The 57671-nt window shown below is 67.7% G+C and carries 44 protein-coding genes (1 of these 44 only partly in view); 18 read left to right on the top strand and 26 right to left on the bottom strand.

Annotation, left to right across the window (positions count from 1 at the left end; genetic code table 11):
- Nucleotides 1-370: the 5' end (the start) of an exodeoxyribonuclease V subunit beta gene (recB, locus tag FOZ70_RS15670; protein WP_219706211.1), read on the bottom strand. Its footprint begins 3341 nt before the window's first position; only the first 370 of its 3711 coding nucleotides appear in the window; it begins with the start codon at nucleotides 368-370; its stop codon lies off the left edge, out of view.
- Entirely contained in the window at nucleotides 367-3711 is a 3345-nt protein-coding gene (recC, locus tag FOZ70_RS15665) for an exodeoxyribonuclease V subunit gamma (RefSeq protein WP_219706210.1), read from the bottom strand. Before recC ends, recB begins: the two co-directional genes overlap by 4 nt.
- A gap of 181 nt (nucleotides 3712-3892) precedes the next feature.
- Here recC and FOZ70_RS15660 point away from each other — a divergent pair, with 181 nt between their 5' ends.
- Entirely contained in the window at nucleotides 3893-6184 is a 2292-nt protein-coding gene (locus FOZ70_RS15660) for an FUSC family membrane protein (RefSeq protein ID WP_048024433.1), read from the top strand.
- A 291-nt stretch (nucleotides 6185-6475) separates the two neighbouring features.
- Nucleotides 6476-7843 carry an amino acid permease gene (locus tag FOZ70_RS15655; RefSeq protein WP_048024431.1) on the top strand — a complete coding sequence of 456 codons (1368 nt, stop codon included), beginning with the start codon at nucleotides 6476-6478 and terminating at the stop codon, nucleotides 7841-7843.
- A gap of 148 nt (nucleotides 7844-7991) precedes the next feature.
- On the opposite strand, the gene FOZ70_RS15650 is transcribed toward FOZ70_RS15655, so the two are convergent.
- On the bottom strand, nucleotides 7992-8153 hold the full coding sequence (locus tag FOZ70_RS15650; RefSeq protein WP_006476417.1) for a hypothetical protein: 162 nt from the start codon (nucleotides 8151-8153) through the stop codon (nucleotides 7992-7994).
- Between the two features lie 255 nt (nucleotides 8154-8408).
- Here FOZ70_RS15650 and FOZ70_RS15645 point away from each other — a divergent pair, with 255 nt between their 5' ends.
- Genes FOZ70_RS15645 through FOZ70_RS15635 form a run of 3 tightly spaced genes read left to right on the top strand, consistent with a single transcriptional unit; the run spans nucleotide 8409 to nucleotide 11908 of the window.
- Nucleotides 8409-9452 carry a Fe(3+) ABC transporter substrate-binding protein gene (locus FOZ70_RS15645; protein WP_021163380.1) on the top strand — a complete coding sequence of 348 codons (1044 nt, stop codon included), beginning with the start codon at nucleotides 8409-8411 and terminating at the stop codon, nucleotides 9450-9452.
- Between the two features lie 43 nt (nucleotides 9453-9495).
- Complete coding sequence (locus FOZ70_RS15640) at nucleotides 9496-11130, top strand: iron ABC transporter permease (RefSeq protein ID WP_258025640.1); 1635 nt, start codon at nucleotides 9496-9498, stop codon at nucleotides 11128-11130.
- 4 nt (nucleotides 11131-11134) lie between these two features.
- On the top strand, nucleotides 11135-11908 hold the full coding sequence (locus FOZ70_RS15635; RefSeq protein ID WP_021159403.1) for an ABC transporter ATP-binding protein: 774 nt from the start codon (nucleotides 11135-11137) through the stop codon (nucleotides 11906-11908).
- Between the two features lie 42 nt (nucleotides 11909-11950).
- Here the strand turns inward: FOZ70_RS15635 and FOZ70_RS15630 are convergent, their stop codons facing one another.
- The 4 genes from FOZ70_RS15630 to FOZ70_RS15615 form a co-directional block, all read right to left on the bottom strand.
- Nucleotides 11951-12421, bottom strand: a complete 471-nt coding sequence (locus tag FOZ70_RS15630; RefSeq protein WP_006484401.1) for an Lrp/AsnC family transcriptional regulator — start codon at nucleotides 12419-12421, stop codon at nucleotides 11951-11953.
- A gap of 244 nt (nucleotides 12422-12665) precedes the next feature.
- Nucleotides 12666-13307, bottom strand: coding sequence for an NAD(P)H-binding protein (locus FOZ70_RS15625; protein WP_021159401.1), 642 nt, complete (start codon nucleotides 13305-13307; stop codon nucleotides 12666-12668).
- A 128-nt stretch (nucleotides 13308-13435) separates the two neighbouring features.
- Nucleotides 13436-13891, bottom strand: coding sequence for an Rrf2 family transcriptional regulator (locus FOZ70_RS15620; RefSeq protein ID WP_021159400.1), 456 nt, complete (start codon nucleotides 13889-13891; stop codon nucleotides 13436-13438).
- Between the two features lie 90 nt (nucleotides 13892-13981).
- The gene (locus FOZ70_RS15615) at nucleotides 13982-14410 is read right to left on the bottom strand and encodes a hypothetical protein (protein WP_021159399.1); all 429 of its coding nucleotides are present in this window, start codon (nucleotides 14408-14410) and stop codon (nucleotides 13982-13984) included.
- Nucleotides 14411-14603: 193 nt separating this feature from the next.
- Here FOZ70_RS15615 and FOZ70_RS15610 point away from each other — a divergent pair, with 193 nt between their 5' ends.
- From FOZ70_RS15610 to FOZ70_RS15575, 8 genes are all read left to right on the top strand, one after another.
- Entirely contained in the window at nucleotides 14604-14939 is a 336-nt protein-coding gene (locus FOZ70_RS15610; RefSeq protein ID WP_048024424.1) for a hypothetical protein, read from the top strand.
- A 263-nt stretch (nucleotides 14940-15202) separates the two neighbouring features.
- Nucleotides 15203-16396: an ammonium transporter gene (locus FOZ70_RS15605; RefSeq protein WP_048024422.1), complete on the top strand. Its 1194-nt coding sequence runs from the start codon at nucleotides 15203-15205 to the stop codon at nucleotides 16394-16396.
- A gap of 159 nt (nucleotides 16397-16555) precedes the next feature.
- Complete coding sequence (locus tag FOZ70_RS15600; RefSeq protein WP_021159396.1) at nucleotides 16556-18520, top strand: alkaline phosphatase PhoX; 1965 nt, start codon at nucleotides 16556-16558, stop codon at nucleotides 18518-18520.
- 634 nt (nucleotides 18521-19154) lie between these two features.
- Nucleotides 19155-19979: an IclR family transcriptional regulator gene (locus tag FOZ70_RS15595; protein WP_057056455.1), complete on the top strand. Its 825-nt coding sequence runs from the start codon at nucleotides 19155-19157 to the stop codon at nucleotides 19977-19979.
- A 253-nt stretch (nucleotides 19980-20232) separates the two neighbouring features.
- A complete protein-coding gene (locus FOZ70_RS15590; RefSeq protein ID WP_219706208.1) occupies nucleotides 20233-21600 on the top strand; it encodes an MdtA/MuxA family multidrug efflux RND transporter periplasmic adaptor subunit in 1368 nt (455 codons plus the stop codon).
- 15 nt (nucleotides 21601-21615) lie between these two features.
- The gene (locus FOZ70_RS15585) at nucleotides 21616-24729 is read left to right on the top strand and encodes an MdtB/MuxB family multidrug efflux RND transporter permease subunit (protein WP_219706207.1); all 3114 of its coding nucleotides are present in this window, start codon (nucleotides 21616-21618) and stop codon (nucleotides 24727-24729) included.
- Between the two features lie 104 nt (nucleotides 24730-24833).
- Nucleotides 24834-28142, top strand: a complete 3309-nt coding sequence (locus FOZ70_RS15580; protein WP_048024411.1) for an efflux RND transporter permease subunit — start codon at nucleotides 24834-24836, stop codon at nucleotides 28140-28142.
- Nucleotides 28143-28247: 105 nt separating this feature from the next.
- Nucleotides 28248-28640 (top strand): VOC family protein, encoded by a 393-nt coding sequence (locus FOZ70_RS15575; protein ID WP_059620746.1) that lies wholly within the window; start codon nucleotides 28248-28250, stop codon nucleotides 28638-28640.
- Between the two features lie 159 nt (nucleotides 28641-28799).
- Here FOZ70_RS15575 and FOZ70_RS15570 read toward each other — a convergent pair whose 3' ends face one another.
- Nucleotides 28800-30284, bottom strand: a complete 1485-nt coding sequence (locus tag FOZ70_RS15570; protein ID WP_219706206.1) for an NYN domain-containing protein — start codon at nucleotides 30282-30284, stop codon at nucleotides 28800-28802.
- 239 nt (nucleotides 30285-30523) lie between these two features.
- Here FOZ70_RS15570 and FOZ70_RS15565 point away from each other — a divergent pair, with 239 nt between their 5' ends.
- Nucleotides 30524-31153: an NAD(P)H-binding protein gene (locus FOZ70_RS15565; RefSeq protein ID WP_027787962.1), complete on the top strand. Its 630-nt coding sequence runs from the start codon at nucleotides 30524-30526 to the stop codon at nucleotides 31151-31153.
- Between the two features lie 102 nt (nucleotides 31154-31255).
- On the opposite strand, the gene FOZ70_RS15560 is transcribed toward FOZ70_RS15565, so the two are convergent.
- Nucleotides 31256-31807 (bottom strand): peroxiredoxin, encoded by a 552-nt coding sequence (locus FOZ70_RS15560; protein ID WP_124587905.1) that lies wholly within the window; start codon nucleotides 31805-31807, stop codon nucleotides 31256-31258.
- 279 nt (nucleotides 31808-32086) lie between these two features.
- Between FOZ70_RS15560 and cdpA the strand changes: the two genes are divergently transcribed.
- Entirely contained in the window at nucleotides 32087-33829 is a 1743-nt protein-coding gene (gene cdpA / locus FOZ70_RS15555; protein ID WP_196482326.1) for a cyclic di-GMP phosphodiesterase CdpA, read from the top strand.
- A 25-nt stretch (nucleotides 33830-33854) separates the two neighbouring features.
- Nucleotides 33855-35354: an HDOD domain-containing protein gene (locus FOZ70_RS15550; RefSeq protein WP_059589922.1), complete on the top strand. Its 1500-nt coding sequence runs from the start codon at nucleotides 33855-33857 to the stop codon at nucleotides 35352-35354.
- Nucleotides 35355-35456: 102 nt separating this feature from the next.
- Here FOZ70_RS15550 and FOZ70_RS15545 read toward each other — a convergent pair whose 3' ends face one another.
- From FOZ70_RS15545 to hpnI, 16 genes are all read right to left on the bottom strand, one after another.
- Nucleotides 35457-36251 carry an ABC transporter substrate-binding protein gene (locus tag FOZ70_RS15545; RefSeq protein ID WP_042976569.1) on the bottom strand — a complete coding sequence of 265 codons (795 nt, stop codon included), beginning with the start codon at nucleotides 36249-36251 and terminating at the stop codon, nucleotides 35457-35459.
- 364 nt (nucleotides 36252-36615) lie between these two features.
- Nucleotides 36616-37659: a succinylglutamate desuccinylase gene (gene astE / locus FOZ70_RS15540; protein ID WP_219706261.1), complete on the bottom strand. Its 1044-nt coding sequence runs from the start codon at nucleotides 37657-37659 to the stop codon at nucleotides 36616-36618.
- Between the two features lie 7 nt (nucleotides 37660-37666).
- Nucleotides 37667-39007, bottom strand: coding sequence for an N-succinylarginine dihydrolase (gene astB / locus FOZ70_RS15535; RefSeq protein ID WP_021163198.1), 1341 nt, complete (start codon nucleotides 39005-39007; stop codon nucleotides 37667-37669).
- 14 nt (nucleotides 39008-39021) lie between these two features.
- A complete protein-coding gene (gene astD, locus FOZ70_RS15530; RefSeq protein WP_219706205.1) occupies nucleotides 39022-40485 on the bottom strand; it encodes a succinylglutamate-semialdehyde dehydrogenase in 1464 nt (487 codons plus the stop codon).
- A 7-nt stretch (nucleotides 40486-40492) separates the two neighbouring features.
- The gene (astA, locus tag FOZ70_RS15525) at nucleotides 40493-41527 is read right to left on the bottom strand and encodes an arginine N-succinyltransferase (RefSeq protein ID WP_048024400.1); all 1035 of its coding nucleotides are present in this window, start codon (nucleotides 41525-41527) and stop codon (nucleotides 40493-40495) included.
- Complete coding sequence (aruF, locus tag FOZ70_RS15520; RefSeq protein WP_021163195.1) at nucleotides 41524-42576, bottom strand: arginine/ornithine succinyltransferase subunit alpha; 1053 nt, start codon at nucleotides 42574-42576, stop codon at nucleotides 41524-41526. The genes astA and aruF overlap by 4 nt, the downstream gene beginning before the upstream one ends.
- Before the next feature lie 30 nt (nucleotides 42577-42606).
- The gene (locus FOZ70_RS15515; RefSeq protein WP_021163194.1) at nucleotides 42607-43839 is read right to left on the bottom strand and encodes an aspartate aminotransferase family protein; all 1233 of its coding nucleotides are present in this window, start codon (nucleotides 43837-43839) and stop codon (nucleotides 42607-42609) included.
- A gap of 1059 nt (nucleotides 43840-44898) precedes the next feature.
- The gene (locus FOZ70_RS15510; protein ID WP_027787973.1) at nucleotides 44899-45939 is read right to left on the bottom strand and encodes a GlxA family transcriptional regulator; all 1041 of its coding nucleotides are present in this window, start codon (nucleotides 45937-45939) and stop codon (nucleotides 44899-44901) included.
- A gap of 22 nt (nucleotides 45940-45961) precedes the next feature.
- Nucleotides 45962-46762 carry an ATP-binding cassette domain-containing protein gene (locus FOZ70_RS15505; RefSeq protein ID WP_219706204.1) on the bottom strand — a complete coding sequence of 267 codons (801 nt, stop codon included), beginning with the start codon at nucleotides 46760-46762 and terminating at the stop codon, nucleotides 45962-45964.
- Nucleotides 46763-46782: 20 nt separating this feature from the next.
- A complete protein-coding gene (locus FOZ70_RS15500) occupies nucleotides 46783-47496 on the bottom strand; it encodes an ABC transporter permease (RefSeq protein WP_048024394.1) in 714 nt (237 codons plus the stop codon).
- The gene (gene hisQ, locus FOZ70_RS15495; RefSeq protein WP_021163190.1) at nucleotides 47493-48182 is read right to left on the bottom strand and encodes a histidine ABC transporter permease HisQ; all 690 of its coding nucleotides are present in this window, start codon (nucleotides 48180-48182) and stop codon (nucleotides 47493-47495) included. The genes FOZ70_RS15500 and hisQ overlap by 4 nt, the downstream gene beginning before the upstream one ends.
- A gap of 270 nt (nucleotides 48183-48452) precedes the next feature.
- Nucleotides 48453-49010 carry a lipoprotein gene (locus tag FOZ70_RS15490; RefSeq protein ID WP_021163189.1) on the bottom strand — a complete coding sequence of 186 codons (558 nt, stop codon included), beginning with the start codon at nucleotides 49008-49010 and terminating at the stop codon, nucleotides 48453-48455.
- An 87-nt stretch (nucleotides 49011-49097) separates the two neighbouring features.
- A complete protein-coding gene (locus FOZ70_RS15485; RefSeq protein WP_048024390.1) occupies nucleotides 49098-50147 on the bottom strand; it encodes an HpnL family protein in 1050 nt (349 codons plus the stop codon).
- Nucleotides 50144-51028, bottom strand: a complete 885-nt coding sequence (gene hpnK, locus FOZ70_RS15480) for a hopanoid biosynthesis-associated protein HpnK (RefSeq protein ID WP_219706203.1) — start codon at nucleotides 51026-51028, stop codon at nucleotides 50144-50146. Before hpnK ends, FOZ70_RS15485 begins: the two co-directional genes overlap by 4 nt.
- Nucleotides 51029-51031: 3 nt before the next feature.
- Entirely contained in the window at nucleotides 51032-52474 is a 1443-nt protein-coding gene (gene hpnJ, locus FOZ70_RS15475) for a hopanoid biosynthesis associated radical SAM protein HpnJ (protein WP_346656403.1), read from the bottom strand.
- A 137-nt stretch (nucleotides 52475-52611) separates the two neighbouring features.
- Nucleotides 52612-53787: a bacteriohopanetetrol glucosamine biosynthesis glycosyltransferase HpnI gene (gene hpnI / locus FOZ70_RS15470; RefSeq protein WP_059486612.1), complete on the bottom strand. Its 1176-nt coding sequence runs from the start codon at nucleotides 53785-53787 to the stop codon at nucleotides 52612-52614.
- Between the two features lie 639 nt (nucleotides 53788-54426).
- On the opposite strand from hpnI, the gene FOZ70_RS15465 reads away from it, so the two are divergent.
- On the top strand, nucleotides 54427-55425 hold the full coding sequence (locus tag FOZ70_RS15465; RefSeq protein WP_048024384.1) for an LLM class flavin-dependent oxidoreductase: 999 nt from the start codon (nucleotides 54427-54429) through the stop codon (nucleotides 55423-55425).
- A gap of 36 nt (nucleotides 55426-55461) precedes the next feature.
- Here FOZ70_RS15465 and FOZ70_RS15460 read toward each other — a convergent pair whose 3' ends face one another.
- Nucleotides 55462-56523: an alpha/beta hydrolase gene (locus FOZ70_RS15460; protein ID WP_059486609.1), complete on the bottom strand. Its 1062-nt coding sequence runs from the start codon at nucleotides 56521-56523 to the stop codon at nucleotides 55462-55464.
- A gap of 173 nt (nucleotides 56524-56696) precedes the next feature.
- On the opposite strand from FOZ70_RS15460, the gene pdxY reads away from it, so the two are divergent.
- Complete coding sequence (pdxY, locus tag FOZ70_RS15455; protein ID WP_042977705.1) at nucleotides 56697-57557, top strand: pyridoxal kinase PdxY; 861 nt, start codon at nucleotides 56697-56699, stop codon at nucleotides 57555-57557.
- Nucleotides 57558-57671 lie beyond the last annotated feature (114 nt).

The raw sequence follows: 57671 nt of genomic DNA, 5'->3' as shown, positions 1-57671 counted from the left end.
CGCGCAACGCACGCCGGATCCGTTTCGCGGCCGTTTCGGAATCGAGCTCGCCACCTTCGCCGAGCGTCGTCTCGAGCAGGCGCTCGATGAACGGATCGCCGCCGTCGTCACCCGTGTCGAGCGCATGCGCAAGCTGCGCGAGCCGGCCGCGAATCCGCTCGTGCAGCTCCGCGGTCGCCGCTTTCGTGAAGGTCACGACGAGGATTTCGTCCGCGCCGAGATCCTTTTCCAGCAGCAGGCGCACATAGAGCGCGCAGATGTTCCAGGTCTTGCCGGTGCCGGCCGATGCCTCGATCTGGTTGACGCCATCGAGCGGACACGCGAACACGTCGAGTTCGAGCGCCTGCTGCGGCTGCGACACGGCGCTCATGCGACCTCCTTCAGATGCTCGACGAGCGGATCGAACACGAGCCGCGCGAGCGTGGCGAACGGCTCGTCGAGCGACGCATGCGCGCCGCGCCATGCGATCGCGATGGCCGGATCGTCGGCTTCGCTCACGACCCGCTCGTTGATCCAGACACTCGCGGCCTTGGCCTCGCCGTCGGACACCCGCGCCCATGCGCTGCGCGGAAAGAACCGCAGCGGCATGCGCCGCCCCGCGCGAAACAGCGCGGCAAGCGGTGCGAGCTGCTCGAGCGGCGCGGCGACCGGCGTCAGCTCGAACGCGCCGCCGCTGCCGAACCACAGCGTGCGGCGCGGGCCGCCGGGCTCGATCGCGCAGTAGACGAGATGCGCAAGCCACGCGGACAGGTAGTCGCGCGCACTCGGCCTCGCATAACGGTAGATGATCTGCCCGGCCTGCGTCAGCCGGTTCAGCGTGCCGTGCAGTTCAAGCGGTGCGCTCACCGCGTCACCCGACAGCAGCGCGTCGTGCGTGCCGAACAGCGTCTGCTCGGTGTCGGGCCACGCGGGCACGACGGTGAGCGTGAACGACCGCCGCTCCATCCCGTCGGCCAGCGCACGACGCACGTTCGATGCCAGCTGCGTCATCGAGCCGAGCGCCTGGTCGCGCCACACGGCGCCTGTCGCGCCGCCCGGCAGTTCGGGGCTCGCGTCCGCGATGCGCAGCGCGTGATCGTGCACGCCGCCCTCGTCCGATTCGATCAGCAGCGGCAGCACGCGCTCGGCGAGCGCATCGCTGCCGGCGAAGTCGAGCGCGAACGGTTCCGTATCGAGCAGTTCGGCCTGCGCGTCGGCAAGCACGATGCCGAGCCGGCCGCGCAGCAACGCACGCGCCGGATGGCGCCAGAAGCGTTCGAATTCGCTGAATGCGACAGGCTCGACCGGCTCGGCCGGCAGCGGCTGCGCGAAGAACGGCAATTCGCGCGGGCCGTCGCGCGACGCTTCGGCGGCGAGCAGCGACGCGAGCGTCGCCCGCTCGGCGTCATAGGACACGAGCGCGCTGCCGGGCTGGAAATACGCGGCCGCGAACGGCTGCAGCGGATGCTCGACGATGAACGCGCGCCGCGCGGCATCGACTGCGTCCGGCGCGGCGTCTGGGCCCGCCGTGACGAGCGCGAGATGGTCGAGCAATTCGTCGACGAGTGCCGCGGGCGGCAACGGCGCGTTGTCGCGAATGCTGCGGCCCGTATAGGCAATCAGCAACCGGTCGCGTGCGGCGAGCAGCAGGTCGAGAAACAGGTTGCGCTCGTCGTCGCGGCGCTGGCGATCGCCGAGTTTCGGCAACACGGCCATCAGGTCGAATTCGTCCGCGCGCGCGAGGCTCGGCAGCACGCCGTCGTCCATCCCGAGCAGGCAGACGACGCGATACGGCAGCCCGCGCAGGCTCGTCAGCGACGAGAACGTGACGCCGCCCCACGGCACCCCGCCGCGCGCCGGATCGTCGAGCGCGGCGGCCAGCCCGGCCCGGACGACGGCTGCCGGCAGCGCTTCGTCGGGCGCCCCCTCCGTCATCGCGGCCAGCATCGCGTCGAGTGCGTCGCGCACGCCCGCGAGCGCATCCGCATACGCGGCGCCCGAATCGAAGAAACGCGCAAGCGTGTCGGCGAACAGTTCGCTCCAGCCGTGCGGCGTATGCGATTCGGCCAGCCGCCGCGCGAAGCCGTCGAGATCGTCGGTGAAGCGTGCGAGCCGGCCGAGCAGCTCGGCCTCGCTGCCGGTGGCCGCCTCGATCGGCAGCCACGCGCCGACCGGCGCCGCGCCTTCCGGCATCGCGTAACCGAGAAAGAGCCGCGCGAGCGCATCGGAGAACGTATGACGCGGCGACGGCACGGCCGCATCGTCGCTCGCGAGCGGCGACAGCCCACGCCGCGCGCCGGCGGCCGCGAGCCAGGTCTGCACCGTCTCGAGCGCCGTCGCATCGATGCCGTAGCGTGCCGCCACCGCGTCGACACGCAGCCATTCGACCAGCTCGGGCGCACCGACCTGCCGCTCCGGCAACGCGAGCCAGTCGAGCAGCACGCGCGCGACCGGGTTCGCCTGCGAAGGCGGCAGGCCGGTGATGCGGTACGGCACGCGCGCACCGCCACTGCCGGCCGTGCCGAACACGGCGTCGATCAGCGGGCCGGCCGCCGCGAGATCGGCGACCGCGACGAGCACGTCGGACGGCTGCAGGCTCGCGTCGGCGTCGAACCAGGCGAGCAGCCGGTCGTGCAGCACCTCGAGCTGGCGTGCGAGGCTGTGGCACACGTGCACCTCGATGCCGCGCTCGGCCGGGGCATCGCCGGCTTCGGCCTCGGGCCGCAGCTCGAGGATCGCGTTCTGCACGCGCGCGAGCCAAGTCGGCGCGGGATTCTCGACGAAACGCGACGCGTCGCCCGACGCGGCGCTTTCAGTCAGTTCGTGCAGCATGTGCAGTTGCGCCTGGGTCTGCCGGCCCCATTCGGCGAGCAGCGGATGGCCGACCTCCTGGTAGTCGAGGCGCCCGGCCGCGTCGAGCGCCTCGGCATGCGCGGCGGTCACGATGTCGAACCAGAATTCGCGGCACGGGTTCAGCGCGTAGACGCGCACGTCGATCCAGCGCGACAGTTCGCGCAGCAACGCGACGTGCAGCGGCGGCATCGTCGGCAGCGCGAACACGCTGACCGATTCCGGCCAGTGCGTGCGTGCGCGCGCGACGGTTTCGGGATCGAGATGGCGCGCCTCGACGAGGAAGCGGTGCGCCGGCGGCGTGCCGCTGTCGCTCAGCTCGGCAAGCAGCGCGCGCCACAGCGCGGCCTGCCAGCGCTCGTCGTCGCGCGCGGCGTCGCTGATCCCGCGCGGCGCGCCGTCGCCCGCGAGCACGGACTCGCCGGCCTGCCACGCGGCGAGCCACTCGGGACGATAGGTCAGGTAATGGTCGAGCACGGCCGCGACGCGGTGGGCAAGCTCGTAGCGCATCGCATCGTCGGACGCGGACAGATACGCGGCCAGCCGCGGCGACGCGAGCCACGGCGCACCGTCGGATGCCTGCGCGAACAGCCGGTAGCAGCGCCACACGAGGCGGTCGGGCGCGAACGGCGAACGGGCGGGCACCGTCAGCACGCGGCCGATCTGCGCCCACAGCCACTGCGCGAGATACGTGAACTCGACGTTCGCGCATACGCCGTTGCGCGCGGCGATGTCGAGCTCGAGGCGACGGCGCAGCGCCGCGCTCGGCACGATGACCTGTTGCGGCGCCCACGGGCCGTTGCGGGCCGGGAACGCGGCCAGATCCTCGAGCAGCGCGTCGGCCAGCGTTTCGTGACGGTTCGAATAGAAGAGATGGAGCATGAAGCAGGCGTCGGAACCTCGCGCGGGCAGGGCCGGGCGAACAGGATCACCAAGGATAGCAAATGGACCGCCTCCGCGAACCTCGGCCGGAAAGCCAGGTTTTGCGGACCGCGAAATACGATAGACTCGTCGCCAGTCAATACGCCGCCCCGGGCGTCTTCGTCAGCCATTCAGTCCATCGATGCGCTATTCGGTCGAAATCAGAAAGTTTTTCTACAGCCAGTACTTTTTCGGCGGCCTGCGGATCGCGGTCGGCGTGTCGCTGCCGGCCGTGCTGTGCCTGATCGTGTTTCACAACCGCGAGCTCGGCTTCACGATCTCGACCGGCGCGCTCGGCGCCTGCGTCGTCGACATGCCGGGCCCGCTCAAGTACAAGCACAATGAAATGCTCGCGTGCAGCGTGATCGGCTTTCTGGCCGCGCTCGCGACCGGCCTTGCCACACCGAACATCTTCGTGCTGTGGCTCACCATCGTGCCGCTCACCTTCGTGCTGTCGCTGATCGTCGTCTACGGCAACCGCTGGCCGCAGATCAGCTTCGCAACACTGTTCATGATGGTGATGACGCTGGAGGAGAAATTCACGCCGCTGCAGGCGTTCATCAACGCCGGCTGGATTCTCGCGGGCGGCCTCTGGTACACGTACTGGGCCACGCTCGTGTCGCGATGGCAGGCGCGCCGGATCGAGCAGCAGGCGCTGGCCGAGAGCCTGTTCGCCTGCGCCGACTACCTGCTCGCGCGCGCGCAGTTCTACGACCTCGATGCCGATCTCGACGAGTGCTACCGCAATCTCGTCGCCAAGCAGATCACGGCGGTCGAAACCCAGGAAACCGCGCGCGACATCGTGCTGCGCAACCTGCCGAAACTGCGCCGCGGCAAGCTCGATCCCGGCCGCACGACGATGTACAACCTGTTCATCAACAGTGTCGACCTGCACGAGCTGTTCGTCGGCGCGCACACCGATTACCCGCTGGTGCGCAACACGTTCGGCGGCTCGGACCTGATCATCTTCTATCGCGACCTGATCCGCAAGGCGGCCGCCGATCTCGAGGAGATCGGCCTCGCGGTGCTCGAAAACCGCGCCCCGCATTCGCGAATCAGCGTGAAGGCCGAGCTGCGCGCGATCGAGTACGAGATCGAGCTGATGCGCAAGAAGAACTTCCCGGCCACCAACGCGGAGGCGTATGCGGCCGTGCTCGCCACGTTCCGGCGCATCTGGAGCGCGACGCGCCTGATCGACCGGATGCGCCGCAACCTGTCGGGCCACGCCGATCCGCAGCAAACCGAACTGAAGATCGACAAGGCGCTCACGCGCTTCCTGCAGCGCCGCCGGATGTCGCCACTCCTGATCTTCTCGAACCTGAACATGCGTTCCCCGAGCTTCCGCCACGCGCTGCGCGTGACGATCGCGGTGGCAGTCGGGTTCTGGCTCGGCCGGCTGCTGCCGCTCACGAACGCGTACTGGATCGTGATGACGACCATCATCATCCTGAAACCCGGCTACTCGCTCACCAAGCAGCGCAACGCACAGCGGATCATCGGCACGCTGATCGGCTGCGCGGCCAGCATCGCGCTGATCTACACGGTGAAGGAGCCGCACCTGCTGATCGCGATCATGTTCGGGTCGATGGTGATGAGCTACAGCCTGCTGCTGTTCAACTACGCGGCGAGCGTCGTGTTCACGTCGTCGTACGTGCTGCTGATGTTCCACCTGCTCGCGCCGGGCAGCATGCGGATCATCGGCGAGCGCGCGATCGACACCGTGGTCGGCTGCATGATCGCGATCGCCGCGAGCCGGCTGTTCCCGTACTGGGAATACCGGCTGATGGGCAAGCAGGTGGCCGACATGCTCACCGCGACCCGCAAGTATTTCGAGGCGGTGTGGCGCGCCGGGCGCGGCGTGTCGCCGCCGCCCGTGCCGGCCGCCGACGGCGCGGCCGTCGTGCCGGTCGTCGCCGCGGCCATCGAGGCGCCGGCCACGACCCTCGACGACGACTACCGCTACCGCCTCGCGCGCAAGGACGTACACATCGCGTTCGCGAATCTCGGGCAGGCGTTCCAGCGGATGATGATCGAGCCGAAGGCGCACCAGCGCTTCGTGCCGGAACTGAACGACCTGCTCGTGCAGACCCACGTGCTCGGCGCGCAGATCACGGCCGCCGCGCCGCTGATCCGCACGGCCTGCGCAGCCGACGGCAACATCCTTCACGACGACGCGCTGCACCGCGGCCTCGCCGCCGTGCTCGACAATCTCGAGAAGGCCGAGGCCGGCGAGCCGCCGCCCGCCGATCAGCTCGACGCGTCGAAGCAGATCACGCGCGACCTCGACGCGATGGTCGTGTCCGCGGAGAAATCCGATGCGGTGGGTGCCGAGCTCACGCACGACCTGAAGGTACTCGCACATCAGTGCAAGCAGATGCTCGCGTCGTCGCTGCTGATCCGCAAGGATGCAAGCGTGATCCGCCTGCCCGCCTGACCGCGGATTTACCCCGCCGGTGGCCGGCCCGCGCATGCCGCGGATCGGCCACCGGCGCTCCCCGATTCAGCGATCCCCGAAGCATGACCCGAGCTTTCCAGGCGGCCCGCGCCTTCCATGCGCGACCGCCCGTCCCCCTGTTGCGCCCGTCGCGCCAGTCAGGGAATACCCGATTCCAGTCACCCGGCCCGGCTTGTTATCATTCGTTCACATTCAAGTTGTCTATACAACTTGAGGCAATCGGACCGGCCCCGCTCGCCCGGTCCGTCGCATAACGATATCGGAGACACGATGAAAAACTTGCAGCGCCACCTGAGCGCGCGGCACATCCGCTTTCTCGCGCTGGGTTCGGCGATCGGCACGGGCCTGTTCTACGGTTCGGCGTCCGCGATCCAGCTCGCGGGCCCGGCCGTGATCCTGGCGTACATCCTGGGCGGCGCGGCCGTCTACATGGTCATGCGCGCGCTCGGCGAGATGGCCGTGCGCGAACCCGTCGCCGGCTCGTTCGGCCACTATGCGACCGAGAACCTCGGCCCGTTTGCCGGCTTCGTCACCGGCTGGACCTACACGCTCGAAATGGTGATCGTCGCGATCGCCGACATCACCGCGTTCGGCATCTACATGGGCTTCTGGTTTCCGGACGTCCCGCAATGGATCTGGGTGCTCGGCGTCGTCGCGATCATCTGCGGGCTGAACCTGTGCCACGTGAAGGTGTTCGGCGAACTCGAGTTCTGGCTGTCGATCATCAAGGTCGGCGCGATCGTCGCGATGATCGGCGGCGGCGTGGCAATCCTGCTGACCGGCATGCACTTCGGCCATTCGGCCGACGTGCCGACGTTCGCGAACCTGTGGAACCATGGCGGCTTCCTGCCGAACGGCGTCGGCGGGCTAATCGCGTCGCTGTCGGTCGTGATCTTCGCGTACGGCGGGATCGAGGTGATCGGGATGAGCGCCGGCGAAGCCAAGGATCCGGAGCGCGTGATTCCGCGCGCGATCAACGCGGTGCCCGCGCGCATCCTGCTGTTCTACGTGCTGACGATGGTCGTGCTGATGTCGATCAGCCCGTGGACGGGTGTCGGCAGCGACGGCAGCCCGTTCGTGCAGATCTTCTCCGCGCTCGGCGTGAAGTCGGCCGCGACGATCCTCAACCTGGTCGTGATCAGCGCGGCGATCTCCGCGATCAACAGCGACATCTTCGGGGCGGGCCGGATGATGTTCGGGATGGCGCGCCAGGGCCAGGCGCCGCGCGTGCTGATGACGACGTCGCGGCACGGCGTGCCGTGGGTTACGGTGCTCGTGATGGCGGTCGCGCTGCTCGCCGGCGTGCTGCTCAACTACCTGATGCCGAAGGACGTGTTCCTGATGGTCGCGGCAATCGCGACGTTCGCGACCGTGTGGGTCTGGCTGATGATCCTGCTGTCGCAGGTCGCGATGCGCCGCCGGCTGTCGAGCGCCGAAGTCGCGGCGCTGAAGTTCAAGGTGCCGTTGTGGCCGGTCGCGCCGGCGCTGACGATCGCGTTCATGGGCTTCGTGATCGTGATGCTCGGCTGGTTCGAGGACACGCGTGTCGCGCTGTATGTCGGCGCGGCGTGGCTCGCGCTGCTCGCGGCCGTGTTCTACGCACGGATCCGCCCGAAATTCGCACCTGCGTCACGTTGACGCACGGCTGACCTGCGTACGCGGCGCGCCGGTTCCGGCGCCCGCTTCGTTCCCGGCTCCGCGCTGCATCAGCCGCGCCAGTAGCCGGGCACTCATCCCCTTCACATCGACGCCACGTGCGCGGCCCGCCGGGTCGCGCATCGGCTCGTCAGTGCGACGCGGCGCTCGCGGCCTCGGCCGGATGGGCTTCGTCGTACGCGTGCTTCTGCGAAATCGCGTTGTACAGGATCGTCCCGATCACGAGCAGCACGGCCACGACGATCAGGATGCTCACGTTGCGGACTGGGTTCTTCTTGCGCTGATCGTTCATGGTCGGGGCGATTCCGTCAAATTCATCGAAGCGGGCATTCTACGCGCTTGCGCCCGTCCCGCGACGCCCCGTTTCCGCTCCCCGCTTCCGCTCCCCTTTCCCGTCCTCCGCCTGCCCGCCGTTATCTTTCATTTGATAACGGTTCCCATTTCGATCTAGAATCCCGAGTCTTTCATTTTGTAATGTTCCAGGTCGATCGAGCGGCAGGCGCGCCCCGGAACGCTCCCTTCGTCCACCTGCCCCTCCGGAGTCTTCATGTCGAATCCGCGCACCCGCCTGCTGCCGCTCGCCGGCGCCCTCGCTCTTGCCGCCGCTGCCTTCGCGCCGCCGGCCCACGCGGCCGAGGAAGTCAGCCTGTACACCACCCGCGAACCGAAGCTGATCCAGCCGCTCATCGAGGCGTTCACCAAGCAGAGCGGCGTCAAGGTCAATACGGTGTTCGTGAAGGACGGCCTGCTCGAGCGCGTGAAGGCGGAAGGCGCGCAGTCGCCGGCCGACGTGCTGATGACGGTCGACGTCGGCAACCTGCTCGATCTCGTCGACGGCGGGCTGACGCAGCCGGTGCGCTCGAAGACGCTCGACGACGCGATTCCCGCGAACCTGCGCGGCGCGAACGGCGACTGGTACGCGCTGTCGCTGCGCGATCGCGTGCTGTACGTCGAGAAGGACCTGAAGGTCGATGCGTTCCGCTACGAGGATCTCGCCGATCCGAAATGGAAGGGCAAGGTCTGCATCCGCTCGGGCCAGCATCCGTACAACACGGCGCTCGTCGCGGCGATGATCGCGCACGACGGCGAAGCCGCGACCGAGAAATGGCTGCGCGGCGTGAAGGCGAACCTCGCGCGCAAGGCGACGGGCGGCGACCGCGACGTCGCACGCGACATCCTCGGCGGCATCTGCGACGTCGGCCTCGCGAATGCGTACTACGTCGGCCACATGAAGAATGCGGAGCCCGGCAGCGACGCACGCAAGTGGGGCGATGCGATCAAGGTCGTGCGGCCGACGTTCGCGAACGCGAAGAGCGGCGGCACGCACGTCAACATCAGCGGCGCGACGGTCGCGAAGCACGCGCCGCACAAGGCCAACGCGGTGAAGCTGCTCGAATACCTCGTGTCGCCGGAAGCGCAGGCGCTGTATGCGCAGGCGAACTACGAATACCCGGTACGCGCGAACGTGAAACTCGATCCGGTGATCGCCGGCTTCGGCACGCTGAAGATCGACCCGCTGCCGCTGGCGGACATCGCGAAGCATCGCAAGCAGGCGAGCCAGCTCGTCGACAAGGTCGGTTTTGACAACTGACGCAACCACCGCCGGCGCGCGCCGCGTGGCGTGCCGGCCGCGCCTGCTGCCGCGCGCGGGCAGCGTGTGGCTGCTCGCGGCGCTGGCGATCGCCGCGGCGGTCGCGGCGCCGCTCGCGGTGCTCGTGGCCGCCGCGTTCGACGCCGATCTCGCGCACTGGCGGCATCTCGCCGAATTCGTGCTGCCGCAGGCGCTCGTCAATACGCTGCTGCTACTCGCGGGCGTCGGCACGATCGTGTCGATCGTCGGCACCGGCTGCGCGTGGCTCGTCACCGCATACGACTTTCCCGGCCGCCGCGTGCTCACATGGACACTGCTGCTGCCGCTCGCGGTGCCCACCTACATCGTCGCGTTCGCATACCTCGACCTGCTGCACCCGATCGGCCCCGTACAGGGCGCGATCCGCTGGCTGCTCGGCTTCGACAGCCCGCGCCAGTTCCGCCTGCCCGACCTGCGCTCGCTGCCCGGCGCGATCTTCGTACTCGGTTTCGTGCTGTATCCCTATGTTTACCTGAGCACGCGCGCGATGTTCGTCACGCAGTCCGCGAGCCTGCTCGAAGCCGCACGCACGCTCGGCGCGGGACGCATCGCCGCCTTCTGGCGCGTCGTCGTGCCGCTCGCGCGGCCAGCGATCGCGGTCGGCGTGAGCCTCGCGCTGCTCGAAACGCTGAACGATATCGGCGCATCGGAATTCCTTGGCGTGCAGACGCTGACGGTATCCGTATACACGACATGGATCACGCGGTCCGATCTCGCCGGCGCCGCACAGATCGCGCTCGCGATGCTCGCGATCGTCGTGGGCATGATCGTGCTCGAACGCTACGGGCGCCGCCGCCAGCGCTATGCGCATGGCCGGCGCATGCGGCCGATCGCGCCGCGCCGCCTGACGGGTACGGCCGCATGGGGCGCCGCCGTGCTCGGCTGGCTGCCCGTGCTGCTCGGCTTCGGCGCGCCGGCCGCGTATCTCGCGGTCGAGACGGCCAAGCGGCTGCATCTCGTCGGCGGCGTGTCCGCGCAGCTGATGACGGGGCTCGCGAACACGCTGACGATCGCCACCGCCGCCACCGTCGCGACACTCGCGTGCGGGCTCGTCGTCGCATGGGCCGCGCGCGCGCAACGCGACAGCGCAGGCGCGGGCCCGGCCCGCCTGTGCGCGAGAATCGCGAGCCTTGGTTATGCGGTGCCCGGCACCGTGCTCGCGATCGGCCTGCTGATCCCGTTCGCGGCGGCCGACCGGCTGTTCGGCGCGGCACTCGGCCGCGACGGGCTGCTGCTGATGGGCTCGGCGGCCGCGCTCGTGATCGCCTACACGGTCCGTTTTCTCGCGATCCCGGCCGGCAGCATCGAGGCCGGCCTCGCGCGCATCCCCCCGTCGCTGGAACAGGCCGCGCGTTCGCTCGGCGAAACGGCCGGCGGCACGCTGCGCCGCGTGCACCTGCCGCTGCTGCGGCCCGCGCTCACCACGAGCGCACTGCTGGTGTTCGTCGACGCCATGAAGGAATTGCCGGCGACGCTGCTGCTGCGCCCGCTGAACTTCGACACGCTCGCCACCTGGCTGTATGCGGAAGCGGCGCGCGGCACCTACGAGGAAGGCGCGGTCGCCGCCCTCGCGATCGTGCTGGCCGGGCTCGTGCCCGTGATCCTGCTCGCCCGCACCCGCCACAAGATCGGAGCCTGACACCGTGAACCTGCTCGAACTCGATGACCTCTGCCTCGCCTACGACACGCCGCACGGCCGCCGCACGGTGGTCGACGGCCTGAGCCTTGCGCTGCCGCGCGGCGACATCGGCTGCCTGCTCGGTGCGTCGGGCTGCGGCAAGACCACCGTGCTGCGCGCGATCGCCGGCTTCGAACCGGTGCGCATGGGGCGCATCGTGCTGGACGGCGCGCCCGTCGCGGCGCCGTCGCTCGACGTGCCGCCCGAGCGGCGCCGCATCGGCATGATGTTCCAGGATTACGCGCTGTTTCCGCACCTCAGTGCGGCCGACAACGTCGCGTTCGGTTTGCGGCGCATGCCGAAGACCGAACGGCGCATGCGTGTCGCGGAAATGCTCGATCTGGTCGGCCTTGCCGATTCAGGCAGCGCCTATCCGCACGAGCTGTCGGGCGGCCAGCAGCAGCGCGTCGCGCTCGCCCGTGCGCTCGCGCCGTCACCGGAACTGCTGCTGCTCGACGAGCCGTTCTCGAATCTCGACGTCGATACGCGCGAGCGGCTCGCGTTCGAGCTGCGCGACATCCTGAAACGCACGGGCCACACCGCGATCCTCGTCACGCACAACCAGGCGGAAGCGTTCGCGATCGCCGACCGGATCGGCGTGATGAAGGATGGCCAGCTCGCGCAATGGGATACGCCGTACGCACTGCATCACCATCCGGCCAGCCCGTTCGTCGCGGATTTCGTGCGCCGCGACGCACTGGCCGACGAGCGCGCACGCGCACTGGCGCGCGGCCGCTGAACCCGCGGGCGCGCTGCACGCCCGCGCCGTTTCATTGCCGCGCTACGCCGGCTCGGCAAGGTCGCGCACGGGCAGCGCGGTCGAATACTTGATCTGCTCCATCGCGAACGACGAGCTGACGTCGAACAGCGGCACCGTACGAATCAGCTGCTTGTAGACGCGGTCGTAATCGTCGATGCCGGCCACCACGACGCGCAGCAGATAATCGGTCTCGCCGCTCATCCGGTACACCTCGACCACTTCCGGCATGTCGCGCACGGCCTGCGTGAACCGCTGCGCCCATTCCTCGGTGTGCTGGTTCGTCCGGATCGCGACGAACACGGTCGTGCCGACCCCAAGCTTGCGCGGATCGCACAGCGCAACCTGCGCGCGAATCGCGCCGGTTTCCTTGAGCCGCTGCACGCGCTTCCAGCACGGCGTCTGCGACAGGTTCACGCGCTGTGCCAGTTCCGCGATCGGCAGCGTGGCATCCGCCTGCAACAGCTCCAGCAGCTTGCGATCGATGGCGTCCATTTCTCCAGTCCCTCGTAGATAGAAATTTATTCTATTCATCCTGCACAACGGGGAACAATATGAAAACCGCCTCGCCGCGTCGACCAGTGTAAATACCGATCCGGTACACGTGCGGGTCGTGCGCGTCTGCCGGCACGCAGCCCGCTCCAGACGAAACAGGCGATCCCGCCCGTCAAGGTGGAATCGCCTGGCGTTCCTGCACGTCGCGGCCGGCCCGGCGCTCACGCGCCGGCCGGCGCGCCGCTCAATACGCGACCGTCGCGATCTCGCGCACGAAGCTGCCTTGCTCGAGCGCATCGACGAACGCGACCGCGTAGTCTTCCGTCGAGATCCTGCTGTTGCCCTGCGCATCCGCGATCAGCTTGCCGACGCCCGTGCGGAACGTGCCCGTGCGCTCGCCCGGGGCGATCATCGCGGCCGGCGCGAAGAACGTCCAGTCGAGATCGTCGACCGTCTTCAGGTAGGCGAGCGCATCGCGGTGCGCGAGCGCCTGCGCCTTGTACGCTTCAGGAAAGCCTTCGCTGTCGACCAGCTGCTTGCCCGGCGCGATTTCGAGCGAACCTGCACCGCCCACCACCACGAGCCGCTTCAAGCCCGCCTCGCGTGTGCCGGCGACCAGCGCTTTCGCGGCCGCGACGACCTTCGTCGCATCGTCCTGCTTCGGGCCGTACGCGCTCGCGACGACGTCATGACCCGGCAGCGCGGCCGCAATGCTGGCCGCGTCGAACAGGTCGGCCGCCTTCGCGGTGATGCCGTCGCCGGCCGCGCCGGGATGGCGCGACAGCGCGGTCACGCGATGGCCGCGTCGCACGGCTTCCGCGGCAATGCGCGAGCCGATCGTGCCGGTGGCGCCGAACAGCGCGATATTCAGGGTACGTTGCGTCATGTCGATTCTCCAGTAAGCAAAATATGTAACGATGTTAATTACATATAAGATCGAAAAAAACGGGGCAAAGCCCCCGTTGCGCCGGACACCGCGCATGCGCGCCGTCCGGCTTCCTGCCCTGCCGCCGGTTACCCGCCGGCGCGCACGTCATGTTGCGTACGCTGTTCCAGATCCAGCACGTCGGCCGTGACGTCGGCCAGCGTGCGCGTGGCAAGCGAGGCTTCCATCGCGCGCTGCGCGTCGCCGATGTAGTCGGTCAGCGCGCCCTGGATGTGCCGCCCGACGAGACACGCGGGATTCGGTGCCTCGCGGTGCAGCGCGAACAGTTGCGCATCGTCGACCGCACGATATACGTCGAGCAGCGTGATCGCACCGGGCTCGCGCGCCAGCAGCGCACCGCCGCCCGCGCCCAGCTGCGACGTGGTCAGCCCGGCAGCCGCCAGCATCGACAGCAGGCGGCGGATCAGCGCCGGGTTCGTGTTCACGCTGCCCGCGATGATGTCTGACGACAGCGGCACGCCTTCCTGCATCGACAGCAAGGCAAGCACGTGGACGGCAAACGCGAACCGGCTGCTGGTATTCATTCCTCACCCACTTGACGACGCCGGCCCATCCTGCGGCCGGCGACATGTGTAACCATCATAATTACAATTCGCGGATCATGCAAGCCCGCGTCACTCTCCGCTCGCGGGCTTGGCGCCCGACGCATTCTGCTGGCTCCACTGCTGGAGCTTCTTGCCGGCTTCGGCGATCTTCGCGCCGGCTTCGGAAGCCGCATGCGCGACGACCGCGGAAGCAGCCGCGTCGATCTGCGCCTGCGCGGCGGAGGCGAGGCCGCTCGCGGACAGCGGCGGCACGGCTGACGCCGCGGACGCGATGCCGGCCTTCGCGGCGTTGATCTGCTGGTTGACGGTGCTCGCCACCTGGTCGAGCGCCTTGGCCGCATTGTTCGCGGCATCGGCGGCCGCGCTCGCGGCCGTATCGGGTTGCGTGACCGGCGCACCGGACTTCTCGCAGCCCGCGAGCAACAGCAGCGCACCGGCGGCCACGGCCGCCAGTACGGACCCGGGCACGCGACGCGCCCGCGATGTCTTCATCTTCATCAGCAATCTCCGGCCGCGCGTGGCGCGGCCTCGTGGTTGGACCGACGTCGATGATACCGCCTGTTGAACAGGGCCAATCACGCCCCGCCATTAAAAATGGCTTTCAATTTCGGACTCGTCTGATTCAATCGCGCACGCGAGGACTCTAAAGTGGGCGAGCTTCAACCCGCTTCGGACGTGCCCCCTTTTTCTCATGGATTTCCTCGTCAACTGGCTCATCGCCCTGGCCGCGTTGCTCGCCGCCACCCTGTTCCTGTGTCTGCGCCCGCGGTCGGCGCACCGCCTGGCCGAATCCGGGCGCCCGCGCCGCGTCGCAGCCGCGCGCCTGCTCGCGCAGGCCGTGATCGGCTTCTGGACGGCCGCGCTGATCGTCGCGCAAGGCATCCTCGGCCCCGACGCCGACGGCCAGTCGCTCACGGGCTTCGCGGCGCTCGCGTTCGCCGCGCTCGGGCTGACAACCGTCGCCGCCTACTGGTCGGTGTGTGCGCTGCGGCTGCGGCGGCCGCCCCCGCTGTTCGCGCGCCACTGACGCGCCGGCTGGTGCGCCGCGCCGCACCATCGCGCACCACGCCGCACCAACCGGCTCGTCGCACGCACCAGTTCCGTACGCGTCGCACCACACACGTGCACCCGGCATCGCGCTCGGGCTGCGTCGGCTACGCCCTCTTCCCGTGCACGATTCATCGGAATGCCTCACCACGCGGCGCCCGGGCACCAACTCCATGCGGCGGCTCACCAAGTTGGCTCGATATTTGCATTCCTTGCCCGTTTTTTGCGCAAGGAAGCCACGGCATGGATGGTCTGAAATCCGGCGTCGACTCACTGTTCCTGTTGATCGGCGCCGTCATGGTGCTCGCGATGCACGCGGGCTTTGCATTTCTCGAACTCGGCACGGTCCGCAAGAAGAACCAGGTCAACGCGCTCGTGAAGATCCTGGTCGACTTCTCGGTGTCGACGCTCGCGTATTTCTTCATCGGCTACACGATCGCGTACGGCGTCGAGTTCTTCGACGACATCGGCACGCTGTCGCAGCACAACGGCTACGCGCTCGTGCGGTTCTTCTTCCTGCTGACCTTCGCGGCGGCCATTCCCGCGATCGTGTCCGGCGGCATCGCCGAGCGCGCGAAGTTCAATCCGCAGCTCGTCGCGACGCTGATCATCGTCGGCTTCATCTATCCGTTCTTCGAAGGGATCGCGTGGAACGAACGCTTCGGCGTGCAGGCCTGGCTCACGCACGCGTTCGGCGCGCCGTTCCACGATTTCGCGGGCTCCGTCGTCGTGCACGCGTTCGGCGGCTGGGTCGCGCTGCCGGCCGTACTGCTGCTCGGCGCGCGCCATGGCCGTTACGCGAAGGACGGCCGGATCGCCGCGCACCCGCCGTCGAACATCCCGTTCCTCGCGCTCGGCGCGTGGGTGCTCGCGGTCGGCTGGTTCGGCTTCAATGTGATGAGCGCGCAGACGCTCGACAAGATCAGCGGCCTCGTCGCCGTGAACTCGCTGATGGCGATGGTCGGCGGCACGCTCGCCGCATGGATGGCCGGCCGCAACGACCCGGGCTTCACGTACAACGGGCCGCTCGCGGGCCTCGTCGCGGTATGCGCGGGCTCCGACGTGATGCACCCGATCGGCGCACTCGTCACGGGCGCGGCCGCCGGCGCACTGTTCGTCGCGATGTTCACCTGCGTGCAGAACAAGTGGCGCATCGACGACGTACTCGGCGTGTGGCCGCTGCACGGCATGTGCGGCGCGCTTGGCGGCCTCGCGGCCGGCGTGTTCGGCCTGCCCGCGCTCGGCGGCCTCGGCGGCGTGTCGTTCATGTCACAGCTCGTCGGCACGCTCGGCGGCATCGCGATCGCGACCGCGGGCGGCACGCTCGTGTACGGTGCGCTGAAGGCGACCGTCGGGCTGCGCCTCGACCGCGAAGCCGAATTCGACGGCGCGGACCTGTCGATCCACCGCATCTCGGCAACGCCCGAACGCGATTGAGCCCCTGACGAACGCCCGGCTCGCCATTACGTTTTCAATTCAAAAAACTTTCATCGAGCGTCCTTACACTTCCGTCCAGTTTTCAATTTGCCTTCGTGGAGCTTGCCGAGCGCCTGCTTCGCGAAGGCCATTCTTCCAACAACTGAAACTGGACTCCACATGCCCGCGTTGCCCAATGCTTCCCGTCGTCAGGCCCTGAAGATCCTCGCCGGCGCGCCGATGCTTCCCCTTTCCGGCCTCGCGCTGCCGGCCCTGCTGACGGGTTGCGGCGGCGACGACAATCCGGCGTCGACGCCGGCCCCGGTCGCCGCCGCGTACACGTCGGCGACGTTCTCGGCGATGGCCGCACCGACGCTCGACAACGCGGCCGCGATGGCCACGACGACGGTCGGCTCGACGCTGTCGGTGTCGTTCTCGGACGGTTCGGCGCGCAACTTCAAGCTGGCGTACCGGCCGTTCTTCGTGACGGGCGACATGGTGCCGGACGGCAAGGGCGGCACGACGCTCGCGGGCGGCTACTACGACATCAACAACCAGCCGATCATCGACCGCTCGGTTGCCGGCAAGGAGCGCCAGTTCTATTCCGACTGCCCGGACGGCAGCTCGCTGCTGACGCTGAAGAACGCGAACGTGCCCGGCGTGAAAGGCAACACGGTGTTCGCCGTCGTGCAGTTCGAATACACGACGCGCGACCAGGCGAGCGCATCGCAGTACGGCCAGCTGCCGTCGCCGATCGCGGTGCTGACGCTCGACCAGGATCCGGCCAACGGCGCGCTGAAGGTCGTCAAGTACCACAACGTCGACACGTCGAAGGCGCACGGCCTGTGGATCACGTGCGGCGCGAGCCTGTCGCCGTGGGGCACGCACCTGTCGAGCGAGGAGTACGAGCCGGACGCGACCAAGGCCGCGACCGACGCGCAGTTCAAGGCGTTCAGCAAGAACACGTTCGGCGACGAGACGAAGGCGAACCCCTACCACTACGGCCACCTGCCCGAGATCACCGTGAATCCCGACGGCACGGGCACCGTGAAGAAGCACTATTGCCTCGGCCGCATCTCGCACGAGCTGATCCAGGTGATGCCGGACCAGCGCACCGTGATGATGGGTGACGACGCCACCAACGGCGGCCTGTTCATGTTCGTCGCCGACAAGGCCGCCGACCTGTCGGCCGGCACGCTGTATGTCGCGAAGTGGACGCAGACCTCGTCGGCTGGCGCCGGCACCGCGACGCTCACGTGGATCAGGATCGGCCACGCGACGAGCAGCGAGATCGAGGCGCTCGCGAACACGTTGAAGGCATCGGACATCATGGACCTGGTGACCACCGACCCGAACGATGCGAGCTACACGAAGGTCCACTTCGGCGGCAAGTTCAACTGGATGCGCGTGAAGCCGGGGATGGAAAAGGCGGCCGCGTTCCTCGAGACGCACCGCTACGCGGCACTGCTCGGCGGCAGCATGGGCTTCACGAAGCTCGAAGGCACGACCGTGAACGCGAAGGACAAGATCGTCTACACGGCGATGTCGCGGATCGAGACGTCGATGGTCAAGGGCAATGCGGCGTCGCGCGACGTCGCGGTCGACAAGAAGATCGCCGCGGGCGCCGTCTATGCGCTGAACCTGAAGGGCAGCCAGCGCGACACGACGGGCAGCGCGATCGACAGCGAATGGGTGCCGGTCGACATGGGCGCGCCGGCCGCGCTCGTCGGCGAGGATCTCGCCGCGGCCGACGGGCTCGGCAACCTCGCGAACCCGGACAAGATCGCGAACCCGGACAACCTGAAGTTCTCCGAAAAGCTGCGCACGCTCTTCATCGGCGAAGACTCGGGCATGCACGTGAACAACTTCCTGTGGGCCTACAACGTCGACACGAAGTCGCTGGTGCGCGTGCTGTCGTGCCCGGCCGGCGCGGAATCGACGGGCCTGCACGCGGTCGACGAGATCAACGGCTGGACGTACATCATGAGCAACTTCCAGCACGCGGGCGACTGGGAATCGCCGCTGCACGACAAGGTCAAGCCGACGCTCGACCCGCTCGTGCGCGCGAACTTCAAGGACCGCTTCGGCGCGAGCGTCGGCTACCTGACGGCCGAGCAGACCAGCATCAAGCTCGCGAAGGCCTGACCGGGCCGCGCGAGGAGGCGCCGCCCGCCGGCCGGGTGCCCGGCCGGGGGCGTCCCTGACCGGGCGTCCCTGACCGAACGTCCCTTTCTTCATCACCGATCATTCGTCGGCGCTCCACGCCGTTTGATGCGCGATGCCCAGTGCGGACATCGCGCTTTTTTTTGCGCGTGCGAATCGCGTCAGGCGCACGCGCGAGCAGACGCCGCGCGGGTAAAAACGGGGGGTTTCGACGATCGGGGGATAATACGGGCCTGACGCGTCCGGGCGGGCGAGCAGGAAAACGGGCAAAAAAAAGCGCCACGGAGACCGTGGCGCTAAAAAAGTTCTAGCCATTCCGAGGGCCGTGCTAGAACCTGAGAGACTGCGCGAAACATCGTTGCCGGTTAAACTCTTGAAACGATGTTTCGAAAACGTGAGACATTCTTTCCGTTTCCGCCCGACAAGTCAAGCGGTATTTGCACCGGTTCATGCACTTTCTGGCAACGCTCATTTGAGCGTTTTCCTAATAAACCAAGGGTGAACTCGTAAAATCTCATCCCATGACCGGTTCACCCACGGAACATGCATCCTTTGACAATAGTCCTACAAAACCAACAAAATTGAAATCGAGTTTCGGAAATAGAGAGAATCCCTCGTGTCGACCACTGTAACCCCTCCCGCGTCGCGGGACCGTGAATCCTCGCCCGACGAAATCACCGCCCTCGCCCGCGGCCTCGCGGTGCTGCGCCGCATCGCGGCTGCCGACGCGCCCGTCAGCAACCGCGAGCTGACCGAACTGACCGGCATCCCGAAGCCGACCGTCTCGCGCATCACCGCGACGCTCGTCAGCGCCGGCTTCCTGTTCCAGTTGCCCGACAGCGAGCGCTTCGTGCTCACCGCGTCGGTGCTCGAATTGAGCCACGGCTTCCTGCGCAACTTCGACATCCGCGCGCGCTCGCGGCCGTTCATGATCGAGCTGGCCGAACGCACGTCGCTGTCCGTGCACCTCGCGGTGCGCGACCGGCTCGACATGGTCGCGATCGACGTGATCCGGCCGCGCTCGGCCGTGCTCGTCACGCGTCTCGAGATCGGCTCGCGGATGGACATCGCACGCACCGCGGTCGGCCGTGCGTATCTCGCGGCACTCGAGGACGACGAACGCCGCCTGCTGCTCGAGTCGCTGCGCACCACGGCCGGCGACGACTGGCCGCACGTGTCCGCGCGCCTGACCCCCGCGCTGGACGACGCGATGCGCGACGGTTGCGCGATCGCGATCGGCGAATGGCGCGAGGGCCTGAATGCGGTGGCGGCCGGTTTCGTCGGCCCGTCGGGGCAGCGCTATTCGGTGAATTGCGGCGGCGCGTCGCACCAGTGCCCGCCCGAATGGCTGCACGAACACGTGGTACCCGCGCTGCACGAATGCATCGCGAAAATCACCCGCGAGATCGGCGGCGCACCGGCCCGGCGGCACGCCGTGTAATCGATTCGTCATCGTCCAATTGCGTTCTGTAACGACCGTAACCCGTTGAAAGATAGTCCACTGGACTGTAACGGGGACGGGACGTAGGATCATGCCCATCGTCGCGCCGCCTTCGCGGTGCGCACCGCTCTTTTCCCGCGCAGGCCGGCGGGGCCCCGGACCGAGCCGGGCGCCCCCTCCCGGCACCGCCCGCCCACGCGCAGCCCAGCAGTCTGATTTCCGGCACGCCGCGCCGTCTTCCTGACAGAACACGATGGATAACGAACAAAAGCCCACGCCTCCTTCGAACGACCCCGCGTCTCCCGCCGCACGACGCCCGCGCCGCACGCTGATGGCCGGGGCGCTCGCGGTCGTCGTCATCGGCGGCCTGCTGTGGTGGCACCCGTGGAACCGCACGCCGGCGGCCGGCAGTGCCGCGACGGGCGCGGGTGCAAGCGCCGCTGGTGGCGGCGGCCACCGCGGCCGAGGCGGCCCCGCCGCGATGGCGAACATTCCGCAGCCCGTGCAGGTCGCGACCGCGACGCAGGGCGAAATGCCGATCGTGCTGTCCGCGCTCGGCACCGTCACGCCGCTCGCGAACGTGACGGTCAAGACGCAGCTGTCGGGCTACCTGCAGTCGGTCTCGTTCCAGGAAGGCCAGATCGTCAGGAAAGGCGACGTGCTCGCGCAGATCGACCCGCGCCCGTACCAAGTCGCGCTCGAGAACGCCGAAGGCACGCATGCGCGCGACGCGGCACTGCTCGCGACGGCCCGCCTCGACCTGAAGCGCTACCAGACGCTGCTGTCGCAGGATTCGATCGCGTCGCAGACGGTCGATACGCAGGCCTCACTCGTCAAGCAATACGAAGGTGCGGTGAAGACCGACCAGGCCGCGATCGATTCCGCGAAGCTGAACCTCATGTATGCGCGCATCACCGCGCCGGTGTCGGGCCGCGTCGGCCTGCGCCAGGTCGACCCCGGCAACTACGTGACGCCGGGCGATACCAACGGCATCGTCGTGATCACGCAGTTGCAGCCGATGAGCGTGATCTTCACGACGTCGGAAGACAACCTGCCGCAGATCCTCAAGCAGGTGAACGCGGGCCAGAAGCTGTCGGTCACCGCGTACAACCGCAACAACACGGTGCCGCTCGAGACGGGCTCGCTCGCGACGCTCGACAACCAGATCGACACGAGCACGGGCACGGTCAAGCTGCGCGCGAACTTCGATAACAAGGAAGGCATGCTGTTCCCGAATCAGTTCGTGAACACGCGGCTGCTCGTCGACGTGATGCGCAACGCGACGATCGTGCCGACCTCCGCCGTGCTGACCGGCTCGATCGGCCAGTTCGTCTACGTCGTGAAACCCGACAACACGGTGACGGTGCGCAAGGTCACGGTCGGCCCGGTCGACGGCGAACGCACGAGCATCGTCAGCGGCGTGTCGCTCGGCGAACGCGTGGTGACCGACGGCTCCGACCGCCTGCGCGAAGGCGCGAAGATCTCGATCCCGGCCGACAAGCCGAAAGGCGCGTCGGGCGCGCGCGGCGCCGGTGCGGCGTCGGGTGCATCGGGCGCCGGCGGCCAGCGCGGCGGACACCGGCACGGCGCGTCGCAGGCAGCGGCCCCCGCGGCCCAGTAACGCGCGGGCCGCTCGATGAATCCATCCCGCCTTTTCATTCTCCGGCCGGTCGGCACCGCCCTCCTGATGGCGGCGATCATGCTGGCCGGTCTCGTCGCGCTGCGCTTCCTGCCGCTCGCCGCGCTGCCGGAAGTCGACTATCCGACGATCCAGGTCCAGACCTTCTACCCGGGCGCGAGCCCGGAAGTGATGACCTCGTCGGTCACCGCGCCGCTCGAACGGCAGTTCGGGCAGATGCCGTCGCTGAACCAGATGTCGTCGCAGAGTTCGGCCGGCTCGTCCGTGATCACGCTGCAGTTCTCGCTCGACCTGCCGCTCGACATCGCCGAACAGGAAGTGCAGGCCGCGATCAACGCGGCCGGCAACCTGCTGCCGTCCGACCTCCCCGCCCCGCCGATCTATGCGAAGGTCAACCCGGCCGACGCGCCGGTGATCACGCTCGCCGTCACGTCGAAGACGCTGCCGCTCACGCAGGTGCAGGACCTCGCCGACACGCGCCTCGCGATGAAGATCTCGCAGATCGCGGGCGTCGGCCTCGTCAGCCTGTCGGGCGGCAACCGCCCGGCCGTGCGGATCCAGGCGAACCCGACCGCGCTCGCGAAGTACGGGATGAACCTCGACGACCTGCGCACGACGATCTCGAACCTGAACGTGAACACGCCGAAGGGCAACTTCGACGGCCCGACGCGCGCGTACACGATCAACGCGAACGACCAGCTCACGAGCGCCGATCAATACAACAGCGCGGTCGTCGCGTACAAGGGCGGCCGCCCGGTGATGCTCACCGACGTCGCGACGGTCGTCGCCGGCTCGGAGAACACCAAGCTCGGCGCGTGGGTGAATTCGGAACCCGCGATCATCCTGAACGTGCAGCGCCAGCCGGGCGCGAACGTGATCGCGACCGTCGACGCGATCAAGGCGCAGTTGCCGAAGCTGCAGGAAACGCTGCCGGCCGCGCTCGACGTGCAGATCGTCACCGACCGTACGACGATGATCCGCGCCGCCGTGCGCGACGTGCAGTTCGAGCTGCTGGTCGCGGTCGGGCTCGTCGTGCTCGTGATGTACCTGTTCCTCGCGAACATCTACGCGACGATCATCCCGAGCCTGTCGGTGCCGCTGTCGCTGATCGGCACGCTCGCGGTGATGTACATGGCCGGCTTCTCGCTGAACAACCTGTCGCTGATGGCGCTCACCATCGCGACCGGCTTCGTCGTCGACGACGCGATCGTGATGATCGAGAACATCGCGCGCTACGTCGAGGAAGGCGAATCGGGGCTCGAGGCCGCGCTGAAGGGCTCGAAGCAGATCGGCTTCACGATCATCTCGCTGACGGTGTCGCTGATCGCGGTGCTGATCCCGCTGCTGTTCATGGGCGACGTGGTCGGGCGCCTCTTCCATGAATTCGCGATCACGCTCGCGGTGACGATCGTGATCTCGGCGATCGTGTCGCTCACGCTCGTGCCGATGATGTGCGCGAAGCTGCTGCGCCATTCGCCGCCGCCCGAGAGCCACCGCTTCGAGGCGCGCGTGCACCAGGCGATCGACTGGGTGATCGCGCGCTACGCGGTCGCGCTCGAATGGGTGCTGAACCGCCAGCGCTCGACGCTCGTCGTCGCGCTGCTGACGCTCGCGCTGACGGGCCTGCTGTACGTGTACGTGCCGAAGGGCTTCTTCCCCGCGCAGGACACCGGCGTGATCCAGGCGATCACGCAGGCGCCGCAGTCGATCTCGTACGGCGCGATGGCCGAGCGCCAGCAGACGCTCGCGGCCGAGATCCTGAAGGATCCGAACGTCGTGAGCCTCACGTCGTTCATCGGCGTCGACGGCAGCAACATCACGCTGAACAGCGGCCGGATGCTGATCAACCTGAAGGCGCGCGACGAACGCACCGAAACCGCCGCGCAGATCATCCGCGACCTGCAGCAGCGCGTCGCGAACATCACCGGGATCTCGCTGTTCATGCAGCCGGTGCAGGATCTGACGATCGACTCGACCGTCAGCCCGACGCAGTACCAGTTCATGCTGACGAGCCCGAACTCGGAAGAGTTCGCGACCTGGGTACCGAAGCTCGTCGCGCGGCTGCAGCAGGAGCCGTCGCTCGCCGACGTCGCGACCGACCTGCAGAGCAACGGCCAGTCCGTCTACATCGAGATCGACCGCGCGAGCGCCGCGCGCTTCGGCATCACGCCGGCGACCGTCGACAACGCGCTGTACGACGCGTTCGGCCAGCGCATCGTGTCGACGATCTTCACGCAGTCGAACCAGTACCGCGTGATTCTCGAATCGGAGCCGAAGGAGCAGCACTACGCGCAATCGCTGAACGACATCTACCTGCCGTCGGCGGGCGGCGGCCAGGTGCCGCTGGCGTCGATCGCGTCGTTCCACGAACGGCCGTCGCCGCTCCTGGTCGCGCACCTGTCGCAGTTCCCGTCGACCACCGTCTCGTTCAACCTCGCGGCGGGTGCGTCGCTCGGCGAGGCGGTCAAGGCGATCGACGCCGCCGAGAAGGACATCGGTCTGCCCGCGTCGTTCCAGACGCGCTTCCAGGGCGCGGCGCTCGCGTTCCAGGCATCGCTGTCGAACCAGCTGTTCCTGATCCTCGCGGCGGTCGTCACGATGTACATCGTGCTCGGCGTGCTGTACGAGAGCTACATCCACCCAATCACGATCCTGTCGACGCTGCCGTCGGCCGGCGTCGGCGCGTTGCTTGCGCTGATGATCACCGGGCACGACCTCGACATCATCGGGATCATCGGCATCGTGCTGCTGATCGGTATCGTGAAGAAGAACGCGATCATGATGATCGACTTCGCGCTCGAGGCCGAACGTGTCGAAGGCAAGCCGCCGCGCGAGGCGATCTACCAGGCGTGCCTGCTGCGCTTTAGGCCGATCCTGATGACGACGCTCGCCGCGCTGCTCGGCGCGGTGCCGCTGATCGTCGGCGCCGGCGCGGGCTCCGAGCTGCGCCAGCCGCTCGGGGTCGCGATCGCCGGCGGCCTGATCGTGTCGCAGGTGCTGACGCTGTTCACGACGCCCGTGATCTACCTCGGCTTCGACTCGCTCGCGCGCCGCGTGCGCGGCTGGTTCGAGCGCCACGGCCCGCAAGCCGGCTCGCGCACGGATGCGTAAATGACACGACCCTCACGCTCACTTCGTTCGCGTGGGGGGGCGCAGCCCTCCCATCTCCCGAAAACGCATCCGTCGGAACACGCGGCGGCCCAGCGAGTGCCGACATGAACCTGTCGCGCCCCTTCATCACGCGCCCCGTCGCGACGACGCTGCTCGCGATCGGCGTCGCGCTCGCGGGCCTGTTCGCGTTCGTCAAGCTGCCGGTGTCGCCGCTGCCGCAGGTCGACTTCCCCACCATCTCGGTGCAGGCGTCGCTGCCCGGCGCGAGCCCCGAGACCGTCGCGACCAGCGTGACGAGCCCGCTGGAGCGGCACCTCGGCTCGATCGCCGACGTCTCCGAAATGACGTCGACGAGCACGGTCGGCAATGCCCGGATCATCCTGCAGTTCGGGCTGAACCGCGACATCGACGGCGCCGCCCGCGACGTGCAGGCCGCGATCAACGCGGCGCGCGCCGACCTGCCCGCCGCGCTGAAGAGCAACCCGACCTACCGCAAGGTCAACCCGGCCGACTCGCCGATCATGGTCGTGTCGCTGACGTCGGAAACCTCGTCGCCCGCGAAGCTGTACGACGCCGCGTCGACGGTGCTGCAGCAGTCGCTGTCGCAGATCGACGGGATCGGCCAGGTGTCGGTGAGCGGCTCCGCGAACCCGGCCGTGCGCGTCGAGCTCGAGCCGCAGGCGCTGTTCCACTACGGGATCGGCCTCGAGGACGTGCGCGCGGCGCTCGCCTCCGCGAACGCCAACGCGCCGAAGGGCGCGATCGAGTTCGGCCCGCAGCGCTACCAGCTCTATACGAACGACCAGGCTTCCGAGGCGTCGCAATACCGCGACCTCGTCGTCGCGTATCGCAACGGCGCGGCCGTGCGGCTGTCCGACCTGTCCGACGTCGTCGATTCGGTCGAGGATCTTCGCAACCTCGGCCTGTCGAACGGCAAGCGCGCGGTGCTCGTGATCCTCTACCGCTCGCCCGGCGCGAACATCATCGATACGATCGACCGCGTGCGCGCGGCGCTGCCGCAGCTCACCGCGTCGCTGCCGGCCGACATCACGGTCACGCCCGTGCTCGACCGCTCGACCACCATCCGCGCGTCGCTGAAGGACACCGAACACACGCTGCTGATCGCGATCAGCCTCGTCGTGATGGTCGTGTTCCTGTTCCTGCGCAACTGGCGCGCGACGCTGATCCCGAGCGTCGCGGTGCCGATCTCGATCGTCGGCACGTTCGGCGCGATGTACCTGCTCGGCTTCTCGATCGACAACCTGTCGCTGATGGCGCTGATCGTCGCGACCGGTTTCGTCGTCGACGATGCGATCGTCGTGCTCGAGAACATCTCGCGGCATATCGAGAACGGCAAGTCGCGCATGCAGGCCGCGTTCGACGGCGCGCGCGAGGTCGGCTTCACGGTGCTGTCGATGAGCATTTCGCTCGTCGCGGTGTTCCTGCCGATCCTGCTGATGGGCGGCATCGTCGGGCGCCTGTTCCGCGAGTTCGCGCTGACGCTGTCGCTTGCGATCGCCGTGTCGCTCGCGGTGTCGCTCACCGTCACGCCGATGATGTGCGCGCGCCTGCTCCCCGAGTCGCACGAACCGCAGAGCGAAGGCCGCTTCGCGCGATTCCTGGAACGCTGTTTCAGCCGCATGCAGCGCGGTTACGAACGCTCGCTGTCGTGGGCGCTGCGCCGGCCGTTGCTGATCCTGCTGACGCTCGTCGCAACGATCGTGCTGAACGCCTACCTGTACGTCGTCGTGCCGAAGGGCTTTTTCCCGCAGCAGGACACCGGGCTGATGATCGGCGGCATCCAGGCCGACCAGTCGACGTCGTTCCAGGCGATGAAGCTGAAGTTCTCCGAGATGATGCGGATCGTGCAGGGCAACCCGAACGTGAAGAGCGTCGCGGGCTTCACCGGCGGCACGCAGACCAACTCGGGCTTCATGTTCGTCACGCTGAAAGATCGTACCGAGCGCAAGCTGACGGCCGACCAGGTGATCCAGCAACTGCGCCCGCCGCTGGCGGACGTCGCGGGTGCGCGCACGTTCCTGCAGGCGGCACAGGACATCCGCGTCGGCGGCCGGCAGAGCAACGCGCAGTACCAGTTCACGCTGCTCGGCGATTCGAGCGCCGACCTGTACAAGTGGGGGCCGATCCTGACCGAGGCGCTGCAGAAGCGTCCCGAGCTGACCGACGTGAATTCGGACCAGCAGCAAGGCGGCCTCGAGGCGATGGTGACGATCGACCGCGCGACGGCCGCGCGGTTCGGCATCAAGCCCGCGCAGATCGACAATACGCTGTACGACGCATTCGGCCAGCGCCAGGTCTCGACGATCTACAACCCGCTGAACCAGTACCACGTGGTGATGGAAGTCGCGCCGAAATACTGGCAGAGCCCCGAGATGCTGAACCAGGTGTGGGTCAGCACGTCGGGCGGCAGTGCGAACGGCTCGCAGACCACCAACGCGGCGGCCGGCACCTACGTCGCGACGTCGGCCGGCACGTCGAGCGCCGGCACGGCCGCGCAGAGCGCCGCGGCGATCGCGTCGGACTCCGCGCGCAACCAGGCGCTCAACGCGATCGCGGCGAGCGGCAAGTCGAGCGCGTCGTCGGGTGCGTCGGTGTCGACGTCGAAGTCGACGATGATCCCGCTGTCGGCGATCGCGACGTTCGGGCCGAGCACGACACCGCTGTCGGTCAACCACCAGGGGCTGTTCGTCGCGACGACGATCTCGTTCAACCTGCCGCCCGGCGTGTCGCTGTCGCAGGCGACGCAGGTGATCTACCAGACGATGGCGCAGGTCGGCGTGCCGCCGACGATCGTCGGCAGCTTCCAGGGCACCGCGCAGGCGTTCCAGCAGTCGCTGAACGACCAGCCGATCCTGATCCTCGCGGCGCTGCTGGCCGTCTATATCGTGCTCGGGATCCTGTACGAGAGCTACATCCACCCGATCACGATCCTGTCGACGCTGCCGTCGGCCGGTGTCGGTGCGCTGCTCGCGCTGCTGCTGTTCAAGACCGAGTTCAGCATCATCGCGCTGATCGGCGTGATCCTGCTGATCGGTATCGTGAAGAAGAACGCGATCATGATGGTCGACTTCGCGATCGACCAAACGCGCAACTACGGCAAATCGTCGCTCGACGCGATCCACGAGGCGTGTCTGCTGCGCTTCCGCCCGATCATGATGACGACGATGGCCGCGCTGTTCGGCGCACTGCCGCTCGCGTTCGGCAGCGGCGACGGTGCCGAGCTGCGCGCGCCGCTCGGGATCGCGATCGCCGGCGGCCTGATCGTGTCGCAGGTGCTGACGCTCTATACGACGCCGGTCGTCTACCTGTACATGGACCGTTTCCGCGTCTGGGCCGAGAAGCGGCGCAACCGCCGCGGGAATTCCGGCGGGCCGGCCGTCGCCGGGGAGTGATGGAAGCGGCCGCCCGCCGGGCGGCCGCTTGCCGCGCTTGCGCATCGGCAGCGATCGGCTATCGTGAGTCCATGCCCACCGCGGGACCCTTCACGGGGACACGCCATGAACGTCCAGCTCAACCATACGATCGTCTGGTGTCGCGACAAGCGCGCGTCGAGCCGCTTCCTCACCGAGCTTCTGGAACTGCCGCCGCCGACGCCGTTCGGCGCGATGCTGGTCGTGCCGCTCGACAACGGCGTGTCGCTCGATTTCTACGAACAGGCGGGGGACATCCGGTCGCAGCATTACGCGTTCCTGCTCGACGAAGCCGCCTTCGATCGCGTGCTGGCACGCATCCGCGAGCGCGGGCTGCCGCACTGGGCCGATCCCGCGAAGCGGCAACCCGATGACATCTACCGCCACAACGGCGGCCGCGGCGTGTATTTCGACGATCCGGACGGCCACTTCCTCGAAGTGATGACGCAGCCTTATGCGCTGAATGGTCAGCTCGGCTGAAGGGCCGGCATTGCGCCGGCCGCTGTTGCACTGCGAGAAACCGGCCCGCGTGCCGACCTGCTTCGGACGACACCCGGCCGGCGGCCGTTACCGGGCCATTACCCGGCTCGGCCGTTGTTCGGCCGTTACCTCGGCCACTACTCGACCATTACACGACCATTACTCGGCCGCTGCCGCCGTCTTGCGCGGACGCCGCGCGCGCGGCGCCGCCTTGCGGGCCGGTTTCTTCGGCTTGGCTTCGGCGGGCGCCTCGACAGCCGCCTCGGCCGGCGCGGCAGCCACCTCGCCGCCAACGTCGCCGGCCGACGGCTCGGCGTGCGTCACCGCGGCGGGCCACATGTCGCCCTGCTCCGGGTCGCGATGCGTGTCGCCCGCATGCTTGCCGTGCGCGTGCTGGTCGCCGCCGTGCTTCGCCGCGCCATGCCCGGCGTCGTCCGGCCGCCCGGCCGACTCACGGCCTGCGCTCTTCGCGGCGGCGCCCTTCTTCGCGCCGGTCTTCTTCGCCGCGCTCTTGCGCGCACGCTTGCGGCCATCCTTCGCGTCGCCGTGCGCCTCGGCTGCTTCCACCGCTTCCACGGCTTGGGTCGTTTCAGCCGGCACGACTGCCGCGATTTCGGCGGCTCCGGCCGATTCGGCCATCGCCGCGTCGTCCGCGTCGACCTGCACCGTTTCGTGCACGACGGCGTCCGCCCGCTGCTCGCGACGTCGCGGCTCGCGGCCGGCCCGCGCCGGCTCCGCCGCGCGCGCGCCGTGGTGGCCGCCGTGGTGTGTGGCCCCGCCTTCGCCGGCCTGCACAACCTGCTCCGCGGCCGCCGACTGGCGTGCCCGCGACACGAACGCGCCCGACTTGTCGTCACGCCCCACTTCGAGCAGGCCGCGCGCCTGCGCCTCGTCGAGCAGGTTGCCGAACGCGCGGAATCCGTAGTACGACTCGTTGAAATCCGGCTTGCGACGCTTGATCGCGCTCTTCAGCACCGACGCCCAGATCTTGCCGACGTCGTCCCGCTCCGACGCGAGCGCGTCGAACGTCTCCACGGCCAGCGCGATCGCCTCGGCCTTGCGCGCGTCCAGGTCGTGCTTGCGCGACGCCGACGGCTCGTCCGACCGCTTCGCGCCGCCGTTGCCCGCGCGCTGCTGCTGTTCGCGCTTCGCGAGCGTGCGCTGCTGCTCACGTACCAGATCGTCGTAGAAGATGAATTCGTCGCAGTTCGCGACCAGCAGGTCCGACGTCGATTTCTTCACGCCGACGCCGATCACCTTCTTCGCGTTCTCGCGCAGCTTCGACACCAGCGGCGAAAAATCCGAATCGCCGCTGATGATCACGAACGTATCGACGTGCGACTTCGTGTAACAGAGGTCGAGCGCGTCCACGACAAGCCGGATGTCGGCCGAATTCTTGCCCGACTGGCGCACGTGCGGAATCTCGATCAGCTCGAAGCTCGCTTCGTGCATCGACGCCTTGAAGCCCTTGTAGCGATCCCAGTCGCAATAGGCCTTCTTCACGACGATGCTGCCCTTCAGCAGCAGGCGCTCCAGCACGGGCTTGATGTCGAACTTCTCGTACTTCGCGTCGCGCACGCCGAGCGCGACGTTCTCGAAGTCGCAGAACACGGCCATGCTGACGTTGTCCAGGGGTAATGCCATGTGTACTCCAACCGGTGGGCCGCTGCGTTGTATGACATAGCGGCGAAAAATGCATCGCGCACATGATAGCCGGTCGGCGCGTCATTCCCGCATCCGTGTGAACGAATGACCGCAGGAAGGCCCGTCGCCGGTACGCCCCTTAATACACACCCGCCGCACGGGCAAATCGACATTACACTTGAGTTATCGGTCGTCCGTCCCTATCTGGGAGGACGACGCATCGAGCAAGGAGCGGTTTCATGACGACGAAGGTACTGCTGATTGGCGCGACCGGCCGAACGGGCCAGGCCTGCGCGGATCTGCTGCTCAAGCAGCCGGAGTTCGAGGTCACGGCGCTCGTGCGCCGGCACGGCTATGCGCTGGCGGGCGCGCGGGTGGTCGAGGCCGATCTGACGAACGATTTCTCGCACGCATTCCAGGGCATCACGCACGTGATCTACGCAGCCGGCTCGGCCGAATCGGAAGGCGCGGCCGAAGAGGAGCAGGTCGACCGCGACGCGGTCGCCCGTGCGGCCGAATACACGCTGGCCTACAACGCGCAGAAGCTCGTGGTGATCAGCTCGCTGTCCGCGTACCGGCCCGAACTCGGCCCGGACGCGCTGCGCCACTATTCGCAGATGAAGCGCGAAGGCGACGATCGGGTGATCGCGTCGGGCGTCGACTACGCGATCCTGCGCCCCGGCCCGCTCACGGACGATCCGGGCGTCGGCAAGATCGCACTGACCGACGCGTGGTTCGACGGCGCCCCGCCCGTGTCACGCCAGGATGTCGCCTGGGCCGCGATCGAGGCGATCAAGCTCGGCATCTCGCGCAAGATCGTCGGCTTCGTCGGCGGCAGCGTGCCGATCGAGCAGGCCTTGCGCGCTTAGCGCCCTCACGCGCGCCGCCGCGCGGCGGCGCGTCGATCCGTACCGGCGGCCCGCACGACGGGCCGCCTCGACGCTTGGCGCATGCGGTTCCCCGGTTCACGTTTACTGCTTCGGATGGGCGTCGGCCCACGCCTTCACGGCGGCGAGCGTGTTTTCGACGTGCTTGTCGGGCGACATGCTCGTGTATTCGTAGAGAATCTTCCCTTCCGGTGAAATCACGTAGGACACGCGGTTCGCACGGTCGATCGCCGGCAGTTTCGCGTCGTATTCCCGGATGATCTTCGCGTCCGGATCGGCCGCGACCGGGAACTTGCTCCGGCACTCGCTCACCGAGAACTTCGTCAGCGTGTCGATCTGGTCGGCCGATACGCCGATCACCGTCGCGCCGTAAGCCTTGTAACGGTCGACCGCGTCCGCGAACGCGTGCGCCTCGATCGTGCAGCCCTTCGTGAACGCGGCCGGGTAGAAATAGAGCACGACCGGCCCCTGCTTCAGCGCGTCCGCGAGCGTGTACGTGTAGGTCTTGCCGCCCAGCGACGCCTGCGTCGTGAAATCGGGCGCCGCGGCGCCCGGCTTCAGTTCCGCCTGCGCCATCAGTGCATGACCGGCCACCAGCGCCGCCACGGCGGCGCCCAGCAACAGTTTTCGCTTCATCTGCATCCTCATTTCTTATAAAGTCAGCCTCGATGTGGGTCACGCGGGCGTTCGCCTGTCGAACACTTGCGTGGCCGATTCGGAGCCGCGGCAGCGCCATCCGCGCCCGGCCCGTTAAAGATTCCGCACAGTCTGCCGTTATTCCTTCCGGACAACCGGTTCCAGCCCTTCACGTCAGCGAGAAACATGGAAGCCAACAGGAAACAGACGTCACGCAAGGGCTCCTGGCGCAGCGCCTTGCATACGCTGCGCCGCTTCGCCTGGTCGGGCGGCGCGCTGATGCCCGCGCGCGCCGGCGCCCCGCGACGCGACGACTCCGTACGCAACTGGCTGGAACAGACGGTTGGCACGGTGGATTTCCTCGCCCATGTCGACCGCGAACTGCGTTTTCTTTACGTGTCGGACGCAAGCCTGCGCTTCATCGGCTACCACCGCGACTACCTGCACACGCTGACGCTACGCGACCTGATCGCCGAACAGGATACCGCGGCGCTCGAAGGCCTGCTTGCGCGCGCCGCGCGTTCCGGCCAGGTCGAGAAGGCGACGATGTGCATCGTGAAATCGCTGACCTACCCGCTCGACGTCGAGATCCGCGCGTTCAAGAGCCGCCACCATGGCGTCGACGGGTTCGCGATCGCGGCGTTCGACGTGTCGTCGTGGCGCGCGCTCGAGGCGCGCCTGACCTACGAGATGCACCACGACCCGATGACGGGCCTCGACAACCTGTCCGCGCTCGTGCCCGCTCTGATGCGCGCGCAGCAGGCCGCCGACGAAGGCGGCACCTGCGCGGCACTGCTGCTGCTCGACCTCGACGATTACCAGCGGATCAACCGCGCGCTCGGCTACGACGCGGGTGACACGCTGCTGCGCGAAACCGCGCAGCGGCTGAAGGCGCTCGTCACGCAGAACGAACAGCTCGCGCGCGTCGCGAGCGACAAGTTCGCGGTCGTGCTCAGTGCGCCGGACCGCGCGCAGGCGAGCAATGCCGCCGATGCACTCGCACGCCGGCTGCAGGCCGCGGTGCGCCAGCCCTATGTGTACCAGGGGCAGACCGTGCACCTGTCCGCGAGCATCGGCATCGCGCTCTACCCTGACGAGCGTGCCGCCCCGCATCGCGCGCAGCACCACAGCCCGCTGCTGCGCCGTGCCGACCACGCGCTCGCGCAGGCGAAGGCGTCGGGCGGCAACGCGCTCGCGTTCCACGCGCCCGTCGACGACCCGGCGGATGCCGAACGGCTGAAGCTCGAGGCCGACCTGTACGACGGCGTGCGCAACGGCGAGTTTTCGCTCCATTTCCAGCCGATCACGCGCAGCCAGTCGGGCGCGGTGGTCGGCGTCGAGGCGCTGATCCGCTGGCGCCATCCGGTGCACGGCCTCGTGCCGCCGGCGACCTTCATTCCGCTCGCCGAATCGATCGGCCTGATCAACTATCTCGGCAACTGGGTGCTCAAGGCCGCGTGCATGCAGCTCGTCGCGTGGGATCGCCAGGGGCTCGCGCTGCAGTACGTGGCGGTCAACGTGTCGCCGCAGCAGTTCCGCGACCCGCGCTTCACGCAAAGCGTGCGCGAGGCGATCGCGCTGACGGGCATCGACCCGCGCCGCATCGTGCTCGAGATCACCGAAAGCCTGCTGATGCACGATCCCGCGCAGGCGAAGGGGCTGCTCGAGGAGCTGACCGATCTCGGCATCCGCTTCGCGATCGACGATTTCGGTACCGGTTATTCGAGCCTCGCGTATCTGCAGCGCTTCCCGCTCGCGAAGCTGAAGATCGATCGCAGTTTCGTCGAGAACCTGCTGACCTCGCGCAACGACCGCGCGATCGTGTCGGCCGTGGTCGGCCTCGCGCAGACGCTCGATCTCGAGCTCGTCGCGGAAGGCGTCGAGACCGAGGCGCAGCGCGAATTGCTGACGGAAATGGGCTGCAACCATATCCAGGGCTGGCTCGTCTGCCAGGCGCTGCCGTCCGAGGAGCTTGCGCGGCGCTTCGAGGCCCATCAGCTGCACCTGCACGCCGCCGCCTGACGCGCGGCGAACCGGACAGATCCGTATGTCAATCACCGAACACCTGCCCCGCACCGCGCTGCTCGACAAGCTGTGGGCCCGGATGAACGAACGGGGCGATTTCCCGTTGCTGTCGGAATCGCTGCGCGCGACGATGGCCGCGATGAAGAACGACGACCTCGACTTCACCGCGCTCGTGCGCGTCGTGCTGTCGGACTTCGCACTCACGCAGAAAGTACTGCGGCTCGCGAATTCCGCGATGTACATGGCGTTCGGCGGCAACATCACGACCGTGACCCGCGCACTGATGGTGCTCGGCATGGATGCCGTCGGCCACCTGGTCGTCGGGCTCAAGCTCGTCGACCATTTCCACCACAGTACGCCGCGGCGCATCGACGCGAAGCTCGAACTGAACCGCGCGCTGCTGTCCGGCTGCGTCGCACGCAAGCTCACCGAACGCGTCGAGCTGCGCGCGGGCGAGGAAGCCGTCGTCTGCACGCTGATGCGCCAGGTCGGCAAGCTGCTCGTGGTCTGCTATCTCGACAGCGAATGGGACCGGATCCGCCGCCGCGCGGCCGAACTGAACGGCGACGAAGCGGCCGCCTGCATCGACGTGCTCGGTGTCGGTTTCGACGAGATCGGGCTCGAGGCGGCCGCGCGCTGGCGGCTGCCCGACGTGATCCGCGCGGGGATGGCCGACCACGACCACGTGGTCCGCAGCGACGCGTTCGGCCACGACGAGGACGACCTCGATGCGGGCGAGGTGTCCGACGACGGCCCGACCGAGCGCGTCCGCTGGCTGCGCGAGATCAGCCGCTGCTCGACCGACGTCGCGGGTGCGCTCGTGATGCCCGCGAGCCCGCAGCGCGACGCGCGCATCGCCGCGCTCGCGCAGCACTACGGCGCGGAACTCGGCATGGAACCCGACGCGCTCGTCGAGATCGCCGAGCGGCTCGCGCGCGAGGAAGCGAGCGACACCATGATGCGCGAGATCGTCGAGCTGCGCGCGAACGCCGATGCGATCGCGCGCGCACAGGCCGAGCCCGAGGCATGCCTCGAAGCCGGCCTCGCGGACCTGCGCGCGCTGCCGTCCGAGCACGTGCTGACGCCGGTACTCGCGCTCGCGTCGGAAAGCCTGCTGGCCGGCCTCGCGTTCACGCGCACCGTGATGTTCGTGCGTCACGACGACGGCATGTTCGCCGCGCGCCTCGGCTTCGGCCCCGGCGTCGATACGATGCTCGACCGGCTGCGCTTCGACGAGCGCTTCGAGCCGGACGTGTTTCATCTCGCGATCTCGAACTCGGTCGGCATCTTCATCGAGCAGGCACGGGAGCCGAAGATGCTCAAGCGCCTGCCCGCGTGGTATCTCGACGCGTTCGACGACACGCGCGCGTTCGTGCTGCTGCCCGTGCGCGTCGGCACGACGACCGTCGCGCTGCTGTACGGCGACTGGGCCGGCGCGCAGCCCGCGCGCAAGATCACGCAGCAGGAGATGGGCGTGCTCAACGAGCTCGCACGCGAACTGGGCCGGTTCTTTCCGGCGTGACGCGGCGGCCCCCCCCGCCGCTTTCCTCCCTTTCCCGCCTGCAAAAGCAAACCGGCCGCATGAGCGGCCGGTTTGCTTGCATCGTGCGATCGAACGCAACGCTTACTTGAGCGTCACGGGCACGCTGAAGTACTTCTTCGCGAGGTTGTCGATCGTGCCGTCGGCCTTCAGGTCCTTCAGCGCCTGATCGAGCGCGGTCTTCAACGCCGCGTCGTTCTTGCGCAGGCCGAAACCGACGCCCGAGCCGAGGATCTCGGCGTCGCTCACGGTACCGCCCGCGAACGCGAAGCCCTGGCCTTGCGGCTTCGCAAGGAAGCCCTTCGAACCGGCTTCCGCGTCCTGGAACGTCGCATCGAGACGGCCGGACTTCAGGTCGGCGTAGGCCAGGTCCTGCGTCTGGTACGGCACGACCTCGACACCTGCCGGCGCCCACTTCTTCTTCGCGTACGCTTCCTGGATCGTGCCCTGCAGCACGCCGACGCGCTTGCCCTTCAGCGATTGCGGGGTCGGCAGCAGGCCGCTGCCCTGCTTCGCGATCAGCTGGTTCGGAATCGTGTAGATCGGATCGGTGAACGCGATCGCATGCTTGCGCTGGTCGGTGATCGTCATGTCCGAGTTGATCGCGTCGAACTTGCGCGCCTGCAGCGCCGGGATCAGCCCGTCGAAGTCGTTCTCGACCCACACGCACTTCGTCTTCAGCTTCGCGCACACCGCGTTGCCGATGTCGATGTCGAAGCCGGTCAGCTTGCCGTCGGGCGTCTTGTATTCGAACGGTGCGTACGAGGCCTCGACGCCGAACCGGATCTCCTTCAGATCCGCGGCAACCGCGTTGCCTGCCGCCACCGCCGATGCCGCCACCACCGCATGCGCGGCCACTTTACGCCAATCCAACTTCATCAGGTGCTCTCCTCGATACTCGAATGTTCCGGAACTACGGGCGCTTGCATCATTGCAGGGTCGGATGACCACGACAATCGCGATGCCACGCCGTGATGCGGCGCAACAGCCGCAAGGCCGCGATTGTACCAATCCGCGCGGCCCGATATGGCAAAGCGGGCGACGTCGCGCGATGCTGCGCTGCGCGCGCGGCGCCGGTCAGGCGATCCGCCGAACTTGCAAAACGGTGTCGCAAATACGCAAGCCGGGGGGTGCATGCCGTCGGCCCCGGCATGCGGGCGACGACGGGATACCGACGGGTTGCGGGTCAGGCACGGGCCGTGCCGTCGCGGCAGCGCAATCGGCAGCCGGTCGGGACATGCGCTCAAACGAGCGCCGCGATCGTCTCGCGCGTCGTGTCGACGACGAGCAGGCCCGCGCGCAGGCCCGGCTTCACGGTCGGGTTCGGAAAAACGATCCGTTCCTCGTCGTGCGTCACCGTGTAGCGGTAGTCGCCGTCCTGCGCGAGCACCGTGCCGCGTGCAAACGCGGTGAAGTTCGCGACGTCGGCCGCGACGAACAGCTCCAGCGCATCGCTCTGCTTCGTGATCTGGTCGATCACCGTGAACACGCGCGGCAGCGGCGGATGATCGCCCTGCGCGACCGCATCTCCGCCCGCGCCCGACACGAGCTGGCGCACCGCGCGATCGGCCGGTGCGAAGCGCGTCAGGTCGTTCTGGCCGAACGGGCGCACCTTGCCGAGTTCCAGCGTGCACGCGAGCGCGCCGCAGTGCTCGGCCGTGAAATGCGAATACGTATTGCCCTTCGCGGTATGCAGCAGCACGGCCGCGATGCGCGCGTCGCCGAGCCATTCGAACATCGTGCGCGTCGGCGGCGTGCCCGTGTGCGGCAGCAGTGCGAACTGCTCGAACACCGACGCGCGGATCGCCGCATGCATGTCGATGTGCCAGCGCGCGGCGCCGGCCGGCGCGTCCGTGAAGAACGCGGCGGCGGCCGCTTCCAGCTGCGCGGCGCGCGGAGCTTCGCGGCTGGCGGGCACCTGCGCATGACGGCCGCTGAACAGGCGGTTCAGGTCGTCGTCGAGATAACGCTCGCCGGCACGCATCGCCGGCACGTTGCCGAGCACGACGAGCAGCCGGCATGCGAGCGGCAGCGCGCCCGATGCGAGATCGCGCACGAGCATCGACAGCAACTCGATCGGCGCCGTTTCGTCGCCGTGCACGCCGGCCGACACGAGCACGCTCGGGCGCGCCGCGCCGGCGGCCGCGGCCGGTTCGAGCGCGAGCAGACCGTCGCCGCGCCATGACCAGCGCACGGCGCCGGCCGCGCAGGTGCCGTCCGTCACGGACGGCGCGCTACCGGCCAGCGTGAACGCGAGGAAGTCGTCGAGCAGCACGTTGGCCGGCATCCGTGCCTCAGCGCTGGAAGTCATACAGCGAACCGACGCGCAGGATCTGCGTGAGCTCGTCGAGCGCCGTGCGCGATTCGTCGAGCAGCGCCGGATCGGCGAGGTCTTCCGGTGCGAGGCGATCGCGATAGTGCCGGTCGATCCACGTGTCGAGCGACGTGAACAGCGTGTCGTTGATCCACACGTTCGACGTGACGGCCGCGCGTTCCGCGTCGTTGAGCACGACACGCAGGCGCAGGCACGCCGGGCCGCCACCGTTCTTCATGCTTTCGCGCAGGTCGAACACGAGCACGTCGTGAATCGGGCCGTTGCCGGCCGCGAGTTCGTCGAGATAAGCCGCGACGTTCCCGTTCTCGCGGCATTCCTGCGGCACGACGAGCACTTGCGAGCCGTCCGCGCGCGACAGCAGCTGGCTGTTGAACAGGTACGACGTGACCGCGTCGTTCACGCTCACGGCCGCTTCGGGCACCTCGATCACGTTCAGGCGCGCGCCGCGTGCGTCGAGCGCGGCGGTCAGCGTGTCGTAGATCGCCTGCTTGTTGACGAACGCGCGCTCGTGCGTGAACAGCGTGTCGCGGTTGCCGACCGAGATCACGTCGTTGTGGAACACGCCCGCGTCGATCACGTCCGGGTCCTGCTGCGCATACACCGTCGCTTCTTCGGCGAGCCCGTGGCGATGCGCGACCGCGCGGCTCGCCTCGAAGGTCTGGCGTGCCGGGAAGCGCTTCGGCTCGGGGCCGCGGCGGTATTCCGCGCGGCCGTACACGAAGAACTCGATGCCCGGCTTGCCGTATTCGGCACAGAAGCGCGTGTGGTTCGCCGCGCCTTCGTCGCCGAGTGCCGGCGTGCCGGTCAGCGCTTCGTGCACCGCGAAGTGCGCGGGATCGGCGAACAGCGTCGACAGCGTGCGGCGCGTCGCTTCGTGTTCGATCGCGCGGTGCAGCTTGCTGCAGAGGTTCGCCGGCGTGAAGTGCACGCGGCCGTCGCTCGTGTCGGCCGACGGGCTGACGGTGGCCGCGTTCGCGGTCCACATCGCCGATGCCGAGCTCGCGGCGGCGAGCAGTTCGGGCGCCTGCTTCGCGGCTTTCGCGATCACGTCCGCGTCCTTGCCCGAGAAGCCGAGCTCGCGCAACAGGCGCAGCGACGGCCGCTCCTGCGGCGGCAGCACGCCTTGCGCGAAGCCGAGATCCGCAAGCTGCTTCATCTTGCGCAGCCCCTGCTTCGCGGCGGCCTTCGGGTTCGCGGCCGACTTCTCGTTGTTGAGCGACGCCACGTTGCCGAACGACAGGCCGGCGTAGTTGTGGGTCGGGCCGACGAGCCCGTCGAAATTGGCTTCTTGTGCGTTCATCGTCGTTCCCTCGATCAGAAGTGCAGGCCCGGCGACAGGCTCGCGGGCAAAGTCAGTTGCGTGCTTTCCACCGACGCCATCGGATACGCGCAATAGTCGGCCGCGTAGTACGCGCTCGGGCGATGGTTGCCCGAGCGGCCAGTGCCGCCGAACGGCGCGGCGGACGATGCGCCGTTGGTCGGACGGTTCCAGTTGACGATCCCCGCACGGATCGTGCGGCGGAAGTGGTCCCATGCGTGCGCGTCGTCGGCGAGCAGCCCGGCGGACAGGCCGAATGCCGTGTCGTTCGCGCGCTCGATCGCTTCGTCGAACGTCGCGTAGCGGACGATCTGCGCGAGCGGGCCGAAGTGTTCTTCGTCCGGCAGGTTCGCCACGCCCGTCACGTCGACGATCGCCGCGTTCACGAAGCCCAGGCGCGGATCGCGCTGCGTCATCGCGATGATCGGCTTCGCGCCCTGCTCGATCAGGCGCGACTGCGCGTCGACGAGCTTCGCGGCCGCGCGCGCCGAGATCACCGCGCCCATGAACGGCTGCGGATCGGCGTCGAACACGTCGGCCGTGATCTTCGACGTGACGTCGGCGAAGCGTGCGAGGAAGCGGTCGCCGAACGCGCCCTGCGGCACGAAGATGCGGCGTGCGCACGTGCAGCGCTGGCCGGCCGACAGGAACGCCGACTGGATCGTGTGATGGACGGCCGCGTCGATGTCCTCGACTTCGCCGATCACGAGCGGATTGTTGCCGCCCATCTCGAGCGCGAGCACGATCTCCGGACGGCCGCCGAACTGCCGGTGCAGCAGCGTGCCGGTGTCCGAGCTGCCGGTGAAGAACAGCCCGTCGATCTGCCGGTGATTCGCGAGCGCGATGCCCGTGTCCTTCTCGCCCTGCACGAGGTTCAGCACGCCGGCCGGCAGCCCGGCTTCCTGCCACACCTCGACCGTCGCGCGCGCGACGCCCGGCGCGAGCTCCGACGGCTTGAACACGACCGCATTGCCGGCGATCAGCGCGGGCACGATATGGCCGTTCGGCAAGTGGCCGGGGAAGTTGTACGGGCCGAACACCGCGACGACACCGTGCGGGCGGTGGCGCAGCACCGCGACGCCGTCGGCCATGTCCTGGCGCTTTTCGCCGGTGCGTTCCTGGTAGGCCTGGATCGAAATGCCGACCTTCGCGGCCATCGACGCGACTTCGGTGCGCGCTTCCCACAGCGGCTTGCCCGTCTCGCGGCCGATCGCGGTCGCGATCGCTTCCTTGCGTTCGTTGAGCAATGCGGCGAAGCGCTTGACGATCGCGCAGCGCGATTCGAAGTCGAGCGCCGACCAGCCGGCGAATGCGCGACGCGCGCTCGCGACCGCACGGTCGACGTCGGCCGCCGACGCGCTTTCGCCCTGCCACGCGATCTCGTCGGTGCCCGGGTTGCGCGAAGCGAACACGGGGCCCGAGCCTGCGACCCAGGCGCCGTCGATGAAGAGTTCCGTCATGATTCGTTTATCCCTGTTTGACTTTGAGCGGCAGCACGCGGACCGGATCGCCGGCCTTCACGTCGAGCGCGGCGGCATCGTCGGCCGACAGCACGAACGAGCCGTTCGCGACCACGCCCGGCGCGACGCCGACGCGGAAATCGGCGAGCGACGTGTTCGACACGAGTGACGTCGGCGGATGGTCGCCCTGCGCGTCGGGCACGCCGATCGCGACCGGCACGACGACGCTCTCGCGCACCGTGCGCAGGTCGTTCACGTGGCATTCGAGCACCGGGCCCGCGTCGAAGATGTCGACGTGGTTCTGGTAGCGCAGCCCTTCCGCCTCGAGCATCTTGCGGGCCGGCAGCGTGTCGCGGTGCGTGAGGCCAACCGCGTCCTGCGCGTCCTGCGGCAGCAGGTCGACGTACACCGGATAGCGCGGCATCAGTTCCGCGAGGAACGACTTGCGGCCGTGCGAGCTCAGGTAGTCGGCCGCGTTGAAATCGATCTGGTAGAAGTGCGAACCGACGGCGCGCCAGAACGGCGACGTGCCGTCTTCGTCGAAGTGGCCGCGCAGTTCCGCGCAGATGCGTTCCGGGAAGCGTTCGCGGAACTGCGCGATGAACATGAAGCGCGAGCGCGACAGCAGGCCGCCCACGCCGCCCGTGCGATAACGCGGGCTCAGGAACAGCGAGCACACTTCCGCGTAGCCGGTCAGGTCGTGCGAGATGTTCAGCGCGTGCATGCGCGTCCACACGCCGAGCTCCTGGCTCGCGTGCACGACCGTGCTTACGCGGTAGTTGTAGAACGGCTGTTCGAGGCCGACCTGCGACTCGATCCCGCATACGCCCGCGATGTCGCCCGTCTTCGATTCTTCCATCACGAAGAAGTAGCCGGCCTCGCCGGGCGCTGCCTCGCCCTCGAGCGTGCGGCGCGTGCGCTCGATGCGCGCGGCGAGCGCGTCGCGGTCGGGCTTGAACGTGGTCAGGCCCGGCCCGGTTTCCTTCGCGAGCGACACGAGCGCGTCGACGTCGCCCGTTTGTACGACCCGAACGACGATCATGCTGCGTCTCCCTTCAAATCTTCATCGTCGCGGCGGTGCAGTGGCACGCAGCGCACGACATCGCCATCCTTCACATCGAGCGCCGCGCGCACGTCGCCGGCGAGCGGCGCGTCGGCCGCATCACCCGGCAGGTCGGCCAGCACGCAGCGGAACGATTCGCCGCTGCCCGTCGACACCATGTACGCAACGTCGCCCTGCTGGTGCGCGGCCTCGCGCACGACGCGCTCCGTGCCGTGCTTCACGCACGCGGTGCGGTCGACCTGCGCGGTGAGCACCGGGCCCGCGTCGAAGATGTCGACGAAGCGGTCGGGCTCGAAGCCTTCCTCGAGATGGATGTCGTAGGCGAGCAGTGCCGATTGGTTCGGCTCGCCGAGCACGCGCTGCGCGGCTTCCGGCAGCAGCGGCACGTAGAGCGGATACGCCGGCATCACTTCCGCGATGAAGGTGCGGCTGCGGCCGCCCGACGCGATGTCGACGTCGGTGAAGTTGCGGCCGAAGAACTTGCGGCCCACCGCTTCCCAGAACGGCGACGCGCCCGTGTCGTCGCTCACGCCGAGCAGCAGCGTGAACACTTCCGGCGTGAAGCGGCGGCGGTTCGCGGCGATGTACATCATCCGGGCGCGCGAGATCAGGTGCGCGGCCGCGTCGCCGCGCAGCGACGGATCGACGTAGAAGCCCGCGAGCCGGCTCTTGCCGGTCAGCTCGTGCGACATCGTGAGCGCGTGGATCTTGCGGTTCACGTGCAGCTCGCGCGACGCGTGGATCAGGGCGTCGTTGCGGAACGCGTAGAACGGTTCCGAGTAACCGGCCGCGGCCACGATGCTCGCCGTGCCGAGCAGCTTGCCCGTCGACGAATCCTCGAGCACGAAGAGATAGAACTCCTCGCCGGCGAAGTCGACGTCCGCGCGAAACGAATCCTCCGAGAGCGCCACGCGCGCTTCGAGCGCCGCGCGGTCGTGCGGCAGCGAGTGCAGGACCGGTTGCGCGGTGCGCGCCATGTGCGCGAGCGCGTCGAGATCCGTGAGTTTGCCGGGGCGAACAAATAGCATCGTCGTTCCTGTCTGCGATGGGTGCGCCGATCAGCGCGCGGTGGCTTCCTGGGCGGCGAGCACTTGTTCGACGGCCTTCTCGAAGCGCTTGACGCCTTCGTCGAGCAGGTCGAACGGGATCACCAGCGACGGGACGAAGCGCAGCACGTTCGGGCCGGCGATCAGCATGATCAGGCCGTTTTCTGCTGCCGCGGTGACGAAGTCCTTCGCGCGGCCATCGAATGCGGCGGTGAGTTCCGCGCCGACGAGCAGGCCCTTGCCGCGCACGTCCTTGAAGATGCCGAAGCGTGCGTTGATGCGCTCGAGCGCGCCTTTCAGGCGCACGCTGCGTTCGCGCACGCCTTCGAGCAGTGCCGGGTCGCCGATCAGTTCGACGACCTTGTCGGCGATCGCCGATGCGAGCGGGTTGCCGCCGTACGTCGTGCCGTGCACGCCGACCTTGAAGTGCGCGGCCAGTTCGTTGGTCGTCAGCATCGCGCCGATCGGGAAGCCGTTGCCGAGCGCCTTGGCGGTCGTGAGGATGTCCGGCGTGACGCCCGTGTCCATGTACGCGTAGAACTGGCCCGTGCGGCCGACGCCCGTTTGCACTTCGTCGAAGATCAGCAGTGCGTCGTTCGCGTCACAGGCTTCGCGCAGTGCCTTCAGGAATGCCGGATCGGCCGGGATCACGCCGCCTTCGCCTTGCACGGGCTCGACGATCACTGCGCAGGTTTGCGGGCCGATCGCGGCTTTCGCGGCTTCGATGTCGTTGTACGGCAGGTGCGTGATGCCGGCCGGCACGGGGCCGAAGCCTTCCGAGTACTTCGGCTGGCCGCCGACGCTGACCGTGAAGAACGTGCGGCCGTGGAACGACTGCACGAACGAGATGATTTCCGCCTTGTCGGCGCCGTGGCGGTCGAACGCGACACGGCGTGCGAGTTTCAGGGCGGCTTCGTTCGCTTCCGCGCCCGAGTTCGCGAAGAACGCGCGGTCGGCGAAGGTCAGCGATTCGAGGCGCTTTGCGAGGCGCAGCACCGGCTCGTTCGTGTAGCCGTTGCCGATGTGCCAGAGCTTGCGGCTTTGTTCGTCCAGGACTTTCAGCAGTTCCGGGTGGCCGTGGCCGAGCGACGTCACCGCGATGCCGCACGCGAAATCGATGTACTCGCGGCCGGCCGTGTCCCACACGCGGGAGCCCTCTGCGCGATCCGGCACGAACGGCGCGGGAGAAAATACCGGCACCATCACTTCGTCGAATGTCTGGCGGGTCACGGTCGAGGTCGTCATGGTCGTTCCTTTCGGTTTCGTAAGAGGGTTCAACAGGATCAAGTTTAGGTAAGGGTGACGCAAGCGTCTTGCGGAATTGCGACGGGTTCTATCGGAAGCGGATAGTGCGCTTTATTTTGCCCTCTCTCCGGGCGGGTGGTTTCGTGGAAGCGTTGCTGGTTTTGCGGCTTGGGGGGCGTGTGCTTGCCTCTGTCGTCGTGAAGCACCTGTGATCGTGAAGCACCTGTGATCTTGTCGGTCTATTAGCGTTGCCCCTGCGCGGGGCGGCGGTCACTTTTCTTTGTCTTGCCAAAGAAAAGTAACCAAAAGAAAGGCGCCCGGAAAACGCATGACTTCCCGGTGCCGTGGTCCCCGGAGTGGACACCGCCTAAGTGTCCGCGCCAGTCAGGAACACGGAGTGGTTCGAGCAATGGTTCTGACACCACGCCCTACCCAACAGAGCGGTATACCACCCGCCAGCTCCGCCCTCGCTTCGCTCGGCCGACCGGTACACCCGCTCCAGTAGCGCATAAGGTCAATCCTCCCGGCAATCGCGCGCGCAAGTACCCCGAATTCAGCAAATCAAGGACACACGCGTTCGCAGGAAAAAGGGACGCAGCAATCAATCACGAAAACACACGGCCACGGTCGTTATCAAACAAGTACCGATGACAAGCAGTCCGACAGGTACGAATGGTGTGAGTAAAGAGTGTCGATTTGCTGATCAGCGCGGGCAAAAGCAGCAAGCGCATGAAACGCGACGGGAGGTACCTTGCAGCCGAGCGAAGCGAGGATGGAGCTGGCGGGCGGTATACCGCTCTGTTGGGTAGGGAGTGGCGTCAGAACCATTGCTCGAACCACTCCGGTCTCCTGACTGGCGCGGACACTTAGGCGGTGTCCACTCCGGGGACCACGGCACCGGGAAGTCATGCGTTTTCCGGGCGCCTTTCTTTTGGTTACTTTTCTTTGGCAAGACAAAGAAAAGTGACCGCCGCCCCGCGCAGGGGCGACGCTAATAGACCGACAAGATCACAGGTGCTTCACGACGAAAAAGGCAAGCACACCGCAAAAAACCTGAAATCAATCCTTCCCGCGCTCGACGAGCGCCCCACCCCGTGGTTCACTGCCCCCGCCGGTCTGCTTCTCGAGCCACGCTCGCCGATCCTCCCGAGGCGTGACCCCGAACCTTTCGCGGTACGCGTTGGAAAAGTGCGCAGCGGAAGAAAACCCACAGGCGAGGCTAACCTGCACAACCGACTTGCTGGTCCGCTGCAACTGAGTCCGGGCCTTGAGCAACCGGAGGTTGAGGTAATACTTCGAGGGCATCGCCCCGAGATACTGTCGAAAGAGCCGCTCGAGCTGCCGGCGTGAAACGCCGACGAGTTCGGCGATCTCGTCGGTCGTCAACGGATCCTCGACATTGGCTTCCATGAGCAGCAACGCATCGTTCAACCGAGGATGCCGCTCGCCCGGCGCAGTCACAAAAGGAATCCGCTGCCGCTCTTCGCCGCTCCGCAAAGTCCCGACCCCGAGAGCATCGGCAATCCGCTCCGCGAGGTCCGCCCCATGTTCCCGGCCAATCATGGCCAGCATGAAATCCACGGTAGCCTGCCCACCCGCGCACGTCGCGCGGTCCCGGTCGATCTCGAAGATCTGCTGCGTGACGATCGACCGCTCGAACTGTTCGGCGAACTGCTGATACGTCTCCCAGTTCACGCTCACCCGGTACCCGGAAAGCTGCCCGGCCATCGCCAGCCACCACACGCCATGATGAATTCCGGTCACGAGCGGCGTGCGCTGCCCGACCCGCGCGAGACTCGCGAGAAACAACCGATAGTCGGCAAACTGCTGAAACCGCTCCGACACGACGATGACCCAGTCGCATGCGATCGCATCGTTGAACGCCGCATCGGCATGCCACTGCGCACCGCCGGCAAGCGGCACCGGCCGCCCGTCCCACGAACACACCTGCCAGCGATACAGCAGCCGCCCGTCGATCTCGTTCGCGAGGTTCAGCGCATCGACGATCGGACCCACGCCCGACATCGACACGGGCGGCAATGCAACGATCGCCACCTGCATCGTGCGGGTGGCGCCTGCGGGACGAGACACCGGTACCACGTATGAAACCCGCCCTGTCGCGTTACTTGAGACTGCCCGACAGGAACTGCTTCAGCCGCTCGCTCTGCGGGCGTACCAGCACTTCCTTCGGATCGCCCTCTTCCTCGGTCCGCCCCTGATGCAGGAACATCACATGATTCGACACGTTGCGCGCGAAACCCATCTCGTGCGTGACGACGATCATCGTGCGGCCTTCCTCGGCCAGCTTCTGCATCACCTTCAGCACTTCGCCCACCAGTTCCGGGTCCAGCGCCGACGTCGGCTCGTCGAACAGCATCACGTCCGGATGCATCGCCAGCGCGCGCGCAATCGCCACGCGCTGCTGCTGGCCACCGGAAAGATGTGACGGATACTGCTTCTCGACGCGCGGCGGCAAACCGACCTTCTCCAGGTACTCGCGCGCGCGCTCCTCGGCTTCCTTCTTCGAAATGCCGAGCACGTGCACCGGCGCTTCCATCACGTTCTCGAGCACGTTCAAGTGCGCCCAGAGGTTGAAGTGCTGGAACACCATCGCGAGCTTCGTGCGGATGCGCTGAAGCTGCTTGTGATCGGCGACTTCGAGCGCACCGGCGCGGTCGGTCTTCGTGCGCACGGTCTCGCCGTCGACGACGATCTGCCCCGCATTCGGCCGCTCGAGAAAATTGATGCAGCGCAGGAACGTGCTCTTGCCCGAGCCGCTCGCGCCGATGATGCTGATGACGTCGCCGGCCTTCGCGTTCAGCGATACGCCCTTGAGCACCTCGTTGTCGCCGTAGCGCTTGTGAATGTCGACCGCGGCAAGCTTGGTGGAAGCGGACGCGCTCGTTTGAGTGATCTCGGCCAACTGGCTCTCCTCGAAGTGAATCAATGACGGGCGGCCGCGAGATACGCGAGCCAGTGGCGCTCCGCGCGGCGAAACGCCGCGACGAGTGCGAACGATACCGCAAGATAGATCAGCGCGGCGATTCCGAACGACTGGAACGCCATGTAGGTCGCGGAATTCGCATCGCGTGCGACCTTCAGGATGTCCGGCACGGTCGCCGTGAACGCGACGGTGGTCGCGTGCAGCATCAGGATCACCTCGTTGCTGTACAGCGGCAGCGCGCGACGCAGCGCCGACGGCAGGATCACGCGGCGGTACATCGTGAACGGCGACATCCCGTATGCCCGCGCCGCCTCGACCTCGCCGTGCGGAATCGCGCGGATCGCACCCGCGAAGATCTCGGTCGTGTACGCGCAGGTGTTCAGCGCGAACGCGAGAATCGCGCAGTTGAAGCCGCTGCGGAAGAACGCGTCGAGCAGCGAGTGCGAACGCACGAACTCGAGGCTGTACATGCCCGTGTACAGCAGCAGCAACTGCACGTAGAGCGGCGTGCCGCGGAACACGTACGTGTAGAACCGCACCGGCGTCGACACCCACCTGTTCTTCGACACGCGCGCGACCGCGAGCGGCACCGCGCACACGAAGCCGAGCGAAATCGACGCGACGAGCAGCCACAGCGTCACCGCGAGGCCGGAGAGGCGCTGGCCGTCCCAGTAAAGGAACGCCTGGCCGAATTCCTGGAGGATCTCGATCATAGTTCTGCGTGCCGCACGCCCATGGAATAACGCTTCTCGAGCTGGATCAGCACGAGGTTGGAAACGGTCGTGATCGCGAGATAGATCAGCGCCGCGACGAGGATGAAGAAGAACATGTTGAACGTGCTCTTGCCGGCGTCCTGCGCGGCCTTCACGACGTCCGCGAGACCGATGATCGACACCAGCGCGGTGGCCTTCACGAGCACCTGCCAGTTGTTGCCGATGCCCGGCAGCGCAAAACGCATCATCTGCGGAAACATGATCCGCACGAACACGCGCATCCCGCTCATCCCGTAAGCCGCACCGGCTTCGAGCTGGCCGCGCGGTACCGACAGGAACGCGCCGCGGAACGTCTCGGTGAAGTACGCGCCATAGATGAAGCCGAGCGTGAGCACGCCGGCCACGAACGGGTCGATGTCGATCTGGTCCCAGCCGACGAAGTCGGTGAACTGGTTCAGCCAGATCTGGATGCTGTAGAACAGCAGCAGCATCAGGACGAGATCGGGCACCGAGCGGATCAGCGTCGTATAACCGGTCGCGATCGCTCGCAGCACCCGGTTGTGCGACAGCTTCGCCACCGCGCCGATCAGCCCCAGCGCCACCGCAGTGGCGAGCGACAGCACCGACAGCTCGATGGTCTGCACGGTGCCGGCCCAGAGGACAGGACCAAAGCCGTAAAGGAACACGCGCGTCTCCAGAGTTGGAATGGATGCCGACGCGTCTGCCTGTCCCGCGCCGGGCTGACGCGGATAGTCGCAAGCGAAATTGATTGCCTCAAATCACCCGGCACGTGATTGCTGCGTCGCAACAATCCGCCCCATCATTTTCAACCGCGACCTACACCGCTGTTTCAAAAGGAAAAAAGCCGCTCCCTGACAACCGGATAACGGCCGGGGAAGCGGACTTTTTGCAATTTTCCGGTCGCTTTTTCGATATAGCGCCGAAGACGGTCGGGCTTACCGCCCCTTCAGGATGTCGGAGCGCGAAGTCGTGTAGACGAGCCCGTCCGGGCCGAAATGGACGTTGAAGAACGCGTCGGTGTTGACGCCGTCCTCGAGCCAGCGCCAGCTCCAGACCGTCTCGGGCTTGAGCGGATACTGCGCGATGTCGCCGGGCTTGCCGAGCAGGCGGCGCACCTCATCCTCGTTCATCCCCGGGCGCACCTTCGCGAAATTCTCGGCGGTCAGCACCTGCGTCGCGCCCGTGTAGCGGCCGTTCGCATCGAGGTCGACGAACCACGTCTGGTTGCCCATCGGGCCGCGCGGGTATTCGAGACGCTTCGAGCCGTCGGTGAAGTCGCGCTCGGTCTCGGGCTTGCCCATCGTGCCGCGCACGTCGGCCTCGGTCGATTCGCCGGCCTTCAGCCCCTTCAGCAGCAGCGGCGCGGGCTTGATCGCGTTGAAGAAGTCCCTGATACGTTGCACGTCGAGGTTGCCTTGCTTGTCGTCGCAGCCGGTCAGCGCCAGCGCGGCGGCCAGCATCGTCACGGGGAGCAGCCGGAAACGGAAATTCATCGGAAGAAATGCGCGTCGAGAAAACACGCGGCAAGGATACCCGCGCGACGCCAAAAGCGCGAGACGGGCGCGCGGCCCGTCTCGTGGTCAATGCATCGTTTCGGTTTCGGATTCGGTTTCCGCCACGCGGCCCGTCGCTTGCGGCGCGCGCGGCACGGCCGGCGGCGCACCGATGCTGCGGCGCGTGCGCACGAGTTCGGCAAGCTGCCACGACCCGAGCGCGAGGCAGCCGAACAGCACCTCGCGGCCACGCTTGACCAGCGCGAGCGACAGCGCCGTCTCGCGATCGACGCCGAACATCTGCGCGAGCAGCACGACGGTCGCCTCCTGCACGCCGAGGCCACCCGGCACCATGAACGCCGCATGGCGCACGGCCTGCGTCATCGCCTCGATCGCGATCGCGCCGCCGATCGACACCGGATGGCCGAGCAGCGCGAGCGCCCAGTAGATCTCGAGCGCGCCGAGCACGTAGCCGGCCAGCTGCCAGAAGAACGCGCTGAACAACAGGCCCGTGCGCGACATCAGCGCATCGATGTCGGCGTCGAGCCGCTTGCCGTCGACGCCCTGCAGCAGCCGGTGCGAATCGCCGAGCAGGCGGCCCGCGAAACGCTCGATCGCATGGAAGATCCCGCCGCGGCGCATCAGCACGACGCCGAGCACCGGCAGCGGCAGCGTCAGCAGCAGCGCGAGGCCGATCGTGCCGCCGCCCATGTTGTCCGTCGTCGCGAGCAGCAGCACGAGGCCGAGCGCGGCAAACGCGTACTGAACGACGATCGTCACGAGCACCTCGACGATCACCGACGCCGTCACGCGGCTCGCGTCGGGCACCTGCCAGCGCGCGAGCCGGATGCCGACCAGCTCGCCGCCGATCCCGACCACCGGCAGCAGCCGGTTCACCGCTTCGCGCACGGTCGCGATCCACCAGAGGAACGGCAGCGACGAGCGCCTGTCGAGCAGCAGGTGCCACGCGTAGGCGTCGAGCAGCAACGGCAACGCGTGGAACGGTACGAGCCACAGCAGCGCGTAACCGGCGCGCGCGAGCATCTGCGACACGTCGCCGATGCCTTCGTGCAGCCCCAGCGCCAGCAGGATGCCGATGCCGAGCGGCCAGCCGAGCCATTTGATCCACTTGATCATGACGGCTGCGCTCCCGGTGCGCGCGACGCCAGCCCGCCGCGCTGCGCCGCGAGCTGGCCGAACACGTCGGCAAAGCCGCCGGTCGCGACGCCCGCGGCCTTCAGCGCGGCCGCGACGCGCGGCGACAGCAGCGCATCGAGTTCGTCCGCCGGACGGTAGCCGGCCATCGTCGGCGTGATCGGGCCGTCGCCGGCCTCGGCCGGATGGCAGTAGATCTCGCCGACGCCCGGCGGCAGCTTGGCCAGCGCGTCGAGCAGCACGGCCTCGTCCATCGCGCCCGTATGCTCGATCCCGACCACGTAGTCGTTGTGCGCGAGCCCCGCCCGGTCGAGCCGCGCGCGCACGAGCGCGATCCACGGCTTGAGCAGCGCGGGCGCGCTCGTCTCGTACGGCAGCCGCACCGCGCGCAACCCGTAGTCGCGGCCGATCTCGATGATCAGCGACAGCACGGTCGGATGCAGGTGGAAATGCTTGTGCGCGTTCACGTGGTCGAGCGGCAGGCCGCTCGCCGCGAACGCGTCGAACTGCGCGCGAATCTCGCGGCGCAACTGCGCCCGCACGTGCGGCAGGAAGAAGAAGCGGCAGCCGTCCTTCGCCATCGCGTCGCCGAACCGCCCATCGGGGCCGACGAGCGCGGGAATCTCATGCGCGGGCAGCGTGGCCGGCCCATCCGCGAGCACGAGATGCAGGCCGACCGCGAGCGACGGCAGGCGCCGCGCACGCTCGATCGCATCCGGTGCGGCGCTCGCGCCGACCATCAGGCTCGCGGCGTTCAGCACGCCGTCGCGGTGCGCGCGTTCGACTGCCGCGTTGACGCGCGGGTGCAGCCCGAAGTCGTCCGCGGTGAAGATCAGCGCCCGCGCCGCCCGCTGCGTCGCCACGGTTTACGCCTCGTGCGCGCGCAGGAAGCGGAAGAATTCGACGCCCTCGCGCAGGCGGCGCTTCATCATGTCCCAGCTCGTCAGCATCTCGCGCACGATTTCCCAGATCTTCGACGGACGGAAGTAGAACTGGCGATAGAACTGCTCGAGGTGATGGTAGATCTCGTCGCGCGACAGGTGCGCGTAGCCGATCGCCGCGAGCTGCACACCTTCCTTGCTCACCAGGTTGATGGTCTTGTTCTCTTCCATCCAGCCGTTTTCCACGGCCTGCTTGTAGAGCGTCGTGCCCGGATACGGCGCGGCGAGCGAGACCTGGATCGTGTGCGGATTGATTTCCTTCGCGTACTCGATCGTCTTCTTGATGGTCTCCTGCGTCTCGCCCGGCAGGCCGAGGATGAAGGTGCCGTGGATCTTGATGCCGAGCTTCTTGCAGTCCGCGCTGAAGCGGCGCGCGAAATCGGTGCGCACGCCCTTCTTGATGTTCACGAGGATCTGGTCGTCGCCGGATTCGAAGCCGACCAGCAGCAGGCGCAGGCCGTTTTCCTTCATGATCTTGAGCGACTTGTACGGCACGTTCGCCTTCGCGTTGCACGACCACGTCATGCCGAGCTTGCCCAGGCCGATGGCGATCGCTTCGGCGCGCGGCAGGTCGTCGGTGAAGGTGTCGTCGTCGAACATCAGTTCCTTCACTTCCGGCATGTTGTCGCGGATCCACTTCGCTTCCGCGAGCACGTTCTCGACCGAGCGCGTGCGGTAGCGATGGCCGCTGACCGTCTGCGGCCACAGGCAGAACGTGCAGCGCGACTTGCAGCCGCGGCCCGTGTAGATCGACACGTACGGGTAGTTCAGGTAGCCGATGAAGTAGTTGTCGATCTTCAGGTCGCGCTTGTAGACGGGCGCGACGAACGGCAGTTCGTCCATGTTCTCGAGGATCGGACGCGCTTCGTTGTGCTCGATCGAGCCGTCCTTCGCGCGCCAGCTCAAGCCCTTGATCTCGGGGAACGGCTTGCCTTCGGCGATTTCCTTGCAGGTGTAGTCGAATTCCTCGCGGCACACGAAGTCGATCGCCTCGCTCGCCGTGAGCGAATTGTGCGGATCGACCATCACCTTCGCGCCCACCATGCCGACCAGCATCGACGGCTTCATCTTCTTGAGATCCTGCGCGAACATCGCGTCGGTCGGAAACGACGGCGTGCTCGTGTGGATGATCACGAGATCGTAGTCGTTGGCGATCCTCAGCGTTTCCTCGACCGACAGGCCGTCGGCCGGCGCGTCGACGACGCGGCTGCCCGGCACGAGCGCGGCCGGCTGCGCGAGCCACGTCGGGTACCAGAAGGAACGGATTTCGCGCTTCGCCTGATAGCGCGAGCCGGCTCCGCCGTCGAAGCCGTCATACGAAGGGGCCTGCAAGAACAGCGTTTTCATGAATGCTCCGGTAGCCTGCATAGTTCGTTTCGTTACAACGATTCAGTCAAAAAAACCGCGGGCCGCCCAGCCGGCGCCCGCCTCTCTGTCATGTCGCGCCGCGCGGCCTCGCCGCGCAGCGCGTGTCGGCCCTCGGGCCGGGTTCGACCGGAACGGCCCTAGCGGCCGTCCACTGCTTCCACGGCCGCCGTCGCGCGCTCGCCGCCGACGACCGTCATCCTCGCGCCGCGCCACACGACATGCGTGCCGAACACGGCCGCGAGCCACTCGAGCGCGAGCAGCGTGTCGCGCACCGCGACGAGCGGCAAGTCGCGCCAGAATGCGCGCCAGCCGTCCTCGCCGCGCGCGTGCAGCACGAGCCGCCCGAACGCGCCCACCACGGCCGCCCCGCCCGCCAGCGAGCCGGCGAAGGTTCCGTCGAGGCGCAGCGCGAGCGCCGCGCCGATCGCGAGCCACGGCACGGTGAACGTAATGAACAGGAACGCGAAACCGGCCGGGTTCAGCGAACGGATCGTGCGCAGCCAGCGCGTCTCGCGGTGCCACAGCGGCCCGAACGACGGCTCGATCACGTCGGTCGCGACCTCGACCTCCGACAGCACGGTGCGGCGCCCGAGGCGGCGCGGCAGCTCGGCCAGCCAGAAATCGTCGGCCAGTTCGTCCTTCAGCGCGGGAAAACCGCCGATCCGGTCGAGCGTGTCGCGCGTCAGCGCGAGCGTCGCGCCGAAGCCGAAGCGGCTCGAGCGGCCGAGATGCGTGATCCGGACCGACGGCGCGAACCAGGCGTCGACGAACTGCGCGCCGATTCGCGTCCAGAACCCGCCGACGCTGCGCGCATGATACAGGCACGTGACGACGCCGACCGACACGTCGGCGAGCGGTGCCGTCACGCGCTCCAGATAATCGGGCGTCACCGCGATGTCGCTGTCCGCGATCACGATGCGGCCGTATTTCGCGCGTTCGGCGAGGTTGATCAGGTTGCTGACCTTCAGGTTCTTGCCGTGCACGCGCGCATCGATCACGAGCGTGATGTCGCACTCGGGGTAATCGGCGCGCAGCCGTTCGACCACGGCGACGGCCGGATCGGCCGCCGACGCGACGCCAAACAGTACTTCGTAACGCGGATGGCGCTGCTCGCAGAACGTCGCGAGGTTTTCGTACAGGTGCGGCTCGGCGCCGCACAGCGGCTTGAGCACGCTGACCGGCTCGAAACCGTCGCGCGCGGCCGTGCGCGGCGTACGCGGCCGCGGCGCGAACGCGGCGACGAGCGCATAACCGGCCGCGGCCAGCGTGAAGACGATCAGGAGCCAGTCGAGCATCGTTGCGGTTGCCGTCATGCGCGACGCCTCCCGGCGACCTGAACGCCATGGAGAACGCTTGAACGCGATTGAGCGTGATTCGGTATTCCGACAACGACGAACGCGGGCACGACCCGACTCCTTGTTCCAGCAGCGTCTGTATATGAGGAAGGCTCGACCCATCCTTCGGGTATGGCCATGCCCGGTTTCGCGTGGTGCACCTCCGCGGGAAACCCGGGCGAGATGCGGGAAGACTCGTATGGCTACCTTCGGCACAACATGGGCAGGCGCCGGATTTTAGCAGTCTGCGGCACCCCGCGCTCGGCGCTACGAGAAACGGACTTGTGCATTTCCGGCAAAGCTGCGCAGTCGGCGAACCATTTGAGCGCACCCGCGTTCACGTTAGCGTAAGCGGTTTGCAGGCGTATTGCAGTCTTGAAAATCAATCGTTTCGTGCAAATTTGTACGTCGATGCGGATTCACATCCAATCGCCGTAAAGATTGGTAATTAATCGCCGATTGGATTGATTTTTGCAACGATCACCGGATTCGGCCCTGCACCCCTGAAACGCGCATGGGTATCGCGCCGCTCCCAGCACGTTCCGGAACCCTTTGGCAAAATCCCTGGCATTTGTTGCGTAAGCGCATCACCCAGCCCCCTTGTTCGAAGGCCAACCGATGACTCCGTTTTCCGTACTCGATCTCGCCCCCATTCCGGCCGGCGCCGACGCCTCCCAGGCGTTCCGCAACACCGTCGATCTCGCGCAGCACGCGGAACGGTGGGGCTACCAGCGCTACTGGCTGGCCGAGCATCACAACATGCCGGGCATCGCGAGCGCGGCCACCGCCGTCGTGATCGGCCATGTCGCGGGCGCGACGCAGACGATCCGCGTCGGCTCGGGCGGCATCATGCTGCCGAACCACGCGCCGCTCGTGATCGCCGAGCAGTTCGGCACGCTCGCGTCGCTGTATCCGGGGCGCATCGACCTCGGCCTCGGCCGCGCGCCCGGCACCGACCAGACCACGTCGCGCGCGCTGCGCCGCGACCTGATCGGCAGCGCCGATTCGTTTCCGGACGATGTCGCCGAGCTGCAACGCTACTTCGCGGAGCCGGTGCCCGGCCAGCGCGTGCGCGCGGTGCCCGGCGCGGGGCTCGACGTGCCCGTGTGGCTGCTCGGTTCGAGTTTGTTCAGCGCGCAGCTGGCGGCGATGCTCGGGCTGCCGTTCGCGTTCGCGTCGCACTTCGCGCCGGATTACCTGATGCGCGCGCTCGAGATCTATCGTGCGCAGTACCGGCCGTCGGCCGCGTGGCCGAAGCCGCATGCGATGGTCGGCGTCAACGTGTTCGTCGCCGATACCGACGACGAGGCGCGGCGCCTGTTCACGTCGCTGCAGCAGCAGTTCATCAATCTGCGGCGCGGCACGCCGGGCAAGCTGCCGCCGCCCGTCGACGTGCTCGAGGCCAACGAACTCGAGCTCGCGACCGTCGCGCATTCGCTGTCGTTCGCGGCGGTCGGCTCGCGCGACACCGTGCGCGACAAGCTGCGCGACCGCATCGCGCAGACGGGGGCCGACGAGCTGATCGTCACCGCGCAGATCTACGATCACGCGGCACGGCTGCGTTCGTTCGAACTGACCGCGCAGATCCGCGACGAGCTCGCGAGCGAGGTGCGCTGACGGCACGCGCCCGAGCCGCCCGCGGCCGCCCCCGCGTCACTGCGGGTGCGCGGCCTCCAGCCCGTCGAGCAGCGCCTTGTGAAACGCGTCCGGATCCTGGATCTGCGGCGCGTGCCCGAGCGCCGGGAATTCGACGAGCTGCGCGCCGGGGATCGCGGCCTGCGTCCGCTTCGCGAGTTCCGGGTAGCGGCCGAGCTTCGCATGCACGTCGGGCGGCGACACGTCCTTGCCGATCGCGGTCGTGTCCTTGTCGCCGATCATCAGCAGCGTCGGCACGCGGATCGCGCCGAGTTCGTAGACCACCGGCTGCGTGAGGATCATGTCGTAGATCAGCGCGGAGTTCCAGGCGACCGCGTCGCGGCCGGCGCCACGGTACATCCCGGCGAGCATCTGCACCCAGCGCTCGTACGACGGCGACCACTTGCCCGCGTAGTACGTGCCCTGCTCATAGCGCCGAATGCTGTCGGCCGTAGTCTTCTGCTCGCGCGCATACCAGTAGTCGACCGGCAGCGGCGGCACGCCGAGCGCCTTCCAGTCCTCGAGGCCGATCGGGTTCACGAGCACGAGCTGCTCGGTCGCCTTCGGATACATCAGCGCGTAGCGCATCGCGAGCATCCCGCCCGTCGAGTGGCCGACGATCGTCGCCGACTTCACCCCCACCGATTCGAGCAGCGCGTGCGTGTTGCGCGCCAGTTGCTGGAAGCTGTACTGGTAGCGATCGGGCTTCGACGACTTGCAGAAGCCGATCTGGTCCGGTGCGATCACGCGATAGCCGGCCCGGCTCAGCACGCCGATCGTGTCCTCCCAGGTCGCCGCGCAGAAGTTCTTCCCGTGCAGCAGCACGACGGTGCGGCCGTTCGGGTGCGCCGGCGGCACGTCGAGATAGGCCATCTCGAGCGTTTCGCGTTGCGACACGAACGTATACACCCGCACGGGTGCCGGATAGGTGAACCCTTCCAGGCGCGGGCCGTACACGGGCCCGTCGTTGCCGGCGGCCGATGCGGCGGCCGCCGCGACAGGCATGGCGCACGCGGCGGCGACGCCCGCGCCGAGCACGACGGCGCGCACGGCATACAACATCTTGCGAATCGAAAGCATGGCGATCACGGTGATTGGAGACGCACGCGGGCAGCCGGGCCGCCTCGCGCCCCGCGATTCTACGCGGTCGCGCTGACGACGGCGCGCAACACTCCGGGGCCGCGCGACTTCCGCGCGCGCGACGAACTCGGGTATCGTGTGACGTGACCCTGAAACGCGTGCAGGCGATTCCCATGAAAAACGTCCTCAGCATTCAGTCGCACGTCATCTACGGCCATGCCGGCAACAGTGCGGCCGTGTTCCCGATGCAGCGCCTCGGCGTCAACGTCTGGCCGCTCAATACCGTGCAGTTGTCGAATCACATGCAGTACGGCCATTGGGCGGGCAGCGCGATCGATGCCGCGAAGATGGAGCAGCTCGTCGACGGCATCGCCGCGATCGGCGCGCTCAAGCGCTGCGACGCCGTGCTGTCCGGCTTCCTCGGCTCGCCGCCGCAGGCGCGCGCGGCCGTCGAGATCGTCCGCTCGGTGAAGGCGATGAACCCGAACGCGTGGTACTTCTGCGATCCGGCGATGGGCCAGACGGGCGGCATCCGGCCCGAACCCGGCGTCGAGGAATTCATGGTCCAGGAAATGCCGGCGCTCGCCGACGGCATGTCGCCGAACCACACCGAACTGCAGAAGCTGGCCGGGCGGCGCATCGAAACCGTCGCCGAAGCCGTCGAAGCGTGCCGCGCGCTGATCCGCCGCGGCCCGCAAATCATCCTCGTCAAGCACCTGCACGACCGCAACAGCCCGGCCGATCGCTTCAACATGCTCGCCGTCACCGAAACCGAGGCATGGATCGGCCAGCGCCCGCTGTACGCGTTTCCGCGCCATCCGGTCGGCGTCGGCGACCTGACCAGCGCGATCTTCGTCGCATGCCGGCTGCGCGGCGACTCCGTGCGCGCCGCGTTCGAGCACACGCTCGCAGCCGTGCATGCGGTCGTGAAAGCGACCTACGATGCGCGCCGCTACGAGCTCGAGCTCGTCGCCGCGCAGGACGAGATCGCACGCCCGAGCGAATGGTTCGGCGCGTGGGTGACCGACGCCTGACGTAGCGGCATCGCCCATCGCTTCAGCGGCGTGCATTCCGCGCTTTCTCGTTGTCTCGTTGTCCCGTTGTCCCGTTGTCCCGTTGTCCCGTTGTCCTGCTTTCCTGCTTTCCTG

It is taken from the genome of Burkholderia sp. COPS, assembly GCF_019425585.1.
In the GTDB taxonomy this organism is placed as follows: domain Bacteria; phylum Pseudomonadota; class Gammaproteobacteria; order Burkholderiales; family Burkholderiaceae; genus Burkholderia; species Burkholderia cepacia.
Note: the sequence above shows the minus strand (reverse complement) of the source record. Positions and strands in the feature narration are given on the sequence as shown.

Bases quoted from the DNA above. Each gene is read 5' to 3' on its own strand.
- FOZ70_RS15580 (WP_048024411.1), top strand. From the start codon at position 24,834: ATGAACCTGTCGCGCCCCTTCATCACGCGCCCCGTCGCGACGACGCTG.
- astB (WP_021163198.1), bottom strand. From the start codon at position 39,007: ATGAACGCACAAGAAGCCAATTTCGACGGGCTCGTCGGCCCGACCCAC.
- FOZ70_RS15575 (WP_059620746.1), top strand. From the start codon at position 28,248: ATGAACGTCCAGCTCAACCATACGATCGTCTGGTGTCGCGACAAGCGC.
- FOZ70_RS15610 (WP_048024424.1), top strand. From the start codon at position 14,604: ATGGATTTCCTCGTCAACTGGCTCATCGCCCTGGCCGCGTTGCTCGCC.
- FOZ70_RS15570 (WP_219706206.1), bottom strand. From the start codon at position 30,284: ATGGCATTACCCCTGGACAACGTCAGCATGGCCGTGTTCTGCGACTTC.
- FOZ70_RS15515 (WP_021163194.1), bottom strand. From the start codon at position 43,839: ATGACGACCTCGACCGTGACCCGCCAGACATTCGACGAAGTGATGGTG.
- FOZ70_RS15545 (WP_042976569.1), bottom strand. From the start codon at position 36,251: ATGAAGTTGGATTGGCGTAAAGTGGCCGCGCATGCGGTGGTGGCGGCA.
- pdxY (WP_042977705.1), top strand. From the start codon at position 56,697: ATGAAAAACGTCCTCAGCATTCAGTCGCACGTCATCTACGGCCATGCC.
- FOZ70_RS15650 (WP_006476417.1), bottom strand. From the start codon at position 8,153: ATGAACGATCAGCGCAAGAAGAACCCAGTCCGCAACGTGAGCATCCTG.
- FOZ70_RS15460 (WP_059486609.1), bottom strand. From the start codon at position 56,523: ATGCTTTCGATTCGCAAGATGTTGTATGCCGTGCGCGCCGTCGTGCTC.
- FOZ70_RS15600 (WP_021159396.1), top strand. From the start codon at position 16,556: ATGCCCGCGTTGCCCAATGCTTCCCGTCGTCAGGCCCTGAAGATCCTC.
- hpnI (WP_059486612.1), bottom strand. From the start codon at position 53,787: ATGACGGCAACCGCAACGATGCTCGACTGGCTCCTGATCGTCTTCACG.
- aruF (WP_021163195.1), bottom strand. From the start codon at position 42,576: ATGCTATTTGTTCGCCCCGGCAAACTCACGGATCTCGACGCGCTCGCG.
- FOZ70_RS15565 (WP_027787962.1), top strand. From the start codon at position 30,524: ATGACGACGAAGGTACTGCTGATTGGCGCGACCGGCCGAACGGGCCAG.
- FOZ70_RS15560 (WP_124587905.1), bottom strand. From the start codon at position 31,807: ATGAAGCGAAAACTGTTGCTGGGCGCCGCCGTGGCGGCGCTGGTGGCC.
- FOZ70_RS15585 (WP_219706207.1), top strand. From the start codon at position 21,616: ATGAATCCATCCCGCCTTTTCATTCTCCGGCCGGTCGGCACCGCCCTC.
- FOZ70_RS15615 (WP_021159399.1), bottom strand. From the start codon at position 14,410: ATGAAGATGAAGACATCGCGGGCGCGTCGCGTGCCCGGGTCCGTACTG.
- FOZ70_RS15605 (WP_048024422.1), top strand. From the start codon at position 15,203: ATGGATGGTCTGAAATCCGGCGTCGACTCACTGTTCCTGTTGATCGGC.
- cdpA (WP_196482326.1), top strand. From the start codon at position 32,087: ATGCCCGCGCGCGCCGGCGCCCCGCGACGCGACGACTCCGTACGCAAC.
- FOZ70_RS15645 (WP_021163380.1), top strand. From the start codon at position 8,409: ATGTCGAATCCGCGCACCCGCCTGCTGCCGCTCGCCGGCGCCCTCGCT.
- astD (WP_219706205.1), bottom strand. From the start codon at position 40,485: ATGACGGAACTCTTCATCGACGGCGCCTGGGTCGCAGGCTCGGGCCCC.
- FOZ70_RS15500 (WP_048024394.1), bottom strand. From the start codon at position 47,496: ATGATCGAGATCCTCCAGGAATTCGGCCAGGCGTTCCTTTACTGGGAC.
- FOZ70_RS15630 (WP_006484401.1), bottom strand. From the start codon at position 12,421: ATGGACGCCATCGATCGCAAGCTGCTGGAGCTGTTGCAGGCGGATGCC.
- FOZ70_RS15655 (WP_048024431.1), top strand. From the start codon at position 6,476: ATGAAAAACTTGCAGCGCCACCTGAGCGCGCGGCACATCCGCTTTCTC.
- hpnJ (WP_346656403.1), bottom strand. From the start codon at position 52,474: ATGCAGGCTACCGGAGCATTCATGAAAACGCTGTTCTTGCAGGCCCCT.
- FOZ70_RS15620 (WP_021159400.1), bottom strand. From the start codon at position 13,891: ATGAATACCAGCAGCCGGTTCGCGTTTGCCGTCCACGTGCTTGCCTTG.
- FOZ70_RS15550 (WP_059589922.1), top strand. From the start codon at position 33,855: ATGTCAATCACCGAACACCTGCCCCGCACCGCGCTGCTCGACAAGCTG.
- astA (WP_048024400.1), bottom strand. From the start codon at position 41,527: ATGATCGTCGTTCGGGTCGTACAAACGGGCGACGTCGACGCGCTCGTG.
- FOZ70_RS15490 (WP_021163189.1), bottom strand. From the start codon at position 49,010: ATGAATTTCCGTTTCCGGCTGCTCCCCGTGACGATGCTGGCCGCCGCG.
- astE (WP_219706261.1), bottom strand. From the start codon at position 37,659: ATGCCGGCCAACGTGCTGCTCGACGACTTCCTCGCGTTCACGCTGGCC.
- FOZ70_RS15485 (WP_048024390.1), bottom strand. From the start codon at position 50,147: ATGATCAAGTGGATCAAATGGCTCGGCTGGCCGCTCGGCATCGGCATC.
- FOZ70_RS15660 (WP_048024433.1), top strand. From the start codon at position 3,893: ATGCGCTATTCGGTCGAAATCAGAAAGTTTTTCTACAGCCAGTACTTT.
- FOZ70_RS15590 (WP_219706208.1), top strand. From the start codon at position 20,233: ATGGATAACGAACAAAAGCCCACGCCTCCTTCGAACGACCCCGCGTCT.
- FOZ70_RS15465 (WP_048024384.1), top strand. From the start codon at position 54,427: ATGACTCCGTTTTCCGTACTCGATCTCGCCCCCATTCCGGCCGGCGCC.
- FOZ70_RS15625 (WP_021159401.1), bottom strand. From the start codon at position 13,307: ATGACGCAACGTACCCTGAATATCGCGCTGTTCGGCGCCACCGGCACG.
- recC (WP_219706210.1), bottom strand. From the start codon at position 3,711: ATGCTCCATCTCTTCTATTCGAACCGTCACGAAACGCTGGCCGACGCG.